Source organism: Streptomyces sp. GESEQ-4 (assembly GCF_017948455.1).
GTDB lineage: Bacteria > Actinomycetota > Actinomycetes > Streptomycetales > Streptomycetaceae > Streptomyces.
The window spans coordinates 1-55,563 of the sequence record NZ_JAFFSU010000033.1 but is presented as its reverse complement, the minus strand read 5'-3'; the positions used below and the strand labels follow the sequence as shown (position 1 = coordinate 55,563).

The 55,563-nt window shown below is 69.3% G+C and carries 55 protein-coding genes, 1 tRNA gene and 4 pseudogenes (1 of these 60 only partly in view); 21 read left to right on the top strand and 39 right to left on the bottom strand.

The genetic code is table 11. The features are described from left to right. Positions 1–265: the 5' portion of an NAD(P)-dependent alcohol dehydrogenase gene (locus tag KCH48_RS37665; protein WP_210581837.1), read on the bottom strand. 782 nt of this gene lie to the left of the window's left edge; 265 of the gene's 1,047 nt are visible here — the first part of the coding sequence; the start codon lies at positions 263–265; the stop codon falls past the left edge of the window. Between the two features lie 95 nt (positions 266–360). Here KCH48_RS37665 and KCH48_RS37660 point away from each other — a divergent pair, with 95 nt between their 5' ends. Beyond that, entirely contained in the window at positions 361–948 is a 588-nt protein-coding gene (locus tag KCH48_RS37660; protein ID WP_210581835.1) for a TetR family transcriptional regulator, read from the top strand. A 68-nt stretch (positions 949–1,016) separates the two neighbouring features. Here the strand turns inward: KCH48_RS37660 and KCH48_RS37655 are convergent, their stop codons facing one another. After that, positions 1,017–1,523, bottom strand: coding sequence for a carboxymuconolactone decarboxylase family protein (locus KCH48_RS37655; RefSeq protein WP_210581892.1), 507 nt, complete (start codon positions 1,521–1,523; stop codon positions 1,017–1,019). Between the two features lie 256 nt (positions 1,524–1,779). Between KCH48_RS37655 and KCH48_RS37650 the strand changes: the two genes are divergently transcribed. Beyond that, the gene (locus tag KCH48_RS37650; protein WP_210581834.1) at positions 1,780–2,667 is read left to right on the top strand and encodes an alpha/beta fold hydrolase; all 888 of its coding nucleotides are present in this window, start codon (positions 1,780–1,782) and stop codon (positions 2,665–2,667) included. On the opposite strand, the gene KCH48_RS37645 is transcribed toward KCH48_RS37650, so the two are convergent. After that, positions 2,664–3,059 carry a VOC family protein gene (locus KCH48_RS37645; RefSeq protein WP_210581832.1) on the bottom strand — a complete coding sequence of 132 codons (396 nt, stop codon included), beginning with the start codon at positions 3,057–3,059 and terminating at the stop codon, positions 2,664–2,666. The genes KCH48_RS37650 and KCH48_RS37645 overlap by 4 nt on opposite strands. 80 nt (positions 3,060–3,139) lie before the next feature. Here KCH48_RS37645 and KCH48_RS37640 point away from each other — a divergent pair. Continuing rightward, positions 3,140–3,574 (top strand): annotated as a pseudogene (locus KCH48_RS37640) (nitroreductase family protein); the annotation flags it as partial. Between the two features lie 265 nt (positions 3,575–3,839). Continuing rightward, complete coding sequence (locus KCH48_RS37635; RefSeq protein WP_210581830.1) at positions 3,840–4,301, top strand: GNAT family N-acetyltransferase; 462 nt, start codon at positions 3,840–3,842, stop codon at positions 4,299–4,301. Positions 4,302–4,358: 57 nt separating this feature from the next. Here the strand turns inward: KCH48_RS37635 and KCH48_RS37630 are convergent, their stop codons facing one another. Further along, positions 4,359–4,856 carry a hypothetical protein gene (locus tag KCH48_RS37630; RefSeq protein ID WP_210581828.1) on the bottom strand — a complete coding sequence of 166 codons (498 nt, stop codon included), beginning with the start codon at positions 4,854–4,856 and terminating at the stop codon, positions 4,359–4,361. 78 nt (positions 4,857–4,934) lie between these two features. Then, positions 4,935–5,369, bottom strand: a complete 435-nt coding sequence (locus KCH48_RS37625) for a VOC family protein (protein ID WP_210581826.1) — start codon at positions 5,367–5,369, stop codon at positions 4,935–4,937. A gap of 324 nt (positions 5,370–5,693) precedes the next feature. On the opposite strand from KCH48_RS37625, the gene KCH48_RS37620 reads away from it, so the two are divergent. Genes KCH48_RS37620 through KCH48_RS43300 form a run of 3 tightly spaced genes read left to right on the top strand, consistent with a single transcriptional unit; the run spans position 5,694 to position 12,129 of the window. Continuing rightward, the gene (locus KCH48_RS37620) at positions 5,694–10,259 is read left to right on the top strand and encodes a CHAT domain-containing tetratricopeptide repeat protein (protein WP_210581824.1); all 4,566 of its coding nucleotides are present in this window, start codon (positions 5,694–5,696) and stop codon (positions 10,257–10,259) included. 55 nt (positions 10,260–10,314) lie between these two features. After that, positions 10,315–11,082, top strand: a complete 768-nt coding sequence (locus tag KCH48_RS37615; RefSeq protein ID WP_210581822.1) for a hypothetical protein — start codon at positions 10,315–10,317, stop codon at positions 11,080–11,082. Between the two features lie 9 nt (positions 11,083–11,091). Beyond that, a complete protein-coding gene (locus tag KCH48_RS43300; protein WP_210581821.1) occupies positions 11,092–12,129 on the top strand; it encodes a tetratricopeptide repeat protein in 1,038 nt (345 codons plus the stop codon). Positions 12,130–12,256: 127 nt separating this feature from the next. Here KCH48_RS43300 and KCH48_RS37605 read toward each other — a convergent pair whose 3' ends face one another. Next, positions 12,257–12,511 (bottom strand): hypothetical protein, encoded by a 255-nt coding sequence (locus KCH48_RS37605; protein ID WP_210581819.1) that lies wholly within the window; start codon positions 12,509–12,511, stop codon positions 12,257–12,259. A 163-nt stretch (positions 12,512–12,674) separates the two neighbouring features. Next, on the bottom strand, positions 12,675–13,781 hold the full coding sequence (locus tag KCH48_RS37600) for a DUF4037 domain-containing protein (RefSeq protein ID WP_246886487.1): 1,107 nt from the start codon (positions 13,779–13,781) through the stop codon (positions 12,675–12,677). Between the two features lie 128 nt (positions 13,782–13,909). Here KCH48_RS37600 and KCH48_RS37595 point away from each other — a divergent pair, with 128 nt between their 5' ends. Together KCH48_RS37595 and KCH48_RS37590 are read left to right on the top strand one after the other, a co-directional pair. Then, complete coding sequence (locus KCH48_RS37595; protein WP_210581817.1) at positions 13,910–15,769, top strand: leucine-rich repeat domain-containing protein; 1,860 nt, start codon at positions 13,910–13,912, stop codon at positions 15,767–15,769. A 93-nt stretch (positions 15,770–15,862) separates the two neighbouring features. Further along, positions 15,863–16,288, top strand: a complete 426-nt coding sequence (locus KCH48_RS37590; protein WP_210581815.1) for a hypothetical protein — start codon at positions 15,863–15,865, stop codon at positions 16,286–16,288. A gap of 28 nt (positions 16,289–16,316) precedes the next feature. Here KCH48_RS37590 and KCH48_RS37585 read toward each other — a convergent pair whose 3' ends face one another. The 6 genes and pseudogenes from KCH48_RS37585 to KCH48_RS37565 all read right to left on the bottom strand — a co-directional run. Then, positions 16,317–17,990 (bottom strand): glycosyltransferase family A protein, encoded by a 1,674-nt coding sequence (locus tag KCH48_RS37585; protein WP_307841056.1) that lies wholly within the window; start codon positions 17,988–17,990, stop codon positions 16,317–16,319. 156 nt (positions 17,991–18,146) lie between these two features. Continuing rightward, the gene (locus KCH48_RS42620; protein WP_374104750.1) at positions 18,147–19,025 is read right to left on the bottom strand and encodes a pectate lyase; all 879 of its coding nucleotides are present in this window, start codon (positions 19,023–19,025) and stop codon (positions 18,147–18,149) included. A gap of 24 nt (positions 19,026–19,049) precedes the next feature. Further along, a pseudogene (locus KCH48_RS42615) lies at positions 19,050–19,445 on the bottom strand (RICIN domain-containing protein); the annotation flags it as partial. A 336-nt stretch (positions 19,446–19,781) separates the two neighbouring features. After that, positions 19,782–20,579 (bottom strand): inositol monophosphatase family protein, encoded by a 798-nt coding sequence (locus tag KCH48_RS37575; protein WP_210581811.1) that lies wholly within the window; start codon positions 20,577–20,579, stop codon positions 19,782–19,784. A 27-nt stretch (positions 20,580–20,606) separates the two neighbouring features. Next, positions 20,607–21,395 carry an alpha/beta fold hydrolase gene (locus KCH48_RS37570; RefSeq protein WP_210581810.1) on the bottom strand — a complete coding sequence of 263 codons (789 nt, stop codon included), beginning with the start codon at positions 21,393–21,395 and terminating at the stop codon, positions 20,607–20,609. A gap of 14 nt (positions 21,396–21,409) precedes the next feature. Then, positions 21,410–21,538 (bottom strand): annotated as a pseudogene (locus KCH48_RS37565) (Hsp20/alpha crystallin family protein); the annotation flags it as partial. A 169-nt stretch (positions 21,539–21,707) separates the two neighbouring features. Here KCH48_RS37565 and KCH48_RS37560 point away from each other — a divergent pair. After that, complete coding sequence (locus KCH48_RS37560) at positions 21,708–22,010, top strand: hypothetical protein (protein ID WP_210581808.1); 303 nt, start codon at positions 21,708–21,710, stop codon at positions 22,008–22,010. A gap of 1 nt (position 22,011) precedes the next feature. Here the strand turns inward: KCH48_RS37560 and KCH48_RS37555 are convergent, their stop codons facing one another. Both KCH48_RS37555 and KCH48_RS37550 read right to left on the bottom strand, forming a co-directional pair. Further along, a complete protein-coding gene (locus KCH48_RS37555; protein ID WP_246886486.1) occupies positions 22,012–23,304 on the bottom strand; it encodes a glycoside hydrolase family 27 protein in 1,293 nt (430 codons plus the stop codon). Between the two features lie 49 nt (positions 23,305–23,353). Next, a pseudogene (locus tag KCH48_RS37550) lies at positions 23,354–23,711 on the bottom strand (VOC family protein). A gap of 128 nt (positions 23,712–23,839) precedes the next feature. Between KCH48_RS37550 and KCH48_RS37545 the strand changes: the two are divergent. Continuing rightward, positions 23,840–25,285 (top strand): alginate lyase family protein, encoded by a 1,446-nt coding sequence (locus KCH48_RS37545; protein WP_210581884.1) that lies wholly within the window; start codon positions 23,840–23,842, stop codon positions 25,283–25,285. A gap of 104 nt (positions 25,286–25,389) precedes the next feature. Here KCH48_RS37545 and KCH48_RS37540 read toward each other — a convergent pair whose 3' ends face one another. Next, positions 25,390–25,851, bottom strand: a complete 462-nt coding sequence (locus KCH48_RS37540) for a hypothetical protein (RefSeq protein ID WP_210581806.1) — start codon at positions 25,849–25,851, stop codon at positions 25,390–25,392. 199 nt (positions 25,852–26,050) lie between these two features. Beyond that, on the bottom strand, positions 26,051–27,346 hold the full coding sequence (locus tag KCH48_RS37535) for a DUF445 domain-containing protein (RefSeq protein WP_246886485.1): 1,296 nt from the start codon (positions 27,344–27,346) through the stop codon (positions 26,051–26,053). 226 nt (positions 27,347–27,572) lie between these two features. On the opposite strand from KCH48_RS37535, the gene KCH48_RS37530 reads away from it, so the two are divergent. Next, entirely contained in the window at positions 27,573–28,940 is a 1,368-nt protein-coding gene (locus KCH48_RS37530) for an SGNH/GDSL hydrolase family protein (protein ID WP_210581804.1), read from the top strand. A 129-nt stretch (positions 28,941–29,069) separates the two neighbouring features. On the opposite strand, the gene KCH48_RS37525 is transcribed toward KCH48_RS37530, so the two are convergent. The 4 genes from KCH48_RS37525 to KCH48_RS37510 are packed head-to-tail and all read right to left on the bottom strand — an operon-like array spanning position 29,070 to position 32,492. Further along, complete coding sequence (locus KCH48_RS37525; RefSeq protein ID WP_210581802.1) at positions 29,070–29,873, bottom strand: DUF1707 domain-containing protein; 804 nt, start codon at positions 29,871–29,873, stop codon at positions 29,070–29,072. Positions 29,874–29,906: 33 nt separating this feature from the next. After that, entirely contained in the window at positions 29,907–30,872 is a 966-nt protein-coding gene (locus KCH48_RS37520; protein WP_210581800.1) for an ATP-binding cassette domain-containing protein, read from the bottom strand. 5 nt (positions 30,873–30,877) lie between these two features. Next, complete coding sequence (locus KCH48_RS37515; protein ID WP_210581797.1) at positions 30,878–31,699, bottom strand: ABC transporter permease; 822 nt, start codon at positions 31,697–31,699, stop codon at positions 30,878–30,880. Continuing rightward, complete coding sequence (locus KCH48_RS37510) at positions 31,692–32,492, bottom strand: ABC-2 family transporter protein (RefSeq protein ID WP_210581880.1); 801 nt, start codon at positions 32,490–32,492, stop codon at positions 31,692–31,694. Before KCH48_RS37510 ends, KCH48_RS37515 begins: the two co-directional genes overlap by 8 nt. A 203-nt stretch (positions 32,493–32,695) precedes the next feature. Here KCH48_RS37510 and KCH48_RS37505 point away from each other — a divergent pair, with 203 nt between their 5' ends. Continuing rightward, positions 32,696–35,062: a transglycosylase domain-containing protein gene (locus KCH48_RS37505; protein WP_210581796.1), complete on the top strand. Its 2,367-nt coding sequence runs from the start codon at positions 32,696–32,698 to the stop codon at positions 35,060–35,062. A gap of 72 nt (positions 35,063–35,134) precedes the next feature. Here KCH48_RS37505 and KCH48_RS37500 read toward each other — a convergent pair whose 3' ends face one another. Together KCH48_RS37500 and KCH48_RS37495 are read right to left on the bottom strand one after the other, a co-directional pair. After that, positions 35,135–35,491 carry a co-chaperone GroES gene (locus KCH48_RS37500; RefSeq protein ID WP_210581794.1) on the bottom strand — a complete coding sequence of 119 codons (357 nt, stop codon included), beginning with the start codon at positions 35,489–35,491 and terminating at the stop codon, positions 35,135–35,137. Between the two features lie 43 nt (positions 35,492–35,534). Next, a complete protein-coding gene (locus tag KCH48_RS37495; RefSeq protein ID WP_210581792.1) occupies positions 35,535–35,864 on the bottom strand; it encodes a DUF3618 domain-containing protein in 330 nt (109 codons plus the stop codon). A 95-nt stretch (positions 35,865–35,959) separates the two neighbouring features. On the opposite strand from KCH48_RS37495, the gene bcp reads away from it, so the two are divergent. Both bcp and KCH48_RS37485 read left to right on the top strand, forming a co-directional pair. Beyond that, complete coding sequence (gene bcp / locus KCH48_RS37490; RefSeq protein WP_210581789.1) at positions 35,960–36,427, top strand: thioredoxin-dependent thiol peroxidase; 468 nt, start codon at positions 35,960–35,962, stop codon at positions 36,425–36,427. Between the two features lie 42 nt (positions 36,428–36,469). Then, positions 36,470–36,556: transfer RNA gene (locus KCH48_RS37485), tRNA-Leu, on the top strand. Between the two features lie 4 nt (positions 36,557–36,560). On the opposite strand, the gene rdgB is transcribed toward KCH48_RS37485, so the two are convergent. The 4 genes from rdgB to KCH48_RS37465 all read right to left on the bottom strand — a co-directional run bounded on the left by rdgB (position 36,561) and on the right by KCH48_RS37465 (position 38,791). Continuing rightward, entirely contained in the window at positions 36,561–37,163 is a 603-nt protein-coding gene (rdgB, locus tag KCH48_RS37480) for an RdgB/HAM1 family non-canonical purine NTP pyrophosphatase (protein WP_210581787.1), read from the bottom strand. Between the two features lie 33 nt (positions 37,164–37,196). Then, the gene (locus KCH48_RS37475) at positions 37,197–37,598 is read right to left on the bottom strand and encodes a hypothetical protein (protein WP_210581785.1); all 402 of its coding nucleotides are present in this window, start codon (positions 37,596–37,598) and stop codon (positions 37,197–37,199) included. 145 nt (positions 37,599–37,743) lie between these two features. Then, complete coding sequence (gene rph / locus KCH48_RS37470) at positions 37,744–38,481, bottom strand: ribonuclease PH (protein ID WP_210581783.1); 738 nt, start codon at positions 38,479–38,481, stop codon at positions 37,744–37,746. Between the two features lie 76 nt (positions 38,482–38,557). Continuing rightward, complete coding sequence (locus KCH48_RS37465; RefSeq protein ID WP_210581781.1) at positions 38,558–38,791, bottom strand: glucose PTS transporter subunit EIIB; 234 nt, start codon at positions 38,789–38,791, stop codon at positions 38,558–38,560. A 150-nt stretch (positions 38,792–38,941) separates the two neighbouring features. Here KCH48_RS37465 and KCH48_RS37460 point away from each other — a divergent pair, with 150 nt between their 5' ends. After that, on the top strand, positions 38,942–40,237 hold the full coding sequence (locus KCH48_RS37460; protein WP_210581779.1) for a PTS transporter subunit EIIC: 1,296 nt from the start codon (positions 38,942–38,944) through the stop codon (positions 40,235–40,237). A 154-nt stretch (positions 40,238–40,391) separates the two neighbouring features. Continuing rightward, positions 40,392–41,663, top strand: coding sequence for a PTS transporter subunit EIIC (locus tag KCH48_RS37455; RefSeq protein ID WP_210581777.1), 1,272 nt, complete (start codon positions 40,392–40,394; stop codon positions 41,661–41,663). A gap of 79 nt (positions 41,664–41,742) precedes the next feature. Here KCH48_RS37455 and KCH48_RS37450 read toward each other — a convergent pair whose 3' ends face one another. After that, positions 41,743–42,495 (bottom strand): MBL fold metallo-hydrolase, encoded by a 753-nt coding sequence (locus KCH48_RS37450; RefSeq protein ID WP_210581775.1) that lies wholly within the window; start codon positions 42,493–42,495, stop codon positions 41,743–41,745. Positions 42,496–42,711: 216 nt separating this feature from the next. Here KCH48_RS37450 and KCH48_RS37445 point away from each other — a divergent pair, with 216 nt between their 5' ends. Beyond that, positions 42,712–43,161 (top strand): type II toxin-antitoxin system PemK/MazF family toxin, encoded by a 450-nt coding sequence (locus KCH48_RS37445; RefSeq protein WP_210581773.1) that lies wholly within the window; start codon positions 42,712–42,714, stop codon positions 43,159–43,161. A 108-nt stretch (positions 43,162–43,269) separates the two neighbouring features. On the opposite strand, the gene KCH48_RS37440 is transcribed toward KCH48_RS37445, so the two are convergent. The 7 genes from KCH48_RS37440 to clpS form a co-directional block, all read right to left on the bottom strand. After that, positions 43,270–44,220 carry a PLP-dependent cysteine synthase family protein gene (locus KCH48_RS37440; RefSeq protein ID WP_210581771.1) on the bottom strand — a complete coding sequence of 317 codons (951 nt, stop codon included), beginning with the start codon at positions 44,218–44,220 and terminating at the stop codon, positions 43,270–43,272. Between the two features lie 6 nt (positions 44,221–44,226). Beyond that, positions 44,227–44,505 carry a MoaD/ThiS family protein gene (locus tag KCH48_RS37435; RefSeq protein ID WP_210581769.1) on the bottom strand — a complete coding sequence of 93 codons (279 nt, stop codon included), beginning with the start codon at positions 44,503–44,505 and terminating at the stop codon, positions 44,227–44,229. Positions 44,506–44,625: 120 nt separating this feature from the next. Continuing rightward, the gene (locus KCH48_RS43535) at positions 44,626–44,721 is read right to left on the bottom strand and encodes a putative leader peptide (protein ID WP_328363763.1); all 96 of its coding nucleotides are present in this window, start codon (positions 44,719–44,721) and stop codon (positions 44,626–44,628) included. Between the two features lie 90 nt (positions 44,722–44,811). Beyond that, entirely contained in the window at positions 44,812–45,234 is a 423-nt protein-coding gene (locus tag KCH48_RS37430; protein ID WP_210581767.1) for a Mov34/MPN/PAD-1 family protein, read from the bottom strand. 161 nt (positions 45,235–45,395) lie between these two features. Beyond that, a complete protein-coding gene (locus KCH48_RS37425) occupies positions 45,396–46,823 on the bottom strand; it encodes an amino acid permease (protein ID WP_210581765.1) in 1,428 nt (475 codons plus the stop codon). Between the two features lie 329 nt (positions 46,824–47,152). Continuing rightward, on the bottom strand, positions 47,153–47,755 hold the full coding sequence (locus tag KCH48_RS37420) for a DUF2017 domain-containing protein (protein ID WP_210581763.1): 603 nt from the start codon (positions 47,753–47,755) through the stop codon (positions 47,153–47,155). Between the two features lie 70 nt (positions 47,756–47,825). Further along, positions 47,826–48,143, bottom strand: coding sequence for an ATP-dependent Clp protease adapter ClpS (gene clpS / locus KCH48_RS37415; protein ID WP_210581761.1), 318 nt, complete (start codon positions 48,141–48,143; stop codon positions 47,826–47,828). Positions 48,144–48,254: 111 nt separating this feature from the next. On the opposite strand from clpS, the gene KCH48_RS37410 reads away from it, so the two are divergent. Together KCH48_RS37410 and KCH48_RS37405 are read left to right on the top strand one after the other, a co-directional pair. Continuing rightward, entirely contained in the window at positions 48,255–49,601 is a 1,347-nt protein-coding gene (locus KCH48_RS37410) for a nicotinate phosphoribosyltransferase (protein ID WP_210581759.1), read from the top strand. A gap of 129 nt (positions 49,602–49,730) precedes the next feature. Continuing rightward, positions 49,731–50,315 carry a nicotinamidase gene (locus KCH48_RS37405; protein WP_210581757.1) on the top strand — a complete coding sequence of 195 codons (585 nt, stop codon included), beginning with the start codon at positions 49,731–49,733 and terminating at the stop codon, positions 50,313–50,315. Between the two features lie 114 nt (positions 50,316–50,429). Here KCH48_RS37405 and KCH48_RS37400 read toward each other — a convergent pair whose 3' ends face one another. Continuing rightward, a complete protein-coding gene (locus KCH48_RS37400; protein WP_210581755.1) occupies positions 50,430–50,765 on the bottom strand; it encodes a hypothetical protein in 336 nt (111 codons plus the stop codon). 121 nt (positions 50,766–50,886) lie between these two features. Continuing rightward, positions 50,887–53,238, bottom strand: a complete 2,352-nt coding sequence (locus KCH48_RS37395; RefSeq protein ID WP_210581754.1) for an immune inhibitor A domain-containing protein — start codon at positions 53,236–53,238, stop codon at positions 50,887–50,889. 370 nt (positions 53,239–53,608) lie between these two features. Between KCH48_RS37395 and KCH48_RS37390 the strand changes: the two genes are divergently transcribed. Next, positions 53,609–53,878 (top strand): hypothetical protein, encoded by a 270-nt coding sequence (locus KCH48_RS37390; protein ID WP_246886481.1) that lies wholly within the window; start codon positions 53,609–53,611, stop codon positions 53,876–53,878. 101 nt (positions 53,879–53,979) lie between these two features. Here the strand turns inward: KCH48_RS37390 and KCH48_RS37385 are convergent, their stop codons facing one another. Both KCH48_RS37385 and KCH48_RS37380 read right to left on the bottom strand, forming a co-directional pair. Next, the gene (locus KCH48_RS37385) at positions 53,980–54,609 is read right to left on the bottom strand and encodes an RDD family protein (RefSeq protein WP_210581752.1); all 630 of its coding nucleotides are present in this window, start codon (positions 54,607–54,609) and stop codon (positions 53,980–53,982) included. Positions 54,610–54,698: 89 nt separating this feature from the next. Next, positions 54,699–55,563, bottom strand: an 865-nt coding sequence (locus tag KCH48_RS37380) for an RDD family protein (protein WP_210581750.1), incomplete at its 5' end; no start/stop codon positions are given.

Below are 55,563 nucleotides of genomic sequence, written 5' to 3'. Positions count from 1 at the left end.
CCACCGCGACCGGGTCGCCGACGGTGAAGCGGGTGACGGCGGGTCCGGTCTCGGTCACCACGCCCGTGAACTCGTGCCCGGGTACAAGGGGCCGTCGGCCTCCCTCGCCGTCGCGGGCGCTGATGGCATGCAGATCGGTGTGGCAGACGCCGCAGTAGTCCACCCGGACCGCTAGGTCGTCGGGGCGCAGGTCGCGCCGTTCCAGTGGGGTCCGCCGTAGCGTCGTCGACGCATCTTCCAGCTGCCAGCCAACGGTGTTCCTCACGGTGCCTCCTCATAGACAGACTGGTCGGTCTATTTGAGAGTACGGCCGTCTGGGCAGCCAGGCAAACCAACTGTTCTGTTTGGTAGCGTAAGGACATGGCCGATCAGCCCCTGTCCTCGCGCGGAGCCGCGACGTACCAGCGCATCCTCGATGTGGCGACCCAGGAGTTCGCCGAGCACGGGATCGCCGGCGCGCGCATCGAGCGGATCGTGGCCGCCGCACGCACCAACAAGGCGCAGCTCTATGCCTACTTCGGCAGCAAGGAAGGGCTCTTCGACGCCATCTTCTTCGGCTCGCTGGAGCGGATCGTGAATGTCGCCCCGATCGACGCCGCCGACCTCGCGGACTGGGCCGTACGCCTCTACGACGAGTATCTCCGCCGCCCCGACCTCATCCGACTGGCCACGTGGGCACGCCTGGAGCGACGCCCCGCCGGCCATCTGGTCGACGATCCCGACCGCCTCGACGATCACAAACTGCGCGCCATCGCCGAGGCCCAGGAGGCCGGCCTGGTACGTCAGGGAGACCCGTTCGACGTCATGGCCCTGGTTATCGCCATGTCCATGGCTTGGTCACCGGTCAGCAATGTCTACGCGGCGACCGCACAGGAGCCCTCCGAACTGCACGAGCGGCGTCGCGCCCTGCTCCGCGAGAGTGTTCACCGCGCTATGACGGCCGCGTGATCGCACCGTCCAGTCATCTGCGTGCCTTGACTTCTCCATTGGGGAGCCTTGTCCGGGCCCGGGTGGCCTCACTTCCACGGGTCGGTGAACGACCGGCCGGGCACCGGCTTGGCGATGAGCGCCACGGGGATGAAGAAGTTGACCTGGCCGATCGCGAACATCAGCGTGGCGAGCGCCTTGTCCTCGTAGTGCTCGGCTGCCTGCGCATACAGCTCGTCGGGGACCCTCTCGCCGTCTGCGGACGGCTGAAGCACCGCTTCCACAAGTGCCAGCGCGGCACGCTCGGGACCGGTGAAGTACGGAGAGTCCTGCCAGGACGCCACCGACGTGATCCGCTCCTCCGACTCCCCGGCCTTGCGCAGGAAGCCCGTGTGCAGAACGGTGAGGTAGGTGCTGCCGACGATCTGACCAGCGCGCAACTGAACCAGGCTGATCGTGGAGCGCGGTACCGAACCGTTGCCGGTGACCTTGAACAGCGCCGCCGACACCTCCGCCAGCTCGGGAACGAGCTCCGCGGGGTCCTCGGACATCCGCGGAACCATCGGGACCTCCGCCGTGATCGAACGTGTTTCCATCATCGTCTCCTCAGGGCTTTCCTGTTGCCGTCGCTGCCCTGACGGATCGCGCCAGAGGTATGTGACCGATGGAAGACAGTCGTGCTTGGGCAGGCGGAGGCCCAGCGCCTCGCGGAGCGCGAGTCGGTGATCATCGATCGAGGTCGACGGGGTGCCTCGTAGGCTGGATATACACCACGGGCTCCGGGAATTCGCCAGGGTTCCAGAACGGGGCTCTCGGCATCGTCACTGCGCAACCGGCCAAGGAGGCCCCCGGATGGATGTGATCCAGAAGCCACGCCACCGCAGCCTCGACGTGGGCGGCCTCGAGATCTTCTACCGCGAGGCCGGGGCGGCGGACAAGCCATGCGTGCTGCTACTGCACGGCTTCCCGAGCTCCTCGCACATCTTCCGGCAGGTGCTCTCACCGCTGGCCGAGGTGAGCCGGGTCGTCGCCCCCGACCTGCCGGGCTTCGGCTTCTCCGCCGCGCCCGGCTCCGACGAGTACGCGTACACCTTTACCAACCTGGCCGACACTGTCGAGGCGTTTCTGGAGCGGATCGGCGTGGGCGAGTTCTTCGTCTACCTGCACGACTTCGGCGCCCCCGTCGGCTACCACCTCGCCACCCGCCGTCCCGACCGTGTCCTCGGACTCATCGTGCAGAACGGCAACGCCCACGACGACGGCCTCGGGAGCCAATGGGACACCGCCAAGGCCTACTGGGCCGACCCCACGGAGGCCAACCGTGCCCGGTTGCCCGAGTGGCTGAACTTCGAAGGCGTCCGGGACGAGTACGTGGGCGGACTGCCGGACCGGCTGCGCGAACTCGCGCCGCCCGAGTCGTGGCACCTGGACTGGGCGCGGCTCTCGCGGCCCGGCAACATCGAGGCGCAGTTCCAGCTCTTCGGCGACTACGGCAACCACGTGAGCCGCTTCGGTGAACTGGCCGACTACCACCGAACCCACCAGCCTCCGTGCCTGCTCCTCTGGGGTCGCCACGACCCGTACTTCGACCTGGCCGAGATCATGGGTTATGCCCGGGTGCTGGACCGACTGGAGATGCATGTCTACGACGCCGGCCACATGCTGCTGGAGACCCACGCACCCGAATGCGCCGCGGTGATGCGCGACTTCGTCGCCAGGTACGCCCCAGTGATGGCCTAGTTCTGCGGTACCAGGGTGCGCAGGACGCAGAACTCGTTGCCCTCGGGGTCTGCCATGACGACCCAGTTTCGGTCTGAGCCTTGGCCCACGTCCGTCTTGGTGGCGCCGAGGCCGAGCAGTCTGGTCACCTCGTTCTCGGTACTGCCGTCGATCGGGCTGACGTCGAGGTGAAGCCGGTTTTTCACGGTCTTGTCCTCGGGCACCTGGATGAACACCAGGGTGGGCGGCATCTGGCGGGCCCGGACATCCTCGACGGTCGGCACCCAGGAGCCGATCTCGACCTTGCCTTCGCTCCGGTCGATCACCTTGAAGTCCAGGACCTCGCACCAGAAGGCCGCGAGTCTCTCCGGATCGTGGCAGTCAACGGCCAACTCGGTGAACCTACTTGTCATGACTCTCCCCGATAGTGATGTCGGTGATCAGGGTATTGGCCCGTGTCGCTGGCCGCCTTGGAGTGAGAGGACGATAAGACGTGGATGTGTATGAAGCCGTGGACAGTCGCAGGGCTGTGCGGGCGTTCAGCGATGAGCCGGTGTCCAGAGATGTTCTCGAACGAGTGCTGGCCGCGGCGACGCGGGCTCCGTCGAGTGGGAATCTCCAGCCGTGGCATGTGTACGTCGTGAGCGGCGAGCCCTTGGCCGAGCTGAAGAGGCGTGCGACGGCCAGGGCGCTGGCGGGTGACCCGGGTGATGAGCGGGAGTATCCGATGTATCCGGCCGGTCTGGCCTCACCGTATCTGGACCGTTTTTCCGCCGCGGCTGCCCCGCGGTACGAGGCGCTGGGCATCGAGCGCGACGCCCCCGACAGGCCCATGAAGATCGCGGCGTTGAACTCGGAGGCGTTCGGGGCGCCGGTCGTGTTGTTCTGCTATCTCGACCGGGCGATGGGGCCTGGTCAGTGGGGTGACAGAGACGGTGAGCTTGCTCGGAGTGTGACGCCCTGATCGGCGATCCTCGCAACAGGCGGGTCGTCGGTCCTTGCCGTTGCGCTCATTGCGGGCTCGGGCTCGGGCTGGGAGCCACATCCGGACGGTCGACGGTGCCACCAAGTCTGACCTCCAGCCATGGCCTCCTGAACGCTCGTCCTGTCCAGCCAGAGGCCATCGCGTACTGTTCCCGCACGCTTGCAGGGGGAGAAAATGCCAAGACCTACACCTGAGCGGGGGGACGTGGATGGACGTGCTGATCAGGCCCGCACGGGCAACGGAAGCCGAGGTGCTCACCGACTTGGCGCTGCGGTCCAAGGCGCATTGGGGCTATGACGCCGAGTTCCTGGAAGCGTGTCGAGAAGAACTCACCGTTGCTGCGAACGAGGTCGTACGCCGGCGAACCACGGTGGCTGACAGAGACGGTCGCATTCTGGGCTTTACGAATCTTGTGGGAGAGCCACCCGCAGGAGTTCTGGGCATGATGTTCGTCGAGCCGCAGGCCATTGGCCAAGGGGTCGGCCGCCTGCTGTTCGAGCACACCGTCGCAGCTGGACGAGACTTGGGGTTCACCCAGCTCACGATCGACGCGGACCCGAATGCGGAGCCCTTCTACCGCGCGATGGGCGCAGTCCGCATAGGAAACGTTCCCTCGGGCTCCATCGCCGGCCGAATGCTGCCACAGATGATCGTCACCATCCAGCGCTGAGACAGCACCGCTGGGCAACATCATTGGGTCCCTTTACGTCTCACAGTCGACGGCCCGTCAACCCTCCGTGCGGGGCCGCAGAGTCACGTGGAAGTTCTCTCCGCCGTAGAGGGACTCGTAGCGAATCTCCAGGTGCAGGCGTCGAGTTATGAGGTCTATGAACTCGGCGTGAGCGTGTGGTTCGTACGGGTCCACGCTCAGCAAGAACTCCTCGTAGTCGGTGGCGATGGTGGTCTGCGACTCGGTGAACGTCACGGCGTAGGGCCATGCGACGAGGCCTTCACGTGCCCGGTCCGCGCCGGCCTTGTTCCAGATGCCGACCACTTCGCCGTCCACCGTCAGGGATGAGCTGAGGACGACGGCCGGGCCGAGTCCGGCGTTGATGAGCCTGATCCCGGCTTTCTGTCCCTTGGACATCCTGCGTTGCAACTGGAGTATGGGCCGCACCGAGTGGCGGTTGTGCTGTCGTGTCGCGCGTACCTCGTAGACCGAGACGGCGAACGATGCCACGGCGATGGCTACGGCGCACGCCGCGATGACCGTCTCCCCGTCCATTCCGGGCCGCCCCCCTCCTCCGACTCATCCCGCTTGGAATGCCCGGGGGAGGAAGAACCCATGCACCCCGGCGCAGCCTCAGTCGAGACAGAACTCGTTGCCCTCGACGTCCTGCATCACGATGCACGACTCGTTTTCGTCATCGGCAGGCAGTAGTTGCACGCGTACCGCGCCGAGGGCGACCAGTCGCGCGCACTCGGCTTCGAGCACGGCGAGGCGCTCTGCGCCCACGAGCCCGGTGCCGGCCCGCACGTCGAGATGCACGCGGTTCTTGACGACCTTGCCTTCGGGAACGCGCTGAAAGTACAGGCGCGGGCCGACGCCCGAGGGATCACTGCAGGCGAACCAGGAATCCTGATCCTCCGGCGGCAGGGAGCGGTTGAAGTCGTCCCACGTGGCGAAACCTGACGGTGGCGGCGGTGCGACGTACCCCAACACCTCGCACCAGAAGCGGGCGACGCGTTCAGGTTCCGCGCAGTCGAAGGTGACCTGGAACTGCTTGATCGACGACATCGGCACACCATAGCGAGACCCCCGGATGTCATCGCCGCACGGGTCAGCGGACGACGTCGAAGACGTTCTCGTGTCCGGTTCTCGGCAGGTCTGGTTGGCGCACGCTTCGCCCATACTCGCGGTGCGGCGCACCAACCATGGACTCTGACTGTGGATCAGGCAGAAAATCACCGGTCGCCTCCCGCAGCCGTGCCGTACGCACTGTGACGTCGGCCGCTTACCAGCGAGTTCGGGCCGGATCCCGCTTCCGGCCTCAGCCTTGCGTGGCATCATGCGCGGAACGTCGTACGACGGTGTCGACGGACGCACAGCCACGGGGTACGCATGTTGTGCAGAGCACTGGCGAAGGCATGGGCGGACACGGTCCGGATACCAGGAGTCGCCGAAGACGGTCTACCCGATGCCCGCACCTGGGTCGCCGAGCTGACGCTGCTCGGCGATCCGGAGGCCGTGTACGGCAAGGTCAGCCGCAGCCACCCCAGTTGGCGCGCGACCGGCACGCTCGCGCTGCTGCTCAGCGCGCGGGAGGCGATGGCCGGGGGTGAGGAGCCCACCCCGCCGGTCGAGGGGGCGGGGGAACTGCTCCTCCTCGTCCTCGCCTCGCCCGACGCCTCGAAGAACTCCGTGTGGACCAGCGCCGTCCGAGGGATCATCCAGGGCTACGACCTTTTCATGGGCCACGGTTACTTCCTCATCGGCGCCACGCACCATGTCGGGCAGGAACGTAAAGCCCACCGCACCTATCAGCTGGCTGCCCGCGAGTACGCCGCCGGCAGGTCCGAGGGCGCCGCGACCCTGGCCGCCCTCGCCCGGCTGGCCACCGCGATCACCCGGCCCGACCTCGACACCGGGGCCCGCGATCCCGGGGTCCGCGCCGCCCTCGCCGAACTGACGGTTCTGGATGCCTCGTTGGCGGCTGGGCTGGAGCGGGCCTGGGAGCGGCATCTGGTGGAGCGGGGGGTGGTCGTACGAGGAGAACGCGTGCGAGATCAGGCGCGGCCCTCGGCTCAACTCCCGTCCCCCGCACAGCCCGTACGGCCTATCCGGCCTTCGGCGCCGGCCGAGTTACGCAGAGCCGACCAGCTCCGGAAAGACGCGCTGGCCTCGCTCCGGAACGTCCCCCGTGCCCTGGAGCGCGCCAGGGAGGCTGACCGCATCGCTGCCGAGCACGGCCGGAAACCCACCGCGCTGGCCGCACTCGGCGACGAGTTGGTGCGTCGACGTGCCTGGGCGGAGGCCTACACCGTGCTGGAGGAGCGGCGGCGCGCCGACCCTGGCAACCCTGCCGACCGGGAGATCGTCCACATGATGGCCCGTTGCCGCTTCGAGCGCGGGCTGTACTTCGCGGGCCGGAAGTTGCTGACCGATCTGCTCGGGCAGCCGCCGGGGCCTGAGGACGTGGAGACGCTCACGCTCCTGTGCACCATCGCGGCCGGGCTCGGTGGTGATCCTGAACTCGGCCGCTGGAAAGAGGAGTTGAAGCGGCTTGAGCCCTTCCAGGAACCCCTCCCGGACAGGCTGACCACGCCCCGCACACCCCGGACGAAGATCTACGTCGACCGGGGCCCCGACGCCGGGAAGAGGAACCGGCCCGCGCGCCGGGGCGGCTTCGACCCGACCGGCATGTCCCAGGACGAGTTCCAGGCCAACTTCCTCGCGTCGTTCGTCGAATGGCTCCCCGAGGAGCTGCGCGCCGAGGCGACGCGGGACCTCGTCGGGGACGATCCCGAGCTGGCGGTCGAGGTGGGGCGGCTGCGGGACCGCAGTCGGGCCGAGGAACACTTCAAGGCGGGCGAAAGGCACTTCGGCACGGGTCGGTTGGACGACGCCGAGCGTGAGTACGAGGCGGCGATCGCGCTCGACCCCGACCACGGTTACGCCTGGCACTGCCTCGGCGACGTCTGGTATCTGCGCCGGAAGTACGACCTGGCCCAGGCGTACTGCGAGGAGTCCGTGGCCATCCAGCCCAGCGCGCAGGGGCTGTGGCTGATCGGCGAGTGCCTGCGCAGCGGCGGGGCAGGGGCTCACCGCGCCCGCGCGTACTACCAGAAGGCCCTCGCACTGGACCCGGACTACGGGGCCGCGCGCAAGGCCCTCGCCGCACTCGACAGGATGAACCCGCCCCGGCCGTTCGGCAGGCAGGGACGGCTGGAGGGCTCCCTGGACGCCGGGGGCGTGCTCCGCGCCCTGGGAATCATCGGCGGACCCCGCAAGTCCGGCCAGAAGAAAGGGAGTTCACGACCCGCTGGCTCCGACGATCCCGGCAGCGGCCACGGCGGCAGACTCGTCGCCGCCGTCCAGGACAACGACCCGGACGGCTTCGCCCATGTCGCCGAGGACGACCGCCGCGCCGCCGCCTGGATCGCCGCCGCGCCGCGCGACGAGCTGTTCCGGGCGATCATGCAGGCGATGACCATCGGTCACCACTACGGGATCAAGGACCGGGACCACACCCGCTGGGCCCTCTGGGCCGAGCGGCAGTTGCAGCTCGCCCGCGCCCTGCCCCGGGATTTCACTCCGGACCCGCACCGGCTGGGCCTCGGCCGCGACCGCATGCTCGCCGACGCCTACGCGGCCGTCGCCTCGGTGCGGACGGCCGAGCACCGGCTGCCGGAAGCCAAGGCCTGTCTCCTCCAGGCCCGGGAACAGCTGCTCGCGGACGAGACCGCGCGGCGGGCCGCGGGGATCGGCGAGACCGAGTACGACCGGCTGTTCGCGCAGACCAGCCCGTACGCCTCGACACTGCACAGCCTCGCCACCGTGTGCGACCGGCTCGGCGACCACGAGGCCTGTCTGACGTACACCCGGGAGGCGCGTGCGGCGGAGGCGGCGCACCCCACCACCGGCACACAGGTCGACACCCTCGCCGCCGTCAGTCATATCGCCCTGGAACGCGGTGAGACGGACGAGGGTATCGGCGCGATCCAGGAGGCCGTCTACCTCGCCGAGGACGAGAATCCCCGGCTCGTGCTGCCGTACACGCTGATCAGGGCGCTCACCATGCTCGGCCGGACCAGGCACCGGCTCGGTTTCCACCGCAGCGCTCTCGCCTGCTTCGTGCGTGCCCGGGAGCTCGATCGGACCGGCAACGCCGCCCGGTTGTCGGCACACCACTTCGACATCGCCCGGGTGCTGCGGGCCCGCCCCGACATCGGCGAGGCCCTGGGCGGCGACGCCCGGCACCACCTGGAACAGGCGCTCGTCCACGCGAGTGTCCCGCAGGAGGGGAGCACCGCCACCCCGCTCGACTGGACCGCCTCCGACGGCACCCGCCACCGCGTGGCGGACACCGCTGGGGCCACCCCCGCGCTGCTCGAACTCGCCGCTCTGCTCCAGGAATCGGGGGAGTACGACACCGCCGTACACCTTCTGACCATGGTCACCGACGCCGCCGGACAGCTGCGCGCGAACGCCGCCGACCCCGAAGAGCGCATCGCCGTGCAGAACGAGCAGATGGCCGCCTTCACCCAGCTGACCCGGCTGCACTTCCAGCGCGCCGCCGCCGAGGGGAACACCGGCTCGCACGCGCGCGCCGCCTGGGCCGCCCACGAGTCCATGCGGGCCCGCACCTTCCTCGACACCCTCGGCGAGGGCGACCTGCCCGCACCGGCCGGCGTTCCGCCCGAACTCGTGGCGCGCGAGGCGACCCTGCTGGCCAGGCGGCGCAGGCTGCGCGGCCTTCCGGGGGATCGCAGCCCGGCGTTCTGGGACTCCTACCGCGAGACCGAGGGCGAACTGGACGACCTGTGGGCCCGGATGCTCCGTCGGGCCCCGTCCGCCGGGGACTACGTCCAGGTACGGCAGGGCAGTCCGGCCGACCCCGCCGACATCGCGCGCCGCCTGGCGTCAGGCGGGGACGACGGTCGTACGGCCGTCCTGGCGAGCCTTGTCCTCCTCGACGACCACACGCTCGGGGTGATCGCGCTGCGCTCCGACGGCACGGGGCCGGTGCTGCGCAGCCGTCCGGCCGACGTCCGCGAACTGGGTCGGTTCGTACGGCAGAACTTCGGCGCCGCCGCTCGGGTACGGCTGCTCGCCACCGACGCGGAGGATCTGTTCCAAGCTCAACTCGCCCCGGTCCGCGAGCTGTTGACGAGCGTCTGCGATCCCGGCGAGCTGCTGCTCGTCTGCCCCACGGGCTTTCTGCACCACGTCCCGCTCGGCGCCGTCCACACCGGACGGTCCGGAGGGTCAGGCGGTGAAGTCCTGCTGGAGCGCAACCCCTTGGGCGTCCTGCCCAGCGGCTCCTTCCTGCGCGGCCGGGACAGGAGCGGCCACGACCGGACGCGCCTCCGGGAGCCCCATCCCCAGCCCCACGGCATGCAGATCTTCGGCGATCCCACGGGAGACCTCCCCGGCGCCCGAAAAGAAGCCCAACTCCTCGCCCGCACACCGGGATCCCGGCTCACCCTCGGGTCCGGGGCCACCGTCGACGCCGTCCGCCGGGCGCTCACCGGGTCCTCGGTGCTGCATCTCGCCGCGCACGCCCGCTTCGATCCCGACGATCCGCTCGGCTCGGGCGTCGTGCTGGCCGGGGGCGGCGTCCTCACCGCGCGGGACGTGATCCGCCTGCGTGCCCCGGACCTCTCCCTGGTGACGCTGTCCGCCTGCGAGACCGGCGTGAGCGCGACCGACGCCGCCGACGAACTCATGGGCCTGACCAGGGCGTTGCTGTTCGCCGGGGCGGACTCGGTGGTCGCCGGGCTGTGGAAGGTGCCGGACGACGCCACGGTGACGATCATGCGGGCGTTCTACGACGGGATCGGCCGCCAGGGTCTCGCCAGGATCGACGCTCTGCGCGCCGCCGCCCTGGAGGCGAGGGAGCGGGAGCGCGACCCGGCGCGGTTCGACCGCTGGGCCGGATTCCAGCTGGTCGGCGCCTGGCAGTGACCTGCGCCCAGGGCACGCACACGCACAACAAGGTTTGGAGCGGACCGAAGTGACAATGACCGAGCACGATTTCACCTACGGCGTGGAACTCGACCTTGAGGCCGACCACGAGGAACTGGGGATGCTACGGGAGGCCACGCCGCCCCCGGGGACGGGATCGTTGTCCCGAGAGGACGTCTATGGGCAGTCGCACTGGGACGTCGACGAGCCCCCCGTGGTCGTGAGCGACGAGGACCTCAGATTCCTGCGCCGCGAGAACCGGGTGGCCGTCGCCCGCGCCGCTCCCGCCGAGGTGAGGAGCGCCGACCTGCCGCCCGGCACCGCCGCCTACCACGTACCGCTGCTCTTCGTCCTGCACGCGCACCCGGAGTGCGCGTTCACCTACGCCCGCCTCCAGGTTGACCTCACACCGACGCCGGGCAGCACCGTCATCGACATGTCGCCGCGCGAGGTGCAGGAGCTGCCGATGGAGATCGAGAGCCGGCGGGTCGTCGGGCTGTCCTTCAAGGCCGTGCCGAGCGTCTTCGACCTCAGCACCTCGCACGAGCAGGCACTGACGCAGACCATGTACGTGCCCACGCTGACGACCTCCGGCGTCGGATTCACCAAGGCCTGCTGGGACTTCTATCCCAGGTCCGGCTATCTCCACGCCGACCAGGAGCTTCACATGCTGCTGCGCGCCCCGGCCGACACCCCCGTCCTCGCCGGGCTCACCGTCCGCGCCAAGGTCACCCGGCGCGGCCGTAGGGGCGGATTCCCCCTGCTCGCCAGAGTCCGGGACGTGCACAGGCCCGTTCACCTGGCCGGGCCCGAACCAGCCTGAGAGCCGGACGTGTTCAACGACCACGTGCTCGGCGACTGGGTCCACGATCCCGCGGCCCTGAGCGCCATGGCCCGGCTCAAGTCCCGGATGGACAGCCTGCGCCTCGACTTCGACCTGGGCCCGGTGCTCGAACCGCAGGCCCTGCGCGATGCCGACCTGGTCCTGCGGGCGGTGCGTGGCACCCCGGTCGAGGGGCCGATCGCGGTCGTCGTCGCCGGGATCCACCACCTCCGTTTCACCGCCCTGCCCAAGGCGGCGGGCCAGGCCTCCCTGGAGGCGGCCGTCGCGCTGACCGTGCCCCACGCCCGGCGCGATCCACGGGTCCGGCAGCTCCTGAAGGGGTACGCCCAGACCGCCCCGGAGCTGCTTCCCCCTGATCTGCGCGCACAACTGCGCATCCCGGGGATGACCTTCGGCAAGTTCAAGACCCAGTCCGCGGCGGACATCCTGAAGCGGGCCAGGCCCACGTCCGCCGACGATCCGGGACTGCGGTACGCCATCACACTCTTCCGGCACGCCCTCGACGACGTCTCCGCGAGTCCGGCCGACCGCGCCGACTCACTCAACCAATTGGCCATGGCCTACGAGAAGCGGCAGGAACTGTCCGGTTCCGTCGCCGACATGGAGCCGGTGATCCGCACCTGGCGGGCGGCGGTGGCGACCGTGCCCACCGGGACGCAGGAGCACGCCATCTACCTCCACCGGTTGAGCGGCGCCCTGAACAAACGCTTCGAACTGCGCGCGGACCCGGCCGACCTGGCCGAGGCCGTGACGACCGCCCGCGCGGCCTGCGAGGCCGTACCGCGAAGTCACTGGCTCACCCCGATGTTGCAGAACAACCTCAGTCTCGCGCTGTGCCGCCGGGGAAACCCCGCAGACCTGGACGAGGCCGTGACCACCGCCCGCACCGCCCTCACCGCGGCAGGCCCCGACCACAAGGCAACCACCCTGTTCCGCACCACCCTGACCAAGGCCCTGCACGCCCGCTTCAGAAACACCGGAAACTGGCGCGACCTGCGGGAGGCGATGCGCCTGGACGGGGCGTGATCCGTAGCCGCAAGCATCACGGCCCAAGTCGGAGACACAAGCCGGAGACACAAGCAGGGCCCCGGCCCCGGGCTTGTGGCCCGGGTGCCGAGACCCGTTGCGGTGAGCTGCCAGTTTCGGATCTCCGCTAGTGGCCGTGGCCGCAGCTGGAGCCGACGTGCTGGTGTTGCCCGCCCGCGTTGCCTTCGCCGTTGATCGCGTTGCCCAGGAGGCCGTTGAGGAGGCCGACCTGGCCAAGGAGGCCGACGTTCAAGTCGTGAGACTTGCAGCCTCCGCCGCCGTACATGACGGGCGCGCTCTGGGCGGTCGCGGTGCCGGTGGCTATGCAGCTGAACGTCCCAACCATGGCGGCCGCAACAGCGGCCTTCTGAAGCTTGCGCATGTCTCCTCCTTCGTGAGTAGAGCGCACCAACAAAAGATCCACTTTGCGCTCGTATCGGAGGCTAATCCGATATCTCCCACGGCGCTCTTCGGAGCTGCCATCCGGGGCGCGGGACACGCCCGAACCGGCTACATCGGCCCCCAGGTGCACGTCTGATCACCCCTCACCGCGGCTTCCTCATCACGTCGCTCACCGCTCGCGTCAGTTCCGGTCGCGTCAGGACGTCCGTGCTGTCCATGAACTGGTCCGCCGAGCCGACGGCCGGCAGGTCCCGGAGGGTGGGGTCGGTGATGCGGGAGCTCAGGGCGCGGGCGAAGCGTTCGGCACGCAGGACCTGGAAGGGGCGGGAGTGGTACGGGCGGGTGGTCGGGTCTATGCGGTGGGTGAGGTCCAGCTGGTTGTGGATGCCGGCGACGATCTCGTAGGCCTGCCCGAGGTGCCGTTCGCGGGTGTGCCAGTCCGTGGCCGCGAGGGCGGCGGTCAGGACCGGGGTGAGGCGGGGGGCCGCGTGGGTGCGGGCGAAGGCGCTGCCGAGCCATTTGGCGTACGGCGGGTAGCGGCGGTCCATGAGGAGGCACAGCCGCATCAGGTCACGGACGAGGCGGGCGGCGACGACGGCGGAACCGAGTTCGTCGCCGACCTCGCCGCAGCGGCCGACGAATGCCTCTTCCTGGGAGACGCGCTGCCATTGGCAGGCCAGGACATGGAGCCAGACGTCGTGCGGGTACCAGCGGAGGGTGTGCCGTAAGGGGCCGAGTTCATGCAGGCCGTCGTGGAAGACGGCGCCGCCGGTGACCTCGGCGAGGAGCTGGGTGGGGGTGGCCAGCCAGTCCGCGGGGGTGACGCCCTGCCAGGGGTCGAAGCCGAGTTCGTCGGTGAACCAGGCGGCGCGATGGGTGACCTCGATGCGGTGGTGGACCGGCCCGTCGGTGTCCCGCATGACGCGGGTGTCACCATCGCCGGTGGGGGCGAAGTGGGTGGGGTAGCCCGCGAAGGTCTTCGGAAGGTGTTCGGTCAGTACGTGTCTGATCCGGCCGCCGTGCCGGGAGACGTCGCTTCTGCGGAGGAACAGCTGCAGCCGTGGGCCCCATTCGTGGTCCGCCGAGCGGGGGGTGTCGAAGCCGAGAACTTCCGATCCGCTTCCGATACGGGCCGCGGAGTGCGGGATTCCGGGGGCGGCTTCCTCAAGGAGGGGGCGTACGGCATCTGTATAGAAGCGACGGGAGAGTTCAAGGCCCGGTATGAAAGGTGGCATATTCGTGAAGCTCATGCCGGTGCACCTTCCCCGTCCGGACATGATCGTGCAGAAAAGTTTCACCTCCGCCGCGCGAGCGTCGTACCGCATCAAGTCGCCTTGCTCGCAGCTGCGTTGTCAGACCCGTCCGCTAGCGTTCCTTCATGACTTCAGGCAAGGGCAACACCGCAGGTCGGCTGGCCGAGTTACGCGCGGGCGTGGAGACGGCCACTCCGGTTCAGGCGCGTAAGGCGGTACGGGAACTCGTCCTCGTCGCCGACGACGGGGAGTCGCTCGAACTCGCCGTCCGGTATGCCCCTACGGCGGACCTGTCCTCCGAGTTGCTGCTGCGGCTGTGGGAGGGGGCGGCCGATCCGGACGCGTTCTGTGCCGCCCTGCTCGCGCCCGCGTTCCGCCGCGAAGGACGGACCGAACTGCGGTTGCAGCGCCGCGGTTCGCTGGTGGGGCTGCGGCATCTGACCATGCTGCGTACGCTCCACCTCTTCCGCTGCAAGGAGATCACGGACCTCACCGAGGTCGGCGCGCTGAGCGGGCTGACCGAGCTCGATCTGAACGGCTGCTCGGGCATCGAGGATCTGACGCCGCTCGGCCGGCTCACCGAGCTGGTCCGGCTCAACCTGCACCGGTGCCGGGGCGTGACGGACTTCGCGCCGCTGCTGACGCTCGGGCGGCTGCGAGAGCTGGACCTGAGCGTGACCAAGGTGTCCCGGCTGTCCGCCCTTGCCGACGGCTTCGGCCCGGCGTTTCCCGTGCTGGAGAGCCTGTCGCTGCGCGCGTGCCGTGCCTTCAAGGACGCACGGCAGCTGTCCGGGCTGCCACGGCTCACCCGTCTCGACCTGGGCCATACGGGCATCCGCGACCTGGCGGGCGTACGGGATCTCCCCGCCCTCACCCACCTGGATCTGCGGGACTGCGCCCAACTGCGCGGCCTGGCAGGCATCGACGCCCTGACGGCACTGACCGACCTGGTCCTCGACAACTGCTCCCGCCTCAGCACCCTGGACGGCCTCGGGGCCCACCCCCGGCTGACCCGGCTCACCCTCGCGAAGTGCCCCGAACTGCGGGACCTGGTCGGGCTGTCGCCGCTGGCCGGTCTGACCGAGCTGGCGATCAAGGAGTGCGAGGGGCTGACGTCCGTGCGCGGCGTCGGAACGCTGCGCACCCTGACGACGTTCCGTGTCTCCGTCTGCCCCGCGCTGGAGGACTACGCCGAGCTGAGCTCCCTTCCGTCGCTCAGCCATCTGAAGCTGCACGGCCTTGAGCAGCTCCGGGATCTCTCACCCTTCGACGCCGTCCCGGGACTGCGGCGGCTGGACATATGGCACTGCCCGGGACTGACCGACCTCGAAACACTGGGAGAGCACGGCCAGTTGGCCAAGTTGACGGTCGGGGTGTGCGACAACCTGCGGACACCGGGCCGCCTCACCGGCCTGCCCGCCCTGCGGGAGCTGGAGTTCAACTGCCGGGCCATGACCGGCCTCGGCGGCCTCGGCAATCTCCCCTCACTGAGGAAACTCGAGGTGATCAGCGGCAGGTTGGAGAACATCGACCCCGTGGCCGGGACGCCGCTGGTCGAGGTGGCGCTCTACGGAGTGGACGGACTGAGGTCCCTCCGCGCCCTGGAGCAGTGCCCCGATCTGCGTGAGCTGACGGTCCACCGGTGCGTCGACGTCGAGGAACTCCCCGTCGGCACGCCCGGCACGCTCTCCCTCGCCTTCCTGGACTGGAAGGACCTGTCCCCCCTCACCGGCCATGACGGCATCCGCACGCTCCACCTCAACTCCCTGAACGCCCTTCAGGACTTGAGCGCCCTGACCACCCTCCCCGCCCTCACCCACCTCAGCTTCAACACCGTCTCCGCCCAGGAGAACTTCGAGACACTGCTCGAACTGCCGGCCCTGGAGCGGCTCACGATGCCGGGACGACTGCACAGGAGGAGAGGGGTGTACGACGCCGTTGTCGACGAACTCGCCGGGCGCGGGGTGGCCGTAGCGCACGGGTGAGGTCTTTCAGGCTGCCTTCGGGACGGGTCCCCGGACCCAGCCGGTATCCATGACTTGAGCTTCGGCAGGTCACTGGTGACGGGGTGGGTAGCGATGTTGTTGCTCAGCGAGATCGGGATGCGGGTGGGGGCGGGCGCGGCCGGTGTGGGTTCGGCGGTTGTGGCGGTGACCTACGGTGATCTTGTGGTGCGCTTGGTGGCTGTCTGGGTCGCCGTGATCTTCCTGAGCCTGTTCACGGTGATGGTCGTCGCCGACGTCCGGGAGCGGCGGGGCCTTCCGCCGCCGAAGATCCATGGGACCGGCCGGCCCAGAGCCCGCGAATGGGTCTACGTCGTGGTCTTCGACGCCCACATGGCTCTCTTCGTCTACGCGGGAGTCCTCGACAAACAGCGGGGCGGTGAAGGCGACTTGCTGGTCGCCGGCGTGCTGGCCGTCGGGATGGTGCTGGTTCACACCGGCGGCGTCGTGCGCCGTTGGTGGCTCCATCGCGGCGCCGGGACGACCGGCGAGAGGCCTTGAACGTCTCGTCGGGCGGCCTCAGCGTCCGTCACCGTCCGTCGCCGGGTGGTCGCGTCCAGGGATCGGCTCTGCGGACGAGTGTCGTGACGTGGTGGCCGACGGGCGGCGGGAGGCGGTGGAGGAGCGTGCGGGCCCTGCGGCGGAGGGCGGGGGACGTGGTGGTCCGCAGGAGGGCGCGGTGGGCGACGGTGCTCTTGCCCGGCCGGCCGACAGACAGGCGGAGTTGGGACTCCCGGGGCGTCCAGTTGGGGATGACCAGGCGGGACGGGGTGCCCACGGTCATCGTGGGGAGGCGCGGGTCGGTTCCCGCCTCGGGGGGCGGGGCCGTCACGCGCATGTGGCGGCCCACGCCGAGGAGTTGGGCGTAGGCCCAGACGTTGTGGGTGCCAGGAGGCAGGGGTCGGCCGCCGGTCAGCGTCAAGGGCTCCAGGGCGGTCGTGCCCGAGACGACCACCCGGTGCCGGCCGCCGCCCAGCGGTTCGGTGCGGGGGGCCAGGTCGGCGTCCGGGTACCACGTGAGGTTGCGGGACGTGTCGTGCAGGCGCAGTTCCCCGTAGGCGTAGGCGAGGGGGTCCGGCACCTCCCAGTCCTCGGCGCCCTTGATGCCGTGCAGGAGGTCGGGGTCCAGGAGCAGGCGGCCGTAGCGTTCCACGAGGGTGAGGGGTTCGCCGTCGGGGCGGAACATGCCGATCGTCGTCGTGACGAGGAGGCGGTCCCCGTCACGGCGGACGGCGTCGACGGTGATGCGGGGTCTGATCTCCTGGACGCGGCGGGCCAGTTCGACCAGGGAGTCCAGCAGGCCCTCCTCCAGCAGGGTCGCCCGCAGGCGGGTGATCGCCGGGAGTCCCTGCCGGACGCCCGGCGGGTAGCAGTCGAGAGCCATACGGCGTACGACGTTGAAGTACCGCTCGAGGGCCTTTCCGGTGCGTTGCAGGGCGCGGGGCTCGCTCACCGGGCGGAGGAGTTCCACCCGGTAGGAGCGGCGGAGCAGATGGTCCTGGAGCGGGCCCGGTTCCGTGCCCTCCCTGATGGCTTCCACCACGGAGCGGAGGTGGCCGTAGTAGATCTCGGGGGTGGTGGCGCCGGCGCTGGTGTTGGCTCCGTCGTCGCGGCGGTTCCAGACATAGCACGGGTGGTCGCCGAGGATGGAGACCGTCTTGGCGCGGACGTAGGCCCGGGCCATGAAGACCTGGTCCTCCAGGCGGACCCGGCCCTCGGGGAACTCGATGCCGTGGTCGAGCAGGAATTGGCGCCGGAACATCTTGTGCGGGGTCAGGCTCTCGAAGAGCGGGGCGTCGGCGGCGGTGCACCGCTCGACGGTGCGTTTGAAGACACTGCTCGGGCCCTGCATGGTGCCGATGACCTTGCCGAGGACGATGTCGGAACCGTTGCGGGCCGCGAGCCGGTAGAGGCGTTCGAGCGCCTCGGGGGTCAGCTCGTCGTCCTGGTCGACGAACTGGACGTACTCCCCTCGCGCGAGACGGACACCGACGTTGCGGGGTCTGCCGGGCCAGCCGGAGTTCTCCTGGTGGACCACGCGGACGTGGGGCCAGGCCGCGGCCAGGCGTTCGAGGCGCTCGGCCGAGTCGTCGGTCGAGCCGTCGTCGACGTAGATGATCTCGTACGCGTCCGGTCCGATGCTCTGGCCCAGGAGGGAGGGGGCGCAGCGCTCGATGTAGGCGCCCGCGTTGTAGACGGGCACCACAATACTGACTTTAAGCATCTCTAAACCGACATTAAGCATCTCTAGCCCCCGTTGTACTAACTCTGCACGATCAGGCGCGGTCGGGCCCAGTCACCACGTTATGAGAGGTTTCAGGCCGGGGCGAGTCATCACGCACGTCGGCGCGTCACCGGATCACTTGTACGCGACGGCCGACTCGCTGTACTTGCAGTGCGTACCGTCCGCGCCCGACCCCAACGACGTCGGCTCGTCACCGGAGTCGTTGCCCTTGAAGCGCTCGCAGAGGGTGATGTCCTTGCCGCCGACGACCATCACGCCCGACAGGGTCGCGGTGTCGCCGAAGTTGGCGTTGACGCCGACGAGGACGTTGCCGGGTGCGGTCGCCTTGACGTTGCTGAGGACGATGTGGCGCTGGTACTGGGTGGAGCAGTTGCCGCAGGAGCGGACCAGCTTGCCGAAGTGCTCGACCTGGAAGTTCTTGATGGTGAGGGTGCCGGCGCCGTTGAACTGGAGGACCTTGTCGTCCGCCTTGCGCGCACCGCCACCGTCGACGACGTACTTCGCCGACGCCGACTTGCCCTTGAAGCTGGCCGCGTCCTCGCCGACGTCCTCCCACCACACGTTCTGCAGCGTGCAACTGCCCAGGCAGTGAACGCCGTCGGCGGCCGGGGAGCCGAGGACGACGTTCTTCAGGACCGCGCCGTCGGCGAGTTCGAAGAGCGGGTCCTGGCCCTCGGACTGGCTGTCGCCGCCCAGGCCGCCGGAGCCGTAGAAGCGGGCGAGGCCACCGTCGTACGTACCGGAGACCGCGATCGTCGCCGGCACCGCCTTCTTGCCGGTGGGGGTCGGCCAGGCGCCCAGGGTGGTGGTGCCGCCGGTGGCGGGCGGGGCGGCGGTGGGGGTCTTGGTCGCGGGGGCGGACGTGGAGGGTTTGGCCGAGGGCGACTTGGTCGCGGAGGCCGAAGCCGAGACGGACGGCGACGGGGAGGGCGACTTGGTGGCGGAGGCCGGAGGCGTCGCGGGCTTCGTCGGCGTCGCGTCCCCCTTCCCCACCAGCGTCCAGCTCTTCGTGGTCGCCTTGTCACACGAGTTCTGCTGGAGCAGCCCGGCCTTCACATTGAGGCACTTGGCGCTCTTCGCGTTGACCAGGTGGTACGCGTTCCCGACCGCCGCCGGCTTCCACACCTGTGCGGAACTGCCGTCACACGCCTGCAGTTGTACGGCCTTCCCCGCCGACGTCGACGCGCCCTTCACCCCGGCGCACAGCGCGCCGTCCGCGGACTTGACGGTGAATCCGCCGTCGCCGTCGGCCAGTTGCCAGGTCTGGGCGGTCAGGGCGGAGCCGGTGTTCGCGCACGCGGCCGTCGCCAGCCGGGTTCCGGCCGCGGTCGACGGTACGGTCACGCAGGTGCTGTCGGCGGCGTTCACCAGGTGATACGTGCCGGCGCCCGGGCCCGACGCCGACGCCGTCATCAGTACACCGCCGGTGACCGCGCCCGCGCCGAGCGCCACGACCAGGCCGCCGATCAGCAGTCCCCTGCGGCGGCTCGTCTTCCTGCGCCGTGGTCTGCGCACAGCTGCTCTCTCGCTCACGTCGTCGCTCTCGTTCGGGGATTCGGAATGTGGGAGGGCGGAAGCGGCCCGCCAAGACAGCCGTGCGTTGCCCTCTGCCGCATGGGATGCCGCTCCTGTGCCGCTCCTGCCGCATCAGCTGCCTCTTGGACCGCTTCCGCCCTTGTGTTGCCGCCGGAGGGAGATGGGTTGCCGCGGGGGCGAGATTCTTTGCGCGCGGGTTTTTGTGCGGATCACTCAGGCGGGCCGTACGGTCGCCCGCCACAACTCCGCCGCCTCCCCCGCCACCCCGGGTGCCGTCAGCAGCAACGGCTCGTCGTAGGCCGGGAGTTGCGGCAGCGCCACCGCGCCCGCCTCCGTGGCGATGAGGAGGGCCGGGAGGCTGTCCACGGGGTGGAACTCGCCGATCGCGGTGGCGGAGGCGCGGCCCGCGGCGACCTGGGCCAGGGAGAGAGCGGTGGAGCCCATGACGCGGACCGTGCAGTGGCGGGCGGCGAGTTCGGCGAGGAGGGCGTCCATGCCGGGCCAGTGCGCGTGGGCGGCCCATTCGGTGAGGAAGACATGGCCGGTGAGGGTGGTGTGGTCGGCGGCGTGGGTGGGGGCGCCGTTCAGGTGGGCGCCTCTGCCGCGGGCCGCCGTGAAGATCTCGCGGCGCCACGGGTCGGCCACGACGCCCAGGAGGGGGCTGCCGTCGGGGGCGGCCAGGCCCAGGGAGAAGGAGCACCAGCCGATGCCGTGCGCGTAGTTCGTCGTACCGTCGACCGGGTCGATCACCCAGTGCGGGGCGTCGGCCGCGCCCTCGTGGACGCCGTGTTCCTCGCCCTCGATGCCGTAGGAGGGGAACTTCGCGCGCAGCAGCGACCGTACGTACGTCTCGATCTCCTCGTCCGTGTCCGTGACGATGTCGGCGGGGCTCGCCTTCTCCCGCACCGGACCGTCCGCCGCGCCACGCGGCCGGCGGATCATCTCCGACGCCCACTCGGCCAGCCGGGTCGCGACGGTCAGGGCACGGTCGAGGTCATCGGTCACGGTCACGGTTCACTCGCTGTTCTTCAGAGTTCTTCAGAGAAAAGCACGAACGGCCGCGTGCAGGCGTTCCGGCTGGTCCAGATGTACGTCGTGAGCCGCGGCCGGGATCACTTCGAGGGCCGTACGGGTCGGGCGGCGGGCCCGCATGTCCCTATGGTCGCGCTCGGGCATCGTGCCGTCCGCTCCTCGGATCACGAGCGCCGGGCAGGTGATCCTGGTCCAGTCGTCCCAGTAGTCGTGCGCGGCCGGTTCCGTCACGGCCGCGATCATTGTGTCGCGGTCGACCCTCGGGTACCAGCCGTCCTCCCGCTCCTCCACGTTCGCCGCCCACGCCTCGTGACCGAAGAACGCCTGGGCCGCGGCCGGCGAGCGGAACGGCGTCGGCCAGCTGTCCACCCAGGCCGCGATACGGGAGGGCAGGTCCGGGTTCGGGCCGCCCGGGCCCGCCTCGATGAGGATCAGGGACTTCACGAGGGCGGGGTGCGCGGCGGCCAGCAGCAGGGCCGTATGTCCGCCCAGGGACTGGCCGATCAGGGTCACGGGAGCGAGGGACAGCTCCTCGACCAGGGCCACGGCGTCCGCGACGCAGGCCGCCCGGCTCATCGTCGGCGGGCGGCGCGTGCTCGCGCCATGGCCCCGGGCGTCGTACGCCACCACCCGGCGGCCCTCGTCCAGCAGCCGCCGCGCCAGGTCGTCCCACTCGCCCATGTGACCCGCGAGGCCGTGCAGGAGGAGTACGGGGTCGGGGGCCTGCGGGGTGGGCGGCGGGCTCTGGTCGCGGTAGGCGATGTGGGTGCCGTCCGGGGTGGTGAGCGTCTTCAAACGGGTCCTCTGCGCAGGTCGAAGTGGACGATGAAGTCGTCCCCGGAGCGGTAGGCGTCCATCGCCATCGCGGGGCGGCTGTCACCGAAGACCTGCTGCGCGAGGCGATCGAACTCGCGGAAGGAGTCGGTGCGCATGAGCATCACGGGTCACTTCTCTCATCAGGCGCTGCGGGTGCGATGCCCTACGGCTTCTTATATAGCTTCCGGGAGAAAACTTGACAAGCCTCGACTCAGGTTCAGCTGTTCACGCAGCGTGCGGGTTAGCCTCGCTGTGTATCGGTCGTGAGCGGTTGGGCGGTTGGAGGCAGGCATGGCGAAGGTGCCCAGTGCGGTGGTCGCCGCGAGCGGGCTCGTCGGTGGGTACGGCGTGGCGCGGTGGACCAGGAAGCGGGAGCTGGGCGGTGCGGTACTGGTCGTCGCGGGGGCCGCGGCCGCCCGGCAGTGGCGGCAGCAGGCCGGCGGGAAGGCCGCCGGCGCGCTGACGGCCGCGTATGTCGCCGGTTTCGCCGGTTCCCACCCGCTCGCGAAGAAGGTGGGCGCCTGGCCTGCCGTTTTCGGTGTCGCGGGTGCCGTGGCCCTCGCGTCGTGGGCGGTCGCGGACCGGCGGGGCTGAGTCACGGCGGGGTGAGGCGGTACAGGGCCGAGCCATGCGCCGGCAGCTCCGCGTGGAGGCTGTGGCCGTCGTGGGTGATGTCCGTGTGGGTCCACAGTTCGCGGATGCAGTCGGCGGGCCGGGCGCCTATGGAGCCGAGCGGCACGGTGACCTTCTCGGGGCTGTCGGCCAGCGAGAACACGGCCGCGTAGCGCGTACGTCCGTCGGTGTCGTCGGCGGTCCACAGCACGAGGTCCCTCTCCCGCAGCACCTCGCGGTTGCCCCTGCTGTGCCACAGCACGTCGAGCGCCTCGTCGTTCGTGAGCAGGGCGATGGTCTGAGCCGGGCTGGTGGGCAGATCGCCGCCCATCATCAGCGGCGAACGGGAGATCAGCCACAGGCTCAGCAGGCTGATCTGCTCGTCGCGGGTGAGACGGCACAGGCGGTCCTCGCCCCGCTCGGCGCGGATGCCGACGCGGCCGAGCGGCAGCATGTCGGCGTCGGCCCAGCCGCGTTCGTCCTGCCAGGGTGCCCACCTGGCCATCCGGCCGAACTGTGCCTCCACGTCCTCCCACCGGTCCCACAGGTCGTCGCAGACACGCCACATCGTGGCCGTCTCCCGCAGATGGCCGAGGTGGGCGAGGGAGACGTCCGTACCGGGTGACAGGCTCAGCTCGATGGGCCGGCCGCTGCGGGCGATGGCCTCGGCGTAGGCGGAGATCTCCCGCTCGTGGTACGGGAAGAGCATGTCGTCGGCCTTGATGAAGTCGACGCCCCAGCGGGCGAATTGGGCGACCTGGCTGTCGTAGTACGCCTGGGCGCCCGGGTGGTCGTGATCGAGGCCGTAGTTGTCGCTGTTCCACGGGCATACGGAGCCGGTGTCGGCGATCTCGTCGGCGGTGAAGCCGGTGCCCGCGACGGGCAGCCGGGCGGCGACGGCGCGGCGCGGGATGCCGCGCATGATGTGCAGGCCGAAACGCAGGCCCAGTCGGTGCACACGCTCGGCGAGCGGCCCGAATCCGGCGCCGTCGGCCGCGGACGGGAACCGGTTCGGGGCGGGGAGTTGACGGCCGTGGGCGTCGAGGACGAGGGGGGCGTCGGGGTTGTAGCCGTGGGCGCGGGCTGTGGGCTCGTACCACTGGATGTCCACGACGACGGTGTCCCAGCCGTGCGGCAGCAGATGCTCGCGCATGAACTCCGCGTTGGCGAGGACCTCTTCCTCGGTGACGGTGGTGCCGTAGCAGTCCCAGCTGTTCCAGCCCATCGGAGGGCGCTGGGCGCGGTCGGGGAGGGGGCGGCGTGCGGGGTGGGTCATGGGTGAAGGGCTCCTGAGCGTGCGACGTCAGCGACGTCAGTGAAGGTGGCTAGGCCTGGTGACTCAGTACATTCACTACCCGCCCGTTCGGATCCCGGACGAAGAAGCGTCGTACGCCCCACTCCTCGTCCCGCGGCTCCCGTACGATCTCCGCGCCCGAGGCCGCCACGCGCGTACACCGCGTCGACGTCGTCCACCTCCACGCTCAGGTCGGAGACGACGGGTGCGGTGCGCTCCTCGGTGAAGAGGCTGATCTGGGCGGTGGGGTTGGCGGGGGACGCGAGCGTCACCACCCAGCCCATGTTCATGACCTCCTCGAAGCCGAGAAGACCGTAGAAATCACCGCCGGCCTTCATCGCTTCCTCGGACGCGACCTGCACGTTGGGGACGATCCTGCGAATGGTCATCGGACGCTGGCTCCTCATCGGCGTCGGTTTTCTGTTATTCCCCACAGTCTCCTCCCGTCTCCTGACCGTCCCCAGCCGCAGGCACGCGAGGAATGAGTCACGTGACACGACAGATCAGCCGCCGGAGCATGCTCAAGGCCACGGGCGTGGCAGCCGGAGCGGTCGGTATCGGTACGGCCGCGATCCCCACCCCCGCAGCGGCGGCCGGCGCCTACGCGCACCCCGGCCTCCTGCACACCCGTACCGACCTGGCCCGTATGGCGGCCAAGGTGAAGGCGGGCGCCGCGCCCTACACCGCCGGGTTCGCCAAGCTGACCGCCAACCGTCACGCGCAGAGCGGCTGGACGGCCAACCCGCTGGCCACCGTCGTCCGCGGCGGCGAGGGCCAGAACTACGCGACCCTCTACAACGACATCCACGCCGCCTACCAGAACGCCCTGCGCGGCCACATCAGCGGCGACGAAGCGCACCTCGACACCGCCGTGGCGATCCTGAACGCCTGGTCGGCCGAGCTCACCGCGCTCGGGGGCAACGCCGACCGCTTCCTGGCCGCCGGCCTCTACGGCTACCAGTTCGCCAACGCCGCCGAACTCGTCCGCGACCACCCCGACTTCGAGCTCGCCCGGGCCCAGGAGATGCTGTCCACCGTCTTCGGAACGGTCAGCGACGACTTCCTGGTCCGGCACAACGGCGCCGTCATCTCCAACTACTGGACCAACTGGGACCTCACCGCCATGTGCTGCGTCCTGGCCACCGGCATCTTCTGCGACGACAAGGCCCAAGTCGCCCGCGCCGTCGAGTACTTCAAGCACGGCGAGGGGCTCGGCTCCATCAAGAACGCCATCCCCGTCGTGTACGACGACGGGCTCGCGGAGTGGCTGGAGGCGGGCCGCGACCAGGGGCACGCGCTGCTCGGTGTCGGCCTGATGGGCACGTTCTGCGAGATGGCGTGGAACCAGGGGATCGACCTGTACGGCTACGACGACAACCGGTTCTTCAAGGGCGCGCAGTACGTCGCCAAGTGGAGCATGGGCGGCGACGTTCCCTACACCGCGAACACTCGGGACAAGGGCGCCATCAACGGGTGGTCGGGCCGTGAGACCGTGACTGAGGCCGCGCCCGTCGATCCCGCGTCCACCCGTCCGATCTGGGCGATGATCGCCAACCACTACACCAAGCGGCGGGGCATGTCCGCGTCCTACCTCACCCAGGCCGCCGCGAAGTCCGCGCCGGAGGGTGGGGGCGGGGACTACGGGCCCAACAGCGGGGGGTTCGACCAACTGGGCTTCGGTACGTTGGCGTTCACGCGGGACAGGTCCGAGGACACGTCGGCGTCCCCTAGCCCGTCCCCGTCGGCTACGGCGTCCCCTTCCGCGTCTGCTCCCGCGGGTGGCTCGGATCCCCGTCCGCAGGGATCGGCCCCGTCATCCGCGTCGCCTGTCGCCTCCGACGGGGATCTCGCGGCCACGGGCTCCAACGAGGTCGTCGGCTGGACCGCCGCGGCGGGGGTCGCCGCGGTTGCCGGGGGCGTGCTGTTCATGCGTCGGCGTGACCGGGTCCGGCGGAGCCAGTAGGTACCCGGCACGGTGGCTGGCGTGGGGTGGGTCGCGCGGCCCGGCGCTGACGGGGTGCCGCCTGCGCCCACCCGTGCCGCCCCAGGCGGCACGAATGCCCGCAGCTACAGCGGAGGCGCCCAGTCCTCCCCGTCCCGGCGGAACGCCCGGCCCACCGTCGCCGCGATCAGCACCCCCGCCGCTATCACCAGGGTGAAGAAGGCCCAGGCCAGCGGCCAGGCGCCGGCGAAGCCGTCCGGGGGGCCGGGGTGGGTGCGCAGGGAGATGTACATCAGGGTGACGGGCGGGGCGGCGACCAGGAGCAGGGGCCAGGCCAGGTCGTCGCGGTGGCCGAAGTACGCCGCCAGGAGCAGCAGGGCGACGGCCAGGAGGATCACGCCCACGCCCGTCACAGGCGTCGTCTCATTGACAGAGCCCGGAGTTTCGACGCGGTTGCGCAGGTCCCACGGGATGCAGACCAGGTACGCCGCCGCGGCGAGCCCCGCGCCGAGCGCGCGGGTCAGCCAGCGTTCCGGCCAGGAGCACGTCCGCAGAGGGCTCAGCAGCTTCTCGGTCTTCTCGGTCATGCATACGAGGGTTCTCCCCCGGACCGGCGTTCGACAGAGTACGCGTACTCAGACGTACTTAAGCAGGTCGGCTGCGGTCCCATAGCGCCCCGAAGGGGCGCGGGGCTGTATCAATATGCGGCTCCGCCGCGTGGGCGCGCCCAGCCACAACGGCGCCGCAGCGGACCGACGTGCCCATCGCGGCGCTTTCAGCGGAGCGCTACGCCCCGACCACCCGCGTCAACGTGTAGATCAGCAGCCCCGCCAACGACCCCACCACCGTGCCGTTGATCCGGATGAACTGCAGATCGCGCCCGATGTTCGCCTCGATCTTCCGCGTCGTGTGCTCCGCGTCCCACCCGGCGACCGTGTCGGTGATCAGGGAGGTGATCTCCTTGCGGTACGTGGAGACGACGTACACCGCGGCCCCCTCCACCCAGCTGTCGACCTTGCCCTGCAGCCGGGACTCGTCCGCCATCCGCGCCCCGAGGGACAGCAGCGAGGCCCGCACCCGGAGCCGTAGCTCGCTGCGCTCGTCCTCGGCCGCCGAGACGATCATGGAGCGTACGGCGGTCCAGGCGGACGCGATCAGGTCCTGGACCTCGCCCCGCCCGAGCACCTCCCCCTTCAGCCGCTCGACACGCGCGCGCGTGTCCGTGTCGGACTGGAGGTCGGACGCGAAGTCGGTGAGGAACCGGTCGAGCGCACCCCGCGCCGGATGGGACGGCATGTCCCGCATCTCGGTCACGAACCGCAGCAGCTCCTTGTAGACCCGCTCACCGATCCTCTTGTCGACGAACCGCGGCGTCCACCCAGGAGCCCCGCCCTCCACCGCGTCCATGACCTGCTCGTCATGCAGCACGAGCCAGTCGTGCGCACGCGTGACGACAAGATCGACGACCCTCCTGTGCCCCCCGTCGGCGACGACCTTCTCCAGCATCTTCCCGATACCGGGCGCTATCTCCTGCGCGTCGGCCCGCCGCGTGATCGCCTCCCCCACCACGGCCTGCACATCGGAGTCCCGCAACACGGTCAACGCACCCCGCAGAGCGGCCGACAGCTCGGCGGTCACCCGGTCGGCATGTTCCGGTTCCGCGAGCCACGCGCCCAGCCGGCTCCCGATCCCGACGGCCCGCAGCCGCTGCCGTACGACGTCCTGGGAGAGGAAGTTCTCGCCGACGAACTCCCCCAGGGAGACGCCCAGCTGGTCCTTCTTCGTCGGGATGATCGCGGTGTGCGGAATGGGCAGCCCGAGCGGGCGCCGGAAGAGAGCGGTCACGGCGAACCAGTCGGCGAGCGCACCGACCATGCCCGCCTCGGCGGCCGCGGCGACATACCCCGCCCAGGGACCGGCGCCCTCGCCCGCGGCCCACTTGGCCAGGATGTACACCACCGCCACGAACAGCAGCAGCCCGGCAGCGGTGAGCTTCATACGGCGCACCCCGCGCTGCTTCTCCTCGTCCGCGGCGCTGAACGTCGTCATCGCGCGCGGTTCGTCAGGTTTGGTACGTTCCATCCACTCCACCCGTTCGCGGCCCCTCGTACTTCTCATTGTCCCTTCCTGACCGACTCCTGGAACGGAACAAGAGTTCCCGCCGTCTGTACGGGCGAGGGAACATCAGGGAGAAATCAGGGTGGCGGAACGGGGGGTCTGTTCCACTACCTCCCTACCCATGCCTCATCATGGGTGATGATCACATCGGAGCCTCGGGCTCCCAACCCACCCGAGGAGCACGCACCGCATGGCCAGGAAGACCGTGGGGGGTTTGGGGGCCTCCCCCACAAAGCACGGCGCCTTGCTTGCCGCGATCGTCGCCCTGATCGTGGCAATGTCCGCTGCCATATACGTCGGCGTCGCCGCCGGTGACGGCAGCGGCGGCAGCAAGGAGAACCTCGCCGGGTCCCGTACCCCGCGCAGCCCCGCCGAGCCCGCCTCCACCGGTACCTGGGTCGGCACCTGGTCCGCGTCCCCGGTCGGCGCCGAGCCCGGCACGGAGATCACGGGCCTGGCGAACCGTTCAGTACGCAACGTCGTGCACACGAGCGCGGGCGGCACCTTCGCCCGGATCACCCTCTCCAACCTCTACGGCCAGTCCCCGCTGACGATCACGCACGCGTCCATCGCCATAGCGGCCGGCGACGACACAGCGGCGGCGGCACCCGGGACGATGAGCAGGGTGACCTTCAACGGCAGCACCAGCGTCGTCGTACCGGCCGGCCAGCAGACGATGAGCGACGCCGTCCGCATCACTGTCCCGCACGACAGCGACGTACTGGTCACCACGTACTCCCCCACCGCGACCGGTCCGGTCACCTACCACCCGCGCTCACGACAGATCTCGTACGCCGCCCAGGGCGACCTCACCGAGGACGTCACCGGTGCCCCGTACACCCAGCAGGTCGAGTACTGGCGCTATCTGACCGCCCTCGACGTGCTCAGCAACGAGTCCAACGGCACGATCGTCGCGTTCGGCGACTCGCTCACCGACGGCGTCGGCTCCTCCACGGGCGCCAACAACCGCTGGCCCGACCTCCTTTCGGACCGGCTGCGCGAGGCGGCCGAGGACGGCGACGACGTGCCGCGCTACAGCGTCGTCAACCAGGGCATCGGCGGGAACCAGGTCCTCGCCAACGGGTTCGGCCGCCCCGCCGAGAACCAGGCCGGCCTCGGCCGCTTCGGCCGTGACGTCCTCAGCCGCACGAACGTCAAGGTCGTCATCATCGACCTCGGCGTGAACGACATCCTCCGCAACCGCGGCCACGCCGACCCCGACGCGATCCTGGACGGCCTGCGCGCCCTCGTCCAGCAGGCCCACGCGCGCGGGCTGAAGGTCATCGGGGCGACGCTGATGCCGTTCGGCGGACACATCGGCTACTCCGCCGATCGGGACAGCGTGCGCCAGGCCATCAACGCGGAGATCCGCGCGGGCCACGTCTTCGACGCGGTCGTCGACTTCGACGAAGCGGTACGAGACCCGTACGACCCCCGAAAGTTCCGCCCCGACTACGACTCCGGGGACCATCTGCACCCCAGCGACAAGGGGTACGAGCGGCTAGCGGACGCGTTCAACTTGGACGACTTGAAGGGCGGAGCACCAGCCAAGCTGTAGCTCCCCCCTTGCTGCGGGCATGCGTGCCGCCTGGGGCGGCACGGGTGGGCGCAGGCGGCACCCCGTAAGCGCCGGGCTGCGCGACCCACCCCCGGCCGACGCCAACGCCGGGCAACTGGCGACCCCGGCTCAGTCCTCCCCGCGCCGACGCCGCTCCCGCCGCTCCTCATGCCGGTCGTGCATCAGGCTCCGATGCCCGTCCAGCATCCGCCGATGAGCGTCCTGGATGTCGTCCCGGTAGGACTCCGCCAGCTCCCGCTTCGACGCCTTCCGGTCCAACCGCCCCTGCCGCCGTTCCTCCCGCAACCGCTGCTTCTCGGCCCGGGTCAGCTTGCGCTCGACACCCACGCCGCCCCAGAAGGCGAACCCGGTGACGATCACACGAGGCGCCCCGGGGTCCCCGAGCACGCCCTCCTCGCCCTGGTCGAAGCCGCCCATGACGCCGATCCCGCGGACGACGACCTCGACGCCTGGCGGCACGATCACCGTCATCCCGCCCATGATCGCGATGCAGTTGATCTCGACCTCACGGTCCGCGAAGTTCGCCTCGCGCAGATCGATCTCACCGCCGCCCCAGAAGGCGAAGCAGTTGAACCGCCTGGGCACGGTCCAGCGTCCCTTGCGCTGGAAGCCGGACATCACGGCGACGGCCCACGTGGACGAGCCCTCGCCGCCGACGATCCGCTGGGCCCAACTCCCGCCCTGCTCGGGCCTCTTGAGCATGTCGACGGTCGGCGGGGTCACCCCTGCGGCGGGCAGGTCACGGGTGATCGGCGTCAGTTCGCCGTACGTCCGTGCCTTGTACGTCGCGTCCAGCCGCTCCTCGAACTCCGTCATGTCGAGCCGCCCCTCGGCCAGGGCGTCCCGCAGCACCTCGGCGACTCGTTCACGATCGGCGTCGGAAGCACGCAGTTCCGGGGCATCGTCCGTCATATCCCTCAGCCTACGAGTTCGACGGCCCGGACACTATGCGGCCGCCCGCTCCTCATACATCTTCGCGATCACGGCCTCGATGTCCGGCTCCCGCACCGACAGATCCACCAGTGGATACTCCGCCGCGATCCGCGCCACCAGCGGCGCCGCCGACTCCGACGCCGGGAACGCGAGCCACTGGCGCGGCCCTTCCACCCGTACGACCCTGGCGGGCGGCGCCTCGATGGGCGGAAGCTCCCGCTCCAGGTCCACCACCAGGGTGCGTTCGCTCTCCCCCGCCTCGTGCAGGCCGGCGAGCGGGCCGTCGTACATCAGACGCCCGTGGTCGATGACCATCACGCGGGAGCACAGCTGCTCGATGTCCTGGAGGTCATGCGTGGTCAGCAGGACCGTGGTGCCGCGCTCGGTGTTCAACTCCCGCAGGAATTCCCGGACCTTGGCCTTGGAGATGACGTCGAGGCCGATCGTCGGCTCGTCGAGGTAGAGCACCTCGGGGTCGTGGAGGAGGGCCGCCGCGATGTCGCCGCGCATCCGCTGGCCGAGCGAGAGTTGGCGTACCGGTACGTCCAACAGGGCTTCCAGTTCGAGGAGTTCGACGCAGCGGTCGAGGTTCTCGCGGTAACGGGCGTCCGGGATCCGGTACATGCGGTGCATCAGACTGTACGAGTCGATCAGTGGCAGGTCCCACCACAGCGTCGTACGCTGCCCGAACACCACCCCGATCCGGTGGGCGAGACGCGTGCGCTCACGGGACGGGTCGATGCCCGCGACCCGCAATCGGCCGCCGCTCGGCGTGAGGATCCCCGTCAGCATCTTGATCGTCGTCGACTTCCCGGCACCGTTCGGACCGATGTAGCCGACCATCTCGCCGCGTGCCACGGAGAAGGTGATCGAGTCGACCGCCCGCACCTCACGGCGTTCACGCTTGAGGAAGCCGGCCTTCTTGCGGACGACGAAGACCTTCTCGACCCGGTCGAGCTCGATGAAACCCTCTGTCACTGGCCCTAACTCCCTGTACTCCGGTACGAACGAAGCCCCACACGCCACACCACACCCGCCAACGCACAGCACACTCCGGCGGCGAGCGGCGACAGAAACGTCACCCACGTCGGCAGGTCGAGCGGATACGGCCGCCCCAACACGTAGGACGCGGGCAGCCAGTTGACGAAGGCGAGCGGCACCATGAACGTCACCCCGCGCACCAGGTCCTTCCCGAACAGGGTCGGGGGGTACTGCAGCAGCGTGGTGCCGCCGTATGTGAACGCGTTCTGCACCTGGGCGGCGTCCTGCGCCAGGAACTGGAAGGCCGCGCCCGCGACGAAGATCGCCGCGAAGATCACCGCGCCGCTGACCAGCATCACCGGCACCAGCAGCACCTTCGGCGCACTCCAGTCGACGTCGACGGCGAACAGCGCCCAGCCCAGCACCAACGACCCCTGGATGACCCGGCCGAACCGACGCAGCGGGAACTGGTCCGCGGCGACCTGCGCGAGCACCGGAACGGGCCGTACCAGCAGCGTGTCGAACGACCCGTCGCGTATCCGGGCACCCAGCCCCTCCGACGAGCCGAGCAGCAGGTCCGTGATGCCGAACGCCGTCACCGACAGGCCGTACAGAAAGGCCACCTCGGGCAGCGTCCAGCCGCCGAGCGAGTCGACCTGCGAGAACATCAGCAGGATGCCGACGAAGTCCAACCCGGACAGCAAAAGGTTGCCGAAGACCGTGACGACGAAGGAGACGCGGTAGGTCATGCCGGCCCGGATCCACATCCCGGCGATCAGCAGATAGGCCCGCACCCCGTCCACCAGACGGCTCGTCTCACCCACCCTGCACCACCACCCTCCGCGTAGCCGCCGACTGCAACAGCCGCCCCGCCGCCAGCAGTGCCACCGCCCACGCCGCCTGGAAGACGAACGCCCCGAGCGGGCCGGTCTCCCCCATCAGCACATCCGCCGGGACCTGCAACTGCGCGGCCCACGGCAACGCCTGGACCACGTCACCGAGCGCGTCCGGAAAGGCGTTCAGCGGCAGTGTCATGCCCGAGCAGAAGATGCCCGTGACCATCAGGGCCTGCATGACACCCCTGGCATCCATGAGCCAGAACACGCTCAACGCCGCCAGATAGCGGATCCCGAAGCTGACGAGGGCCGCCAGCAACAGCGTGACCAGGAACGCCACCCAGGTGCCCACGTCCCCCGGCAGGGCCATCGGGAAGAACAGCGCACCGAAGACGAACGGGATCACGCCACGCCCCGCCAACTGGAACAGCATCCGCCCCAAGTCGCTCGCCAGCCACCACAGTTGGAGATCGGCCGGCCGGTACAGATCGACCGCGATCTCACCGGTGCGGATGCGTTCCATCAGCTCGTTCTCGAAGCCGCCGCCCTGGATGGCCAGCGCCGCGAACAGCGCCTGCCCCAGCCACACATAGGTCACGGCCTGCGCCTGGTCGTACCCGCCCAGATCCGGCCGCTCGTCCCACAGCGCCAGATACGTGTACACGAGGATCAGCCCGAAGACGGTGTTGGTGAACACCCCGGCCGCCGTGGCCACCCGATAGGTCGCGTATCGTCGGAAACTCCCCGCCGCCACGGCCGCGTACAACCGCACCGAGCCCACACCCACGCCCTCCTCGCCCGCGCCCGGCACCGAAGCGCAGGAGCCTAGTGCGACGGCGACGCGGACTGCCACGTATTTTCCCGGCCCGACGCGTGCCGAGGCAGGGAACTGATCGGCGGGTGCGGCAGTCTTCAACAGGGGGCACAGAAGACGTACGAGGGCGTACGGGAACGTACGACGTAAAACAGGAGTCCGTGCACAACATGAACGACCAGCCGCAGCCGCACCAGCCGGACCCTGGCAAGAAGCGTCCCGAGCGCACCGGTTGGCGACGCCTGATCCCGACCTGGCGCATGGTGCTCGGCACCTGCGTCATCGGGACACTGCTGCTGGCCGGCCTGTTCTTCCTCGGCTACTCCCTGGTCAAGATCCCGCCCGCGAACGCGCTCGCGACCAAGCAGAGCAACATCTACCTCTACGCGGACGGCAGTCAGCTCGCCCGTGACGGCGAGGTCAACCGGGAGAACGTCACCCTCGCGCAGATCTCCAAGGAAGCCCAGCACTCCGTACTGGCCGCCGAGGACCGCGACTTCTACTCCGAGTCCGCGATCGACCCCAAGGCGATGGTCCGCGCCGCCTGGAACACGGCGACCGGCAAGGGCAAGCAGTCCGGCTCGACGATCACCCAGCAGTACGTCAAGAACTACTACCTGGCCCAGGAACAGACCGTCACCCGCAAGGTGAAGGAGTTCTTCATCTCGATCAAGCTGGACCAGGAGGAGAGCAAGGACGACATCCTCCAGGGCTACCTCAACACCAGCTACTTCGGCCGCAACGCCTACGGCATCCAGGCCGCCGCCCAGGCCTACTACGGCATGGACGCCGACGACCTCGACGCCGCCCACGGCGCCTACCTCGCCGCCCTGCTGAACGCGCCCAGCGAGTACGACGTCGTCGCCCACCCCGAGAACAAGGCCGCCGCCGAGGGCCGTTGGCGGTACGTCCTCGACGGCATGGTCAAGGAGGGCTGGCTGAGCAAGGCCGACCGGGCGGGCCTGAAGTTCCCGATGCCGAAGGAACAGACCGTCTCGACCGGCATGTCCGGGCAGCGCGGCTACATCGTCGCCGCGATCAAGGACTACCTCACCCAGAACAAGGTCGTCACCGCGGAGGAACTGGACACCGGCGGCTACCGCATCACGACCACCCTGCAGAAGACCCGGCAGAACGCCTTCGTGAAGGCCGTCGACGACCAGTTGATGTCCAAGCTCGACAAGAAGAACAACAAGGTCGACACCTATGTCCGCGCGGGCGGCGCCGCCGTCGACCCCAAGACCGGCAAGGTCGTCGCCATGTACGGCGGCATCGACTACGTGAAGCAGTACACGAACAACGCCACCCGCCGCGACTTCCAGGTCGGCTCCACCTTCAAACCGTTCGTGTTCACCTCCGCCGTCGAGAACGAGTCCGTCACCCAGGACGGCCGCCCCATCACCCCGAACACGATCTACGACGGCACCAGCGAACGCCCCGTCCAGGGTTGGAGCGGCTCCTACGCCCCCGAGAACGAGGACGACGTCAACTACGGCGACATCACCGTCCGCACCGCCACCGACAAGTCCGTCAACTCGGTGTACGCGCAGATGGCCGTCGACGTAGGCCCCGACAAGGTCCGCCAGACCGCCGTCGACCTCGGCATCCCGGGCACCACCCCCGACCTGACCTCGACCCCGTCCATCGCACTCGGCCCGGCCACCGCCAGCGTCCTCGACATGGCGGAGGCGTACGCGACCCTCGCCAACCACGGCAAGCACGGCACGTACACGCTGATCAACAAGATCACCAAGGACGGCGCGGACGTCGTGGACCTGCCCAAGCGCTCCACCCGGCAGGTCGTCACCCGCGAGGCCGCCGACACCACGACGTCGATGCTGCAGAGCGTCGTCGACAACGGCACCGCCACCGCCGCCCAGGCCGCCGGCCGCCCGGCGGCGGGCAAGACCGGCACCGCGGAGGAGGACACGGCCGCCTGGTTCGCGGGCTACACCCCCGACCTGGCCACGGTCGTCTCCGTCATGGGCCAGGACCCGGTCACGGCCGCGCACAAGCCCCTGTACGGCGCGATGGGCGAGCCCCGTATCAACGGCGGCGGCGCGCCCGCCGACATCTGGGCCCAGTTCACCAAGGACGCCCTGAAAGGCACCCCGGTCAGCGACTTCGACCTCCAGCTCCAGGAGGGCGCGGACGAACCGCAGCTGCCGACGGGCGAGCCGCCCGCCGACCCGGACCCGGACGCCCCGACCGACGACGAGACCACCGGACAGCCCACCGACGGCACCACTACCAGCGGTCAGAACACCCAGGGCCAGACCGACGGCGGCACGACCACCACGGGCGGCACGACGACCGGCGGGACGACAACCGACGGGGGCACCACCGGAGACACCACCACCGGCGGCACCACGACCGATGGCGGCACGACGGGCGACACGAGCACGGGCGGTACGACGGGCGACACGTCGACCGGCGGGACGACGGGCGACACGACGGGCGGCGACACCGGCGGCGACACGGGCGGCGGGACGACAGAGGGGACGTCGGCGGGCGGGGACCCACCGCTCTTCCAGTGACTGATGACTGAAAAGTGACGGAAAGGGGCTGGTGACGATGGTCACCAGCCCCTCATGCAGTTGTTCTACGAGTTACAAGTACAGCCCCGTGGAGTCTTCGGATCCCTCGAAGCGGTCCGCGGCCACGGCATGCAGATCGCGCTCGCGCATGAGCACGTAGGCGATGCCGCGCACCTCCACCTCGGCCCGGTCCTCCGGGTCGTACAGGACCCGGTCGCCCGGCTCCACGGTCCGTACGTTCTGCCCCACCGCGACGACCTCGGCCCAGGCCAGCCGCCGCCCGACCGCCGCGGTGGCGGGAATCAGGATGCCCCCGCCCGACCGCCGCTCGCCCTCACCGGTCTCCTGCCGCACGAGTACACGGTCGTGCAGCATCCGGATGGGCAGTTTGTCGTCCTGGGTGCTGTGCTCGTTTCTGTTGGCGCTCACGCCCCGAACCTACCTGCCTTCGACCTGTCCGTAAGCCGCCGGGTCAGCCCTTACGGCGCCGGCTGCCCAGGGCCAGCAGCCCCACGAGCCCGACCGCGACGACGGCGACGGGCACGATGCGCTCGAGCCGGGGCGCACCCGCGCCGTCGACGAACTGCCCCTTCACATCGCTCACGACCCGATTGACGCCCACATAGGCCCGACCGAGGGTGCGATCGACATTGGAGACGACCTTGGCCTTGGCGTCCCCGACGATCGTCTTCGGATGCACCCGCACCCCGATCTCGTCGAGCGTCTCGGCCAGCACGTCACGGCGATGCTTGATGTCCGCCTCGATCTGCGCCGGGGTTCTGGTGTCCGAGGTGTCCGCCACCGTACGGCCTCCGAAGTCTGGTGCTGCGCTGTTCCGGACAGTCTGTCAGCTCTTACGCCGACCGCACTGTCAGGACCCCCCGTTACTCTGGCGGAATGACTGAGCGACTGCAGCCCGGGGACACCGCCCCCGCCTTCACCCTCCCCGACGCCGACGGCACCGAGGTCTCCCTGTCCGACCACAAGGGCCGCAAGGTCATCGTCTACTTCTACCCGGCCGCCCTGACCCCCGGCTGCACGAAGCAGGCCTGCGACTTCACGGACAACCTGGACGCGCTGGCCGGCGCCGGCTACGACGTCATCGGCATCTCCCCCGACGCCCCCCAAAAGCTCGCCAAGTTCCGCGAGAAGGAAAACCTCAAGGTCACGCTGGTCGGAGACCCCGAGAAGACCGTCATCGAGGCGTACGGCGCCTACGGCGAGAAGAAGAACTACGGCAAGACCTACATGGGCGTCATCCGGTCGACAGTGATCGTGGACGAGGAGGGCAAGGTGGAGCGGGCGCTGTACAACGTCCGTGCGACCGGACACGTGGCCAAGATCATCAAGGATCTGGGGATCTGACCGTGCTGCCCGGCCAGTAGCATGACCGGGCAGCATCATCGGGCGGCCGTGGTGGAATTGGCAGTCACGCTGGGTTTAGGTCCCAGTGGGGTAACTCCCGTGAGGGTTCGAGTCCCTCCGGCCGCACCAGTATTCAGCCCAACAGCTCCCGAACCACCGGCACCAACCCCCGGAACGCCTTCCCCCGATGGCTGATCGCGTTCTTCTCCTCCGCGCTCAGCTCGGCGCACGTCCGCGTCTCCCCCTCCGGCTGGAGAATCGGGTCGTAGCCGAAGCCGTTCGTGCCGACCGGTGTGTGCCGGAGCACGCCCCGCAGCTGTCCCTCGACCACGCGCTCCGTCCCGTCCGGCAACGCGAGCGCCGCCGCGCAGGCGAAGTGAGCCCCCCGGTGTTCGTCGGGGATGTCGGAGAGCTGGGCGAGGAGGAGGTCCAGGTTGGCGCGGTCGTCGCCGTGGCGGCCGGACCAGCGGGCGGAGAAGATGCCGGGTGCGCCGTTCAGGACGTCGACGCAGAGGCCCGAGTCGTCGGCGACGGCGGGCAGGCCCGTTGCCTGGGCGAGGGCGTGGGCCTTCAGTAGGGCGTTTTCGGCGAAGGTGACGCCCGTTTCCTTGACGTCGGGGATGTCGGGGTAGGCGTCCGCGCCGACGAGGTCGTGGGGCAGGCCTGCGTCGGCGAGGATCGCCTTGAGTTCGGTGATTTTTCCGGCGTTGCGGGTGGCGAGGATCAGGCGGGTCATGGCGTCCAGTATCCCGGCCCGGTCGACCGTGTCTTACGGCGTGCAGACCTTCGTCAGTTCGCCGGCCGCGTCGGTGACCGGGCTGATGTCGGGGGTCTCGTCACCGTTCTTGACGGCGTCGCGGACGTTGGTGACGGCCTGCTGGAGGTCGTCCACCGCCTTGTTGACGTCGGCGTCGTCGGTCTTGTCGCCGATCTTGTCGAGGTTCTGGTCGATGGAGTTGAGGGACTCCTCGAGCTGGGTCGGGTCGTTGGCGGCGCTCTCCACGGCCTGCTGGAGGTCGGTGACGCTGTCGGCGATGGCGTCGGCGGTCTGGACGCAGTCCAGTGCCTTGTTGACGGCGTCGCAGCCGGTGGTGAGTCCGACTGTCAGCCCGACGGCCGCGACGGCGGCGACGATGGCTATGCGCGGACGACGGCTACGGCTCACGGCCATGGTTCGTTTCCTCCCTGGCGCAGGGCTCGGAAGGCCCCCCGTTACTTGGCCGGGCGCACAGTGGCAAACCGTGCGCCCGTACCCGTAGTGACGCGAGGCCGGGCTGTGGGGTTGCCCCCGGCTGCCTGCTGTCTTGGTGCGTCCTTTACTTTTCGAGGACGGTATCAAGTGCCTTGCTCTGGAGGACAGCGAGTTCCGTGCAGCCGGAAACGGCCAGGTCGAGCAGGGCGTTGAGCTCGTCGCGGGCGAAGGGTTCGGCTTCGGCGGTGCCCTGGACCTCGACGAAGCGGCCGTCGCCGGTGCAGACGACGTTCATGTCGGTCTCGGCCTTGACGTCCTCTTCGTAGCAGAGGTCGAGGAGTGGGATGCCGCCGACGATGCCGACGGAGACCGCCGAGACCGTGCCCGTGAGGGGCTGGCGGCCGGCCTTGATCAGCTTCTTGCCCTGGGCCCAGGAGACGGCGTCGGCCAGGGCCACGTAGGCGCCGGTGATCGCGGCCGTGCGTGTGCCGCCGTCCGCCTGGAGGACGTCGCAGTCGAGGACGATGGTGTTCTCGCCGAGTGCCTTGTAGTCGATGACGGCGCGCAGTGAGCGGCCGATGAGGCGGCTGATCTCGTGCGTACGGCCGCCGATCCTGCCCTTGACGGATTCGCGGTCGCCGCGGGTGTTGGTGGAGCGGGGCAGCATGGAGTATTCGGCGGTGACCCAGCCCTCGCCGCTGCCTTTGCGCCAGCGCGGGACTCCTTCGGTGACGGAGGCGGTGCAGAAGACCTTCGTGTCGCCGAAGGAGACGAGGACGGAGCCCTCGGCGTGCTTGCTCCAGCCACGTTCGATGGTGACGGGGCGGAGCTGTTCGGGGGTGCGGCCGTCGATTCGAGACATGGCGTCGAGCCTAGCCGTACATGCGGAAGGGGCTCCTCCCGCGTCGGGAAGAGCCCCTCTTCGGTGAGCGGTGGGCTCACATCATGTCTTCGATGTCCGCGGCGATCGGGTCCGCGTCGGTGCCGATGACGACCTGGATCGCCGTGCCCATCTTGACGACGCCGTGTGCGCCGGCCGCCTTGAGGGCTGCCTCGTCCACGAGGGAGGCGTCGTGGACCTCGGTGCGCAGGCGGGTGATGCAGCCCTCGACCTCTTCGATGTTGTCGATGCCGCCCAGCCCGGCAACGATCTTCTCAGCCTTGGTGGCCATGTTGTTTCTCCCTGATCCGAACCGCTTTGTCGCAGTAACCCACAGTTGGCCCATCTTTGCGAGCGGTCATGTCGTACGTGCCGAATGATGGCGACCACGACAGCGGAACCGTCCGTCAACTGGTCTACACCACCTTACCGAGGGGCGTCCATGAGTTCCGACAGCGCCGCCGCCGCCAGCCCTGTCCGCACCCGCTGGAACAACCTGTTCCAAGGCTTGCAGAAGATGGGCCGCAGTCTTCAGTTGCCCATCGCGGTCCTGCCGGCCGCGGGCATCCTCAACCGCCTTGGGCAGCCTGACGTGTTCGGCGAGGACGGGCTCGGCTGGGACAACGTCTCGAAGGTGATGGACGGCGCGGGCGGCGCGTTGCTCGACGGCTCACTCGGGCTGCCCTTGTTGTTCTGCGTCGGCGTGGCCATCGGCATGGCGAAGAAGGCGGACGGTTCGACGGCGTTGGCCGCGGTGGCGGGGTTCCTCGTCTACTACAACGTGCTGCGCGCGTTCCCGGAGGACTGCCCGGACGGGACGAAGGAGGTAACCAACATCGGCTGCAGCACGCCCGACGGGATGGTGAGCGCGTACGAGTACCAGAACCCGGGCGTCTTCGGCGGCATCGTCATCGGCCTGCTGGCAGCCTTCTTCTGGCAGCGCTACCACCGGACGAGGCTGGTGGACTGGCTCGGCTTCTTCAACGGGCGGCGTCTCGTCCCGATCATCATGGCGTTCGTGGCGATGGCGTTCGCGGTGCTGTGCCTGTGGGTCTGGCCGCCGATCGGTGAGGCGCTGGAGGACTTCAGCGACTGGATGAGCGACCTGGACGCGTGGGGCGCGGGTGTGTTCGGTGTCGCCAACCGGGCGCTGCTGGTGATCGGTCTGCATCAGTTCCTGAACGTGCCCATCTGGTTCCAGTTCGGCAGCTACACCACGCCGGACGGCGAGGTGGTGCACGGCGACATCAACATGTTCCTCGCGGGCGACCCGGACGCGGGCCAGTTCACCTCGGGCTTCTTCCCGATCATGATGTTCGCTCTGCCTGCGGCCGCCCTCGCCATCACGCACTGCGCGAAGCCGCACCGCCGCAAGGAGGTAGGCGGCCTGATGCTGTCGGTGGCGCTGACCTCCTTCGTCACCGGCATCACGGAACCGATCGAGTACTCGTTCCTCTTCATCGCGCCCCTGCTGTACGCGGTCCACGCCCTGCTGACCGGTGTCTCGATGGCGGTGACCTGGGGCCTCGGGGTCCACGACGGCTTCAGCTTCTCGGCCGGCCTGATCGACTACGTGATCAACTGGAACCTCGCGACGAAACCCTGGGCGATCATCCCGATCGGTTTGTGCTTCGCGGTCGTCTACTACGTCATCTTCCGCTTCGCGATCACGAAGTTCGATTTGAAGACTCCGGGGCGGGAAGCGGAGGAGGAGGTGGAGGACGTCACCAAGGTCTAGTGGGAATCGTGGGTTCCTTATGCGCCCTTCACCGTGCTACAACAGGTCTACACCACTGAGTGGTGTAGACCACGTGGTATTCCGCGTGGCATAGAGACGCCGCCGTCCCCCTTCCCATGCACCTGGGCGGCGCCATGCCCCAATGGAGGAACTTGTGACCACGGACAGCGCCGCTCCCGCGGCCGACAAGAAGAAGGGGAAGGGCGCCGGCGTGATGGCTGTCATGCAGCGCATCGGCCGCAGCCTGATGCTGCCGGTGGCGGTCCTGCCCGCAGCCGCTCTCCTGGTCCGCTTCGGCAACGCCGACATGCTCGGCGACCCGGAGTACCCGGCCTTCGTGACGAAGATCGCGGGCTTCATGAGCGCCGGCGGCAACGCCATCCTCGACAACATGGCTCTGCTCTTCGCGGTGGGCATCGCGATCGGCTTCGCGAAGAAGTCGGACGGCTCGACCGCGCTCGCGGCCGTCGTCGGCTACCTGGTCTTCAAGAACGTGCTGGGCACGTTCACCGACGGCAGCCTGCCGAAGAAGGAAGCCATAGTCGACGGCAAGATCGTCATGGTCGAGCAGGCTGTGGACGCCAAGGTCCTCGGCGGCGTGGTCATGGGCATCGTCGTCGCTCTCCTCTACCAGCGCTTCTACCGCACCAAGCTGCCCGACTGGGCGGGCTTCTTCGGCGGCCGCCGGCTGGTCCCGATCCTGTCGGCCTTCGCGGGCCTGATCATCGGCATCATCTTCGGCTACATCTGGCCCGTCCTCGGCACCGGTCTGCACAACTTCGGTGAGTGGCTGGTCGGTTCGGGCGCGGTCGGCGCCGGCATCTTCGGTGTCGCCAACCGGGCGCTGATCCCGATCGGCATGCACCACCTGCTGAACTCGTTCCCGTGGTTCCAGGCGGGTGAGTACGAAGGCAAGAGCGGTGACATCGCCCGCTTCCTGGCCGGTGACCCGAGTGCCGGACAGTTCATGACCGGCTTCTTCCCGATCATGATGTTCGCGCTGCCCGCCGCCTGTCTGGCGATCGTGCACTGTGCCCGTCCCGAGCGGCGCAAGGTCGTCGGCGGCATGATGTTCTCCCTCGCGCTGACGTCCTTCGTCACCGGCGTGACCGAGCCCATCGAGTTCACGTTCATGTTCATCGCACCGGTCCTGTACGCGATCCACGCGCTGCTCACCGGTGTCTCGATGGCCCTGACCTGGGCGCTCGGCATGAAGGACGGCTTCGGCTTCTCGGCCGGCGTGGTCGACTTCGGCCTGAACCTGGGCATCGCGACCAACCCGTGGGGCCTCGCCCTGGTGGGTCTGTGCTTCGCGGCGGTCTACTACGTCGTCTTCCGCTTCGCGATCACCAAGTTCAACCTGCCGACGCCGGGCCGCGAGTCCGACGAGGAACTGGCGGAACTGCAGAAGGCGGAGGCCAAGTAGGCCCCGCCGGCCGCCCATGAGAAGGCTCCCAGAGCATCGCGCTCCGGGAGCCTTCTCATGTACCGGGATGTATCGGGGCTCAGATCTCGTACGACATCCTCGGCGCCGCCAGTTCCACCGGGCCGTCGTACACCGCGCGGGCGTCGGCCAGGTTGATCTGGGGGTCGGTCCACGGGGGGATGTGGGTGAGGACGAGGCGGCGGGCGCCTGCCCGGGCCGCCGTCTCACCCGCCTCGCGGCCGTTGAGGTGCAGGTCTGGGATGTCTTCCTTGCCGTGCGTGAACGCGGCCTCGCACAGGAACAGGTCGGTGTCGCGGGCCAGTTCGTCGAGCGTCGGGGTGACGCCCGTGTCGCCGGAGTACGTCAGGGACTTCCCGCCGTGCTCGACGCGGATGCCGTACGCCTCCACCGGGTGGGCCACGCGTTCCGTGTGCACCGTGAACGGGCCGATCTCGAAGGTGGACGGCTTGACCGTGTGGAAGTCGAAGACCTCGCTCATCGAGGAGGCCGAGGGGGTGTCCGCGTAGGCGGTGGTCAGCCGGTGTTCCGTGCCCTCGGGTCCGTAGACGGGGAGCGGGTCGCAGCGGCCGCCGTCGTGGCGGTAGTAGCGCGCGACGAAGTACGCGCACATGTCGATGCAGTGGTCGGCGTGCAGATGACTGAGGAAGATCGCGTCAAGGTCGTAGAGACCGCAGTGGCGCTGCAGCTCGCCCAGGGCACCGTTGCCCAGGTCGAGAAGCAGCCGGAAGCCGTCGGCCTCGACGAGGTAGCTCGAGCAGGCCGATTCCGCGGACGGGAACGACCCCGAGCAGCCGACGACGGTGAGCTTCATGAAGCAGAAACCTCCGCTGGCGGGAATTGACAATTGGGTGCGTCGGGGGTCGTGCGGTCCGTCGAGCGTAAGGCGCAAAACCTCCGGTCGCTCCTCCGCCAAGGGCTGTTGTGGGCGAACTCACCTGTGGTGTCACCGGTTCGGCTCGAAGCGGGGGAGCGTGACGTGGGTGAGAAGGGCGCGCGGCGGTGTGCGCGCGCCGGTACCGTCTGTCGTATGGATACGTCCTGGTGGCTCGCGCTCGCGGCGGTGGTACTGCTCGCGCTGGTCGCCGCGCTCGTCGACGGCTGGGGGCGGCGCGGGCCGCGGGGGCGCCGGACGCGGCCGCCGGGGCGGCCGGGCGGGCGGGTGGTGGCGCGGCCGCAGCCTGCGGAGATCTGGTGGGCGAGCGTGCCGTTCGAGGACGGGCCGGGGGGTAAGGACCGGCCGTGTCTGGTGCTCTCGGTGCGGGGGCGGCGGGCGACCGTCGCGAAGATCACCAGCAAGTATCACGACGAGCGGGCCGGGGTGATTCCCTTGCCGCCAGGTGCCGTCGGCGATGCGCAGGGTCGGGCCAGCTTCTTGGAGACGGACGAGTTGCGTGACGTGCCGATGGGGGATTTTCGGCGGCGGGTTGGGGTGGTGGACCCGGTCCTTTGGGACCAGGTCCGTCACCTGGCTACGTAGCTCCGCTGGAGGGCTGGTTCTTTGGCTGCGGGTCGGTGGGGGCTGGTCGCGCCCACGCGGCGGTAGCCGCAAATCGATAACAGCCCCGCGCCCCTTTCGGGGCGCTCATCATGCCCAGAGTTGGCCTTGCAGCGTCTCGATCGCCGCTTCCGTCGTCGTCGCCGTGTAGACGCCCGTCGACAGGTACTTCCAGCCGCCGTCGGCCACGATGAACACGATGTCCGCGCTCTCGCCCGCCTTGACCGCCTTGTTGCCGACGCCGATCGCGGCGTGGAGGGCGGCGCCGGTGGAGACGCCGGCGAAGATGCCCTCCTGCTGGAGGAGTTCGCGGGTGCGGGTGACGGCGTCGGCGGAGCCGACGGAGAAGCGGGTGGTGAGGACGGAGGCGTCGTAGAGCTCGGGTACGAAGCCCTCGTCGAGGTTGCGCAGGCCGTAGACGAGGTCGTCGTAGCGCGGTTCGGCGGCGACGATCTTGATGTCCGGCTTGTTCTCGCGGAGGTAGCGGCCGACGCCCATCAGGGTGCCGGTGGTGCCGAGGCCTGCGACGAAGTGGGTGATGGAGGGGAGGTCCGTGAGGATCTCGGGCCCGGTCGTCGCGTAGTGCGCGCCCGCGTTGTCGGGGTTGCCGTACTGGTAGAGCATCACCCAGTCGGGGTGCTCGGCCGAGAGTTCCTTGGCGACGCGTACGGCGGTGTTGGAGCCGCCCGCGGCGGGGGACGAGATGATCTCGGCGCCCCACATGCCGAGCAGGTCCCGGCGTTCCTGCGAGGTGTTCTCCGGCATGACGCACACCATGCGGTAGCCCTTGAGCTTGGCGGCCATGGCGAGGGAGATGCCGGTGTTGCCGGAGGTGGGCTCGAGGATGGTGCAGCCCGGGGTGAGGCGGCCGTCCTTCTCCGCCTGCTCGATCATGTGCAGGGCGGGGCGGTCCTTGACGGAGCCGGTGGGGTTGCGGTCCTCCAGCTTGGCCCAGATGCGGACGTCGGCTGACGGCGACAGCCGCGGCAGGCGCACCAACGGGGTGTTGCCCACCGCGGCCAGCGGGGTGTCGTAGCGCATGAGGGATCAGACCATGCCGCCGGCCACGGCCGGCAGGATCGTGACGTTGTCGCCGTCGGTGAGCTTGGTGTTGATGCCGTCGAGGAAGCGGACGTCCTCGTCGTTGAGGTAGACGTTGACGAAGCGGCGCAGCTGGTCGCCGTCCACGATGCGCGCCTGGATGCCGTTGTGCCGGGACTCGAGGTCGGCGAACAGCGCGGCGAGGGTGTCTCCGCTGCCCTCCACCGCCTTCTGACCGTCGGTGTACTGGCGGAGGATGGTCGGGATGCGGACCTCGATGGCCATGGCTCAGGGCTCCTGTCGGGAGAAAGTCTGTCGTCGGACGCGCGGCAGCGCAGATACGGCAAGGTGTGGTGCGTGTGTGCGGCGCCGCGGCTCACGGCCGTACGGCGGCAGGGGTCGGCGTCAACAGATGGCGCTGGCGAGCCTGCACAGGTCGACGTGCAGCCGCGCCACGAGCAGCGTGCCCGGCGTCTTTTCGCTCACGTCGTGGAAAACCATGGGGTCATCGTATCGATTCCCGGTCCGCTTCCTGGAATGTGATCTCGCCTTTCGGACACATTTCATCCGCAGTACGAGATGAGTACGAGATCAGTACGCCTCCACCACTCTGACCTCCTCCTCCGTCACCTCGCCCTCGACGATCCGGAACGAGCGGAACTGGAACGGGCCGAGGTCGTCCGTGTCCGCCGTCGAGACGAGGACGTAGTGCGCGCCGGGCTCATTGGCGTACGAGATGTCCGTGCGGGAGGGGTGAGCCTCGGTCGCCGTGTGGGAGTGGTAGATGACCACCGGCTCCTCGTCGCGGTCGTCCATCTCGCGGTAGAGCTTGAGCAGGTCGCCGGAGTCGAACTCGTAGAACGTGGGCGACATGGCGGCGTTCAGCATGGGGATGAAGCGCTCGGGGCGGTCCGAGCCCGCCGGGCCCGCGATCACGCCGCACGCCTCGTCGGGATGGTCCTTGCGCGCGTGGGCGACGATCCGGTCGACGAGGTCCTGGGTGATGGTCAGCATGTTCAGCAGGATAAGCAGAAGGCCGCCCCGTACCGAGGGTTGGTACGGGGCGGCTCACATTCCGGACTCCCGAGCGGCAACGCCCTTAAAGGGGCGCGGGGAACTGCGCGACCAGCCACAACGGACCCGCAGCCGGCCGACAGCCTCAACCCGCCGAGTTCTCAGCCGATCTTCTCCAGCTCCGGCTCCGGCTCACCGCGCCGCGTGACCTCCGGGTTCCGCGACTTCAGTACGGCCCAGCCGATACCCAGCGCGGCGGCCCAGCCGGCCATCACGTACAGGCAGACGCGGGAGTCGGCGTCGTACGCGATCAGGCCGGTGACGAAGAGCAGGAACGCGATGGCCACGTAGGAGAACACCGCGCCGCCCGGGGCCGGGAAGGAGGAGGCGGGCAGACGGCCCGCGACCACCGCGCGGCGGTACAGGACGTGGCTGATCAGGATCATCAGCCAGGTCCAGATGCCGGCCGCGGTCGCCACCGAGGTGACGTAGCCGAAGGCCTTCTCCGGGACGACGTAGTTGAGGATCACGCCGATGCCCATGAAGAGCACGGAGATGAGGATGCCGAAGGCGGGGGTCTTGGTCGACGACAGCTTGCTGAAGACCTTGGGTGCCTCACCGCTGTCGGCGAGGTTCCGCAGCATCCGGCCCGTGGAGTACATGCCGGAGTTGCAGGACGACAGGGCGGCGGTCAGGACGACGAAGTTGACGATGCCGGCGGCGGCCGGGATGCCGATCACCGCGAAGGCCTTCACGAAGGGGCTGACGCCCTCCGCGAACTCGGTCCACTTCACCACGCACAGGATGACGGTGAGCGCGCCGACGTAGAACAGCGCGATCCGCCAGGGCAGGGTGTTGATCGCCTTGGGGAGGGTCTTCTCCGGGTTCTCGGACTCGCCGGCCGTGACACCGACCAGCTCGACGGCGAGGTAGGCGAACATGACGCCCTGCAGGGTCATCAGGGACGAGCCGACGCCCTTGGGGAAGAAGCCGTCGAAGGCCCAGAGGTTGGAGACCGCGGCGGTGTCGCCGGCGGCGCTGAAACCGAAGGTGAGCACGCCGAGACCGATCACGATCATGCCGATCAGCGCGGTCACCTTGACCATCGAGAACCAGAACTCGATCTCACCGAACAGCTTGACCGAGATCAGGTTGGCCGCGAACAGGACGATCAGGAAGACCAGCGCCGTGACCCATTGCGGGATCGACGGGAACCAGTAGTTCACGTAGATCGCGGCGGCCGTCAGCTCGGCCATGCCGGTGACGACCCACATCAGCCAGTACGTCCAGCCGGTGAAGTAGCCGAAGAACGGGCCGAGGAATTCGCGGGAGTACTCCGCGAAGGAGCCCGAGACCGGGCGGTAGAGCAGGAGCTCGCCGAGCGCCCGCATGATGAAGAAGATGATGACGCCGGCGAGGGCGTACATGAGGATGAGGCTGGGGCCGGCCTTGGCGATGTTCGCCCCGGCTCCCAGGAACAGGCCGACGCCGATGGCGCCGCCGATCGCGATCATCTGGACCTGGCGACTGCCGAGCCCGCGCTCGTACCCCTCCTCAGGGGTCTCCGTGCTGACCTGGGCGGAGGTCATGTGTGGTGCGCCTTTCTCCATGCCGACCCGGGCCTTCGTCGGCCTCGGATCGGGTCTCGATCCCCCCGGACTGCTGGAGCGTTGTGCCTGACCGGCGGTCTGCCGGTCGGTGGCGCACCCGGCGGAACAATGGATGGCGTTCACCGGGCGGTCGTGAAGATTTATCACGGCCGCCTTGCTGATCACCTGTGCGGGATGTGGCGCACAGCACAAAGAGAAGCGGACAAAGGGCACTCAGGAGGTGCATACATCGCCGCTACGGTGACGGGATCGTTATTCGGATTTGAGCGTCCGCTGAGCGAACACAACACCGCCACATTCCGTCACATTCAGGTCATGAGTGTGGAGACAAGCGTCTCCTGGAGCCCACCCAGCCACAGATACGCCATCACCATCGGCTTGCGCGGATCCTCGTCCGGCAGCCGGTAGAGGAGGTCAGTGTCCTCTTCGTCCGTGATGTCGAGTCGGGAGCCGATCGCCAGGCGCAGGTCGTTGAGTGCGCCGAGCCACTGCCGGGACTCCGCGTCCGACAGCTTGAGGACCGCCCCGCCCTCGTCGACCGGGCGCAGCGCGTCCAGGGAGCGGATCACCGCGAGGGCGTTCTCACGCTTGCCGGCGCGCAGGTCGTTCTCGGTGTAGCGGCGGAACTCGGCGGAGTACGCCTTCTGCTCCGCGGCCTCCTCGGTCTGCGGCGTGCCCTCCGGGTCGCTGTAGGCGTCCGGGAAGAGCCGCTTGAGGACCGGGTCGGCGGGCGGTTCGCTCGGACCCTCGGCGAACAGTTCGGCCAGCGGGTCCTCGGTACTGTCCTCGCCGGGACCGGGGCCGATGAGCTCCAGGAGCTGGACGGCCAGCGACCGGATGATGGAGATCTCGACGTCGTCGAGTGCGACGGCCGCGCCGCCGCCGGGGAGCGGTTCGAATTGACCTGGCATGAAGTGAGTTCGCTACTTCCGGTCCTGCGAGCGGGTTCGGTTCACGTCCGGTCCTGCCTGTGGGTTCGGGTCATTTCCGGTCGTGCTGGAGGGTGGCCCACAGACCGTAGCCGTGCATGGCCTGCACGTCGCGTTCCATCTCCTCGCGGGTCCCGCTGGAGACGACCGCCCGGCCCTTGTGGTGGACGTCGAGCATGAGCTTGGTGGCCTTGTCCTTCGAGTAGCCGAAGTACGTCTGGAAGACATACGTCACGTAGCTCATGAGGTTGACCGGGTCGTTGTGCACGATCGTGACCCAGGGGACGTCCGGCTCGGGTACGGCGAAGACCTCCTCCGCCGACTCGGGGCGTTCGATCTCTACGGGCGCGGGTGACGTCACATGGCCCATGCTGCCACCGGAGGGGGGTGGTCGCACAAATGCGCCCTGCGATCGACCCCGATCGATCCCGGTCGACTGCAAATCGTCAAACTGACGAGATGGGGGGTATCATCCTCAGTCATGGACACAGCGGACCTTGGGCTGCCGGTGGATGTTCCCTCGACGGCGCTCTTCACGGACCAGTACGAACTGACGATGCTGCAGGCCGCACTGAGGGCGGGCACCGCCGAGCGGCGGAGCGTGTTCGAGGTCTTCACCCGGCGGCTGCCCGAGGGGCGGCGCTACGGCGTCGTCGCGGGCACCGGACGGGTGCTGGACGCCGTGGAGAACTTCCGTTTCGACGCGGACGTCCTCGGCTTCCTGCGCGAGCACGGGATCGTCGACGAGGAGACCCTCACGTGGCTCGCGGGCTACCGCTTCAGCGGTGACATCTGGGGCTACCCCGAGGGCGAGGTGTATTTCCCGGGCTCGCCGATCATGCGGGTCGAGGGCTCCTTCGCCGAGTGCGTGCTGCTGGAGACCGTGATCCTGTCGATCCTCAACCACGACTCCGCGGTGGCCGCGGCGGCGTCCCGGATGTCGGCGGCGGCCGGAGACCGGCCCCTGATCGAGATGGGCGCCCGGCGCACCCACGAGCTGTCGGCCGTCGCCGCCGCCCGCGCCGCGTACGTCGGCGGCTTCACGACCACCTCCGACCTGGCCGCCGGTTTCCGCTACGGCATCCCGACCGTCGGCACCTCCGCCCACGCCTTCACCCTGCTCCACGACCGCGAGCGGGACGCCTTCCAGGCCCAGGTGAACTCGCTGGGCCGGAACACGACGCTGCTGGTGGACACGTACGACGTCACCGAAGCCGTCCGTACGGCGGTGGAGGTCGCCGGGCCCGAGCTGGGTGCCGTGCGGATCGACTCGGGGGACCTGCTGCTGGTCGCGCACCGGGTGCGGCAGCAGCTGGACGAGCTGGGCGCGCGGGACACGAAGATCATCGTCACCTCGGACCTGGACGAGTACGCGATCGCCTCGCTGGCGGCGGCGCCGGTGGACGCGTACGGCGTCGGCACCCAGCTGGTGACGGGATCCGGCCATCCCACGTGCTCGATGGTCTACAAACTGGTCGCCCGTGCCGAGTCAGCCGACCCGAAGGAACCCCTGGTACCGGTCGCGAAGAAGTCCAGCGGCGGCAAAACGTCCGTCGGCGGCCGCAAGTGGGCCGCTCGACGGCTGGACGAGGACGGGGTCGCCGAGGCCGAGGTCGTCGGCACCGGACCGGTCCCCGGCGAGCTGGCCGGCCGGCAGCTGCTCGTGGAGCTGGTCAAGGGCGGTGACGTGGTCGCACGTGAATCGCTGGACGTCCCGCGCGACCGGCACATGGCCGCCCGCGCGAATCTGCCGCTGTCCGCTACACAGCTGTCCCGGGGGGAACCCGTGATTCCGACCGAGTACGTGCACGGGCGCTCGGGTAGCTAGAGGTGGCGCTCGGGCGCAAGCCCTGAAATGCCCCCTCCCCTAGGGCCCTCCCAGTCTCTAGGCTCGTAACTTCACACCGGCGGGCCCGCACCTGATCCACCCCGACCCCATAGTCGAAGGACACCCACCATGCGCCGCGCCTTGATCGTCGTAGACGTGCAGAACGATTTCTGCGAGGGGGGCAGCCTCGCGGTGGCCGGGGGTGCCGATGTGGCCGCCGCCATCACCGAGCTGATCGGGCAGGCGCCCGCCGGCTACCGGCATGTGGTGGCCACGCGCGACCACCACATCGCGCCTGGCGGACACTTCGCCAGCAACCCCGACTACGTCCACTCCTGGCCGGCGCACTGTGTCGCCGGCACGGAGGGTGTGGGCTTCCACCCGAACTTCGCGCCCGCCGTCGCCTCCGGCGCCGTCGACGCCGTGTTCGACAAGGGCGCGTACTCGGCGGCGTACAGCGGCTTCGAGGGCGCCGACGAGAACGGGGTGCCGCTGGCGGACTGGCTGCGCGCCCGCGAGGTGACCGAGGTGGACGTGGTGGGCATCGCGACCGACCACTGCGTGCGCGCCACCGCGCTGGATGCGGCGCGGGAGGGGTTCCGTACGCAGGTGCTGCTCGACCTGACCGCGGGGGTCGCCGAGGAGACCACGGAGCGGGCGCTGGAGGAGCTGCGGGAGGCGGGCGTCGAACTGTCGGGCAAGCCCGTCGTATAGCGCCCCGAAGGGGCGCGGGGCTGTGTCAATATGCGGCTCCGCCGCGTGGGCGCGACCAGCCACGACGGCGCCGCGGCGGACCGACGGCACATCGCGGCAATTTCAGCGGAGCGCTTACGCCGGTGCTGCCGGACGCCGCCTCAGTGCCCTGATCGGGTGCCACAGCTCCTGGGACAGGACCGGTACGCCGTCGTCCGGGGCCGTGCGCCATATCAGGCCGTCGGGGTGGTGGAGGACCGCGGTGATCTCGTCCGGGGTCGGCGGGGCCGCGTTGCCGCGGAGGTAGACCGCGCGCATGCCCAGGTTGCGGAGCCTGGTCAGGGCCCGTGCCCGGTTCTGGGCGTGTACCAGGACGCGTACACAGCCCGTGCCGTCGACGGTGGGGCTGGGCAGGTTCAACGCCACCACCACGCTGCCGGACGGCAGTCTGCAGAAACCTCCTACGGCCATTCAGTCACTTCCCCGTTCCCAGCGGTGTCAATAAGAGAATCACAGGACGCACCTAAACACGATCGGCGGCAACCCGCCAGGGGCTGCCGCCGAATCATGCTCTGACCTGCGAAAACGTTGACTACTTCACCGCGGGGCCGACTTCGAGCGAGATCGTCGAGCCGTCCTTGGCCTCCTTGACGATCTTGATCTTCGTGTTGGTGTCAGTGATCTTGACGCCCGCGAGCGGGGTGCTCTCGTCGTAGTAGGTGCTGGTGTGGTCGTTGAAGACCGGCACCCCCTTCTTCGACGGGATCTTGGTCTGCACGCCCGCGTTGTGCAGTGTCAGACCGTCCGTGCGGTAGAGGCTGAACGGCGAGTCGTACGACTGGATGCGGCTGCGCATCAGCGTGCCGTCGGACCACTTCATCGCCGTCGGGTGGGCGTCGACCGGCAGGAGCAGCCCGGTGCCCTTGTGCTGGCTGGTGTTGTTGTCCGCCTGGGAGGTGTCCCACTTCCAGATCAGCAGGCCGTTCTGGTACGGGAAGTGCTCCACCCAGGACGGACGGGTCGTCGAGAAGCCGAAGTTGTACGGGCCGACCTTGAGGGTCTTGTCGTACGACACGTACTGGCGGTTCTCGGCGATGTAGTACTGCGCGTACTTCTTGGTGAACGAGGCGCCGATGCGGGAGAAGCCGGTCGCGGTCCACGCGGCGTCCGCCGTCTCGGCGTTGTCCGAGAAGAGCGGGCTGCCGTCGGCGGTCAGGGTGATCGCGTCGGCCGCGAAGCCCTTCAGCGCCACGCCGCCGTCGGAGTAGTAGCGGAAGCGGAGTTGGATGTTCTGGCCCGCGTACGCGTCGAGGGAGTACGACAGCTTCTTGTAGCCGTCGACCGAGCCGGTGAGGGCGGGGTTGCCGCTGCCGTCGCGCGGGATGGCCTGACCGTCCACCGTGCCGTCCACGGGGGTCCACTTGGCGCCGCCGTCGGTGGAGACCTCGGTGTAGAGGTAGTCGAAGTCCTTCTCGATGTCGTAGAAGCCGTCGAGGGTCAGCGTCGCCGAGGACTTGCCCGTCAGATCGACGGAGCGGGTCAGGGTGTTGCGGAGGTCGTTGCCGCTGCCGCTCCACCACTGGCTCGCGCCCTCGGCGGGGGCGACGATCTCGGTGGTGACCGCCTTTTCGGGGAGCGTGACCACGAGGGCCTGCTTGTTCCTGGTGTTGTACTCGGCGACGCCCAGCTTGTGCTTCGACTTGGTCGCGGCCTTCGCCTTGTCGTAGTCCAGCCAGCCGAGTTGGAGCTTGTCCCAGGCGGTCATGTCGCCGGGCAGGTCACCGATGGTGTCCTTGCCGGTGCCGAGCCAGGAGCCGGAGGACATCAGGGTCCAGAAGCCGGTGGAGTTCTCGCCGCCGCCGGAGGTGTCGTAGTGGTCCGGCAGACCGAGGTCGTGGCCGTACTCGTGGGCGAAGACGCCGAGTCCGCCGTTCTCCGGCTGGATGGTGTAGTCGCCGACCCAGATGCCGGTGCTGCCGATCTGGGTGCCGCCGAGCTTGTTGTTGTCCGGGCCGGTGGAGCCGGCGTCGGTGCCGAAGGCGTACCAGCGGTGCGCCCAGATCGCGTCCTCGCCCTGTGCGCCGCCGCCCGCGGACTCGTCCTCACCGGCGTGCACGATCTGGAAGTGGTCGATGTAGCCGTCGGACTCGTTGAAGTCGCCGTCGCCGTCGAAGTCGTAGCGGTCCCACTGGTCGTACTCGGCGAGCTTGGCCTTGATCTCGGCGTCGGTCTTGCCGGCCGCCTTCTGCCCCGCGGCCCACGCGGTCACGCCGTCCTGCACCGCGAACCAGGCGCAGTTGTCGGGGTCGCACTTGTTGGAGCCGTAACGGGCCTCGTTGTAGGGGACCTTGACCCAGTCGGCGACCTCGCCCTCGATGGAGTAGCGGCCCGAGGACTGCTTCTCGTAGTAGGTCTTCATCGAGGCGGTGCCCTCGCCGAAGTACAGGTCCTGGAAGTGCTCCTGGTTGTAATCCGCCTGCCAGGCCGTGCTGTTGTCCTCAGCACGGTCCGGCTCGGCTATCTGGTTGTGCAGCGGGCCGGGCGTGCCGCCGTAGCGGGGGTCCGTCTGGTCGCCGAACTCGACCAGGATCGTGAAGATCTTGTCGGTCTTCTCGCGGCCCAGCTCTACGTACTTGCTGTCGCCCTTCTTGCTCTTCAGCTGGACGACCTTGGAGCCGTCGCGCTCCTTGACCTGGGCGTCGCCGGACAGGACCTGCTTGAGGGCCTCCTGGCGCTGCGCCTCCTGGGTCTTGGTGAACGGGCCGTCGAGGTCGTGCTCGTGCTCTTCGTGGTGCTGCTCCGTGAGCGGGTCGTGCCGGTTCACGGCGGCCGGCTCCGCGGCGGTGTCGGCCTGCGCCACGGTGAACGCCGAGATCGTGGCGGTGGCCGCGGCGAGCGCGACGGTCGTGGCCGCGGCTCTGAACGTCCAGGGTCTTCTGGTCACTTGAGATCCTCCCCCGCGTCCGGGCACACGGAAGGGGCTCCTGGGGTCATGGAAGGTCCGCGTGCGCGTGAGAGACGCGTGTAATCAAGTGACGACATTTGACTAGAGGTTGAACTGAAAAGACAGACCTTGACTTGAGCAAGTCAAGTGCATTACTGGGGCCTTACTAGCGGGCGCGTGGGTCCGTCCACTTGCTGGACGGTGTGACTCGATGCGCCCCCCATGCACCGATACTGTTGGTTAGGTCACGCTTACCGTTCGTTCCACTCGGGCATCCCTGCGATTAGAGTCGCTTGGCGGCTCGCCCGGAAACCGACGTAATGCCAGGCCGGCGCCCCTTCTCACCCCCATTTCCGAGGACACGATTGCCATGCCTCGTCCGACTGCGCCCCGACCGACCGCCGCACAGCTCGCCTACGGTTCATGCACCGTGATCTTCTCGACCCTCGCCATGCTGCTGCTGTCACAGACGAGTTCGGGTGTGGGGATCGCGGTCATCGCCGTCGCGGCGCTCGCTCTCGGGCTCCTGGTCGCCATGACGGTTCCCCTGCCGAAGCCGAGCGCGACCGCCGCGCCATCGGCCAAGGCCCCCACCACCACGCCGGAGCGCGTACCGGTGAACTCCGGCAAGGCTGCCTGAACCTCGCAGCCTGATCTCGTACGCCTGATCTCGTACGTACGACCGGCGGGCCCGTGATCGCGGGCCCGCCGGTCGTTCGTCGTGCCGTCAGGTGGTGACCGTCAGGTGGTGACCACGACCGTCTTGGCCGCCTTGTCGTGCAGGCCCTGCTTGTACGGCTTGTCGAAGTAGCTCACGCCGCCCGAGATCGCGGTCCAGATGCAGGCGCAGCAGAAGGCGAACGGGATCCACAGCACCAACGACCGCACCAGCATCGTCTGCACCGAGGGCGTGGAGCCGTTGTCGAGGTTGGCCACGCGCATCTTCAGCCACTTCTTGCCCAGGGTCTGCCCGGTCTTGGCCATCATGAAGGTGTCGTAGGCGATGTAGAGCACGGCGGCGACCGCGGACTGCGCGAACGACTTGCCGTACTCCACCTCGTCGGAGTTGACGTCGTACTCGCTGACACCGAAGCCCCAGGTGAGCAGCCAGACGACGACCCCGACGAGGATCAGGTCGATGATGCGGGCGAGCGTGCGTCTGCCGCTGTCGGCGAGCGGGGGCATACCGGCGAGCGGATCACTCGGGTACGAGCCGCCGCCGTAGGGGTCACCGCCGTAGGGCGGGGGCTGGGCGCCGCCGGGCGGAGCGTTGTACGGCGAGCCCGATCCCTGTTCTGGCGGGGGCTGCTTCCTGAACGGGTCGTCTTCCGGCGGCTGCTGGCCGGAGCCGGGGGGCGGTTCGCTGCTCATGGCCCGAGTCGACCGCGAACTTTCCGGCTCCGCATCCGGCGAGCGGCCGTCCGGAGTACGAAATCAACTGGTCCTTCTGGAGTACACCGTCACCCGGCGACGAACGTATGCGCCACCTTGTCGTGCCAGCACTGGCGCCAGGGCCGGTCGAACAGGCCCCAGATGACGCCCACCACGCCGATGACGAGCAGCCCGGGCACGCTGTAGACGAGCCAGCGGCGCACGGCCGCGCCGAATGACGGGGGCTCGTGGCCCTCGATGTCCCGCACGTCCAGACCGAGCAGCTTCTTGCCGAGGGTGCGGCCCCATTTGTGGGTGGGCAGCGCCTCGTAGGCGATACCGAAGAGCAGCAGGACGGCCAGCACGATGCCGAGATACACCGATGTCGTGCCGTCGAGCAGCCAGACGGTGACGGTCTCGCCGGAGAGCTTGGCCGCGTCGATCTTCTCGTTGACGTGGTCCATCGCCTTGGTGCCGAGAGGGACGGCGGCGACGGAGGTGACGGCGGCGAGCACGAGGGTGTCGACGAGCCGCGCGGCGAGCCGCTTGCCGAGCCCGGCCGGACGGGCCGACGCCTGGCGCCTGGCGGCCGCCTGGAAGATGTCCTCCACCGGCGGCTTCCAGGGCGCCACGGGCTGCTCCTCGCCGGGTACTCCGGCGAGCCGGTGCACCTGCTGCGCCCAGGAGGGCTGCCCGCCGCCGGAGCCGCTCGTCACGGGCGTGCCGGACTGGGGGGCGCCGGACTGCTGGGGGACGGCGGGGGACGGCTGCTGGGGGGCGGCGGGGGACGGCGGCGGGGGGGCGGCGGGGGGCGGCGGGGGGGGGGGGGCGGGGGGGGGGGGGGCGGGGGGGGGGGGGGGGGGGGGGGGGGGGGGGGCGGCGGGGGGGGGGGGGGGGCGGGAGGGGGCTGCGGGGGGACGGGCGGGGGGGGCGTGGCCGCGGCGGGTGTGGCGG

Coding starts and splice junctions, on each gene's coding strand:
- KCH48_RS37660 (WP_210581835.1), top strand. CDS start 361: ATGGCCGATCAGCCCCTGTCCTCGCGCGGAGCCGCGACGTACCAGCGC.
- KCH48_RS37655 (WP_210581892.1), bottom strand. CDS start 1,523: ATGGAAACACGTTCGATCACGGCGGAGGTCCCGATGGTTCCGCGGATG.
- KCH48_RS37650 (WP_210581834.1), top strand. CDS start 1,780: ATGGATGTGATCCAGAAGCCACGCCACCGCAGCCTCGACGTGGGCGGC.
- KCH48_RS37645 (WP_210581832.1), bottom strand. CDS start 3,059: ATGACAAGTAGGTTCACCGAGTTGGCCGTTGACTGCCACGATCCGGAG.
- KCH48_RS37635 (WP_210581830.1), top strand. CDS start 3,840: ATGGACGTGCTGATCAGGCCCGCACGGGCAACGGAAGCCGAGGTGCTC.
- KCH48_RS37630 (WP_210581828.1), bottom strand. CDS start 4,856: ATGGACGGGGAGACGGTCATCGCGGCGTGCGCCGTAGCCATCGCCGTG.
- KCH48_RS37625 (WP_210581826.1), bottom strand. CDS start 5,369: ATGTCGTCGATCAAGCAGTTCCAGGTCACCTTCGACTGCGCGGAACCT.
- KCH48_RS37620 (WP_210581824.1), top strand. CDS start 5,694: ATGTTGTGCAGAGCACTGGCGAAGGCATGGGCGGACACGGTCCGGATA.
- KCH48_RS37615 (WP_210581822.1), top strand. CDS start 10,315: ATGACCGAGCACGATTTCACCTACGGCGTGGAACTCGACCTTGAGGCC.
- KCH48_RS37605 (WP_210581819.1), bottom strand. CDS start 12,511: ATGCGCAAGCTTCAGAAGGCCGCTGTTGCGGCCGCCATGGTTGGGACG.
- KCH48_RS37600 (WP_246886487.1), bottom strand. CDS start 13,781: ATGAGCTTCACGAATATGCCACCTTTCATACCGGGCCTTGAACTCTCC.
- KCH48_RS37595 (WP_210581817.1), top strand. CDS start 13,910: ATGACTTCAGGCAAGGGCAACACCGCAGGTCGGCTGGCCGAGTTACGC.
- KCH48_RS37590 (WP_210581815.1), top strand. CDS start 15,863: ATGTTGTTGCTCAGCGAGATCGGGATGCGGGTGGGGGCGGGCGCGGCC.
- KCH48_RS37560 (WP_210581808.1), top strand. CDS start 21,708: ATGGCGAAGGTGCCCAGTGCGGTGGTCGCCGCGAGCGGGCTCGTCGGT.
- KCH48_RS37555 (WP_246886486.1), bottom strand. CDS start 23,304: ATGACCCACCCCGCACGCCGCCCCCTCCCCGACCGCGCCCAGCGCCCT.
- KCH48_RS37545 (WP_210581884.1), top strand. CDS start 23,840: ATGCTCAAGGCCACGGGCGTGGCAGCCGGAGCGGTCGGTATCGGTACG.
- KCH48_RS37540 (WP_210581806.1), bottom strand. CDS start 25,851: ATGACCGAGAAGACCGAGAAGCTGCTGAGCCCTCTGCGGACGTGCTCC.
- KCH48_RS37535 (WP_246886485.1), bottom strand. CDS start 27,346: ATGGAACGTACCAAACCTGACGAACCGCGCGCGATGACGACGTTCAGC.
- KCH48_RS37530 (WP_210581804.1), top strand. CDS start 27,573: ATGGCCAGGAAGACCGTGGGGGGTTTGGGGGCCTCCCCCACAAAGCAC.
- KCH48_RS37525 (WP_210581802.1), bottom strand. CDS start 29,873: ATGACGGACGATGCCCCGGAACTGCGTGCTTCCGACGCCGATCGTGAA.
- KCH48_RS37505 (WP_210581796.1), top strand. CDS start 32,696: ATGAACGACCAGCCGCAGCCGCACCAGCCGGACCCTGGCAAGAAGCGT.
- bcp (WP_210581789.1), top strand. CDS start 35,960: ATGACTGAGCGACTGCAGCCCGGGGACACCGCCCCCGCCTTCACCCTC.
- rdgB (WP_210581787.1), bottom strand. CDS start 37,163: ATGACCCGCCTGATCCTCGCCACCCGCAACGCCGGAAAAATCACCGAA.
- KCH48_RS37475 (WP_210581785.1), bottom strand. CDS start 37,598: ATGGCCGTGAGCCGTAGCCGTCGTCCGCGCATAGCCATCGTCGCCGCC.
- rph (WP_210581783.1), bottom strand. CDS start 38,481: ATGTCTCGAATCGACGGCCGCACCCCCGAACAGCTCCGCCCCGTCACC.
- KCH48_RS37465 (WP_210581781.1), bottom strand. CDS start 38,791: ATGGCCACCAAGGCTGAGAAGATCGTTGCCGGGCTGGGCGGCATCGAC.
- KCH48_RS37460 (WP_210581779.1), top strand. CDS start 38,942: ATGAGTTCCGACAGCGCCGCCGCCGCCAGCCCTGTCCGCACCCGCTGG.
- KCH48_RS37450 (WP_210581775.1), bottom strand. CDS start 42,495: ATGAAGCTCACCGTCGTCGGCTGCTCGGGGTCGTTCCCGTCCGCGGAA.
- KCH48_RS37445 (WP_210581773.1), top strand. CDS start 42,712: ATGGATACGTCCTGGTGGCTCGCGCTCGCGGCGGTGGTACTGCTCGCG.
- KCH48_RS37440 (WP_210581771.1), bottom strand. CDS start 44,220: ATGCGCTACGACACCCCGCTGGCCGCGGTGGGCAACACCCCGTTGGTG.
- KCH48_RS37435 (WP_210581769.1), bottom strand. CDS start 44,505: ATGGCCATCGAGGTCCGCATCCCGACCATCCTCCGCCAGTACACCGAC.
- KCH48_RS43535 (WP_328363763.1), bottom strand. CDS start 44,721: ATGGTTTTCCACGACGTGAGCGAAAAGACGCCGGGCACGCTGCTCGTG.
- KCH48_RS37430 (WP_210581767.1), bottom strand. CDS start 45,234: ATGCTGACCATCACCCAGGACCTCGTCGACCGGATCGTCGCCCACGCG.
- KCH48_RS37425 (WP_210581765.1), bottom strand. CDS start 46,823: ATGACCTCCGCCCAGGTCAGCACGGAGACCCCTGAGGAGGGGTACGAG.
- KCH48_RS37420 (WP_210581763.1), bottom strand. CDS start 47,755: ATGCCAGGTCAATTCGAACCGCTCCCCGGCGGCGGCGCGGCCGTCGCA.
- clpS (WP_210581761.1), bottom strand. CDS start 48,143: ATGGGCCATGTGACGTCACCCGCGCCCGTAGAGATCGAACGCCCCGAG.
- KCH48_RS37410 (WP_210581759.1), top strand. CDS start 48,255: ATGGACACAGCGGACCTTGGGCTGCCGGTGGATGTTCCCTCGACGGCG.
- KCH48_RS37405 (WP_210581757.1), top strand. CDS start 49,731: ATGCGCCGCGCCTTGATCGTCGTAGACGTGCAGAACGATTTCTGCGAG.
- KCH48_RS37400 (WP_210581755.1), bottom strand. CDS start 50,765: ATGGCCGTAGGAGGTTTCTGCAGACTGCCGTCCGGCAGCGTGGTGGTG.
- KCH48_RS37390 (WP_246886481.1), top strand. CDS start 53,609: ATGCCTCGTCCGACTGCGCCCCGACCGACCGCCGCACAGCTCGCCTAC.
- KCH48_RS37385 (WP_210581752.1), bottom strand. CDS start 54,609: ATGAGCAGCGAACCGCCCCCCGGCTCCGGCCAGCAGCCGCCGGAAGAC.